This window comes from Roseovarius sp. M141 (genome assembly GCF_024355225.1).
Lineage (GTDB): Bacteria > Pseudomonadota > Alphaproteobacteria > Rhodobacterales > Rhodobacteraceae > Roseovarius.
In genome coordinates, this window is sequence record NZ_VCNH01000005.1 from 1 (window position 1) to 57,198 (window position 57,198).

General features: G+C 62.7%; 52 protein-coding genes and 3 pseudogenes (1 of these 55 only partly in view). 29 read left to right on the plus strand and 26 right to left on the minus strand.

The annotated features are described in order from the left end of the window. Positions 1-49: 49 nt before the first annotated feature. Positions 50-283, plus strand: a pseudogene (locus tag FGD77_RS22270) (TRAP transporter large permease subunit); the annotation flags it as partial. A 91-nt stretch (positions 284-374) separates the two neighbouring features. Further along, on the plus strand, positions 375-1,061 hold the full coding sequence (locus FGD77_RS03175; RefSeq protein ID WP_255006303.1) for a TRAP transporter large permease subunit: 687 nt from the start codon (positions 375-377) through the stop codon (positions 1,059-1,061). 84 nt (positions 1,062-1,145) lie between these two features. Here FGD77_RS03175 and FGD77_RS03180 read toward each other — a convergent pair whose 3' ends face one another. Next, positions 1,146-2,243 (minus strand): tyrosine-type recombinase/integrase, encoded by a 1,098-nt coding sequence (locus FGD77_RS03180; protein ID WP_255006306.1) that lies wholly within the window; start codon positions 2,241-2,243, stop codon positions 1,146-1,148. A 126-nt stretch (positions 2,244-2,369) separates the two neighbouring features. Here FGD77_RS03180 and FGD77_RS22275 point away from each other — a divergent pair, with 126 nt between their 5' ends. From FGD77_RS22275 to FGD77_RS03200, 5 genes are all read left to right on the plus strand, one after another. After that, entirely contained in the window at positions 2,370-2,744 is a 375-nt protein-coding gene (locus FGD77_RS22275; protein ID WP_369682682.1) for a DUF1403 family protein, read from the plus strand. After that, positions 2,686-2,919, plus strand: coding sequence for a DDE-type integrase/transposase/recombinase (locus FGD77_RS22280; RefSeq protein ID WP_369682683.1), 234 nt, complete (start codon positions 2,686-2,688; stop codon positions 2,917-2,919). Before FGD77_RS22275 ends, FGD77_RS22280 begins: the two co-directional genes overlap by 59 nt. Further along, positions 2,825-3,199: a transposase gene (locus tag FGD77_RS03190; protein WP_255006308.1), complete on the plus strand. Its 375-nt coding sequence runs from the start codon at positions 2,825-2,827 to the stop codon at positions 3,197-3,199. Before FGD77_RS22280 ends, FGD77_RS03190 begins: the two co-directional genes overlap by 95 nt. A 398-nt stretch (positions 3,200-3,597) precedes the next feature. Further along, complete coding sequence (locus FGD77_RS03195) at positions 3,598-4,164, plus strand: CBS domain-containing protein (RefSeq protein WP_255006311.1); 567 nt, start codon at positions 3,598-3,600, stop codon at positions 4,162-4,164. Beyond that, positions 4,148-4,552 carry a magnesium transporter gene (locus FGD77_RS03200; protein ID WP_255006312.1) on the plus strand — a complete coding sequence of 135 codons (405 nt, stop codon included), beginning with the start codon at positions 4,148-4,150 and terminating at the stop codon, positions 4,550-4,552. Before FGD77_RS03195 ends, FGD77_RS03200 begins: the two co-directional genes overlap by 17 nt. A gap of 7 nt (positions 4,553-4,559) precedes the next feature. On the opposite strand, the pseudogene FGD77_RS03205 reads toward FGD77_RS03200, so the two are convergent. After that, positions 4,560-5,811, minus strand: a pseudogene (locus FGD77_RS03205) (IS256 family transposase). Positions 5,812-5,860: 49 nt separating this feature from the next. Between FGD77_RS03205 and FGD77_RS03210 the strand changes: the two are divergent. Continuing rightward, positions 5,861-6,151, plus strand: coding sequence for a magnesium transporter (locus tag FGD77_RS03210; protein WP_255006459.1), 291 nt, complete (start codon positions 5,861-5,863; stop codon positions 6,149-6,151). A gap of 16 nt (positions 6,152-6,167) precedes the next feature. Here FGD77_RS03210 and FGD77_RS03215 read toward each other — a convergent pair whose 3' ends face one another. The 5 genes from FGD77_RS03215 to FGD77_RS03235 form a co-directional block, all read right to left on the minus strand. After that, the gene (locus FGD77_RS03215) at positions 6,168-7,037 is read right to left on the minus strand and encodes an MFS transporter (protein WP_255006313.1); all 870 of its coding nucleotides are present in this window, start codon (positions 7,035-7,037) and stop codon (positions 6,168-6,170) included. Positions 7,038-7,083: 46 nt separating this feature from the next. Then, positions 7,084-7,455 (minus strand): hypothetical protein, encoded by a 372-nt coding sequence (locus FGD77_RS03220; protein WP_255006314.1) that lies wholly within the window; start codon positions 7,453-7,455, stop codon positions 7,084-7,086. Positions 7,456-7,512: 57 nt separating this feature from the next. Continuing rightward, positions 7,513-8,856, minus strand: coding sequence for an MFS transporter (locus FGD77_RS03225; RefSeq protein WP_255006315.1), 1,344 nt, complete (start codon positions 8,854-8,856; stop codon positions 7,513-7,515). A gap of 416 nt (positions 8,857-9,272) precedes the next feature. Next, complete coding sequence (locus FGD77_RS03230; protein WP_255006316.1) at positions 9,273-10,403, minus strand: TauD/TfdA family dioxygenase; 1,131 nt, start codon at positions 10,401-10,403, stop codon at positions 9,273-9,275. A 322-nt stretch (positions 10,404-10,725) separates the two neighbouring features. Next, a complete protein-coding gene (locus FGD77_RS03235; protein WP_255006326.1) occupies positions 10,726-11,406 on the minus strand; it encodes an IS6 family transposase in 681 nt (226 codons plus the stop codon). 118 nt (positions 11,407-11,524) lie between these two features. On the opposite strand from FGD77_RS03235, the gene FGD77_RS03240 reads away from it, so the two are divergent. After that, the gene (locus FGD77_RS03240) at positions 11,525-12,568 is read left to right on the plus strand and encodes a PLP-dependent cysteine synthase family protein (protein ID WP_303626334.1); all 1,044 of its coding nucleotides are present in this window, start codon (positions 11,525-11,527) and stop codon (positions 12,566-12,568) included. A gap of 259 nt (positions 12,569-12,827) precedes the next feature. On the opposite strand, the gene FGD77_RS03245 is transcribed toward FGD77_RS03240, so the two are convergent. The 3 genes from FGD77_RS03245 to FGD77_RS03255 form a co-directional block, all read right to left on the minus strand. Continuing rightward, a complete protein-coding gene (locus tag FGD77_RS03245; protein ID WP_255006328.1) occupies positions 12,828-13,127 on the minus strand; it encodes a CcdB family protein in 300 nt (99 codons plus the stop codon). A 3-nt stretch (positions 13,128-13,130) separates the two neighbouring features. After that, positions 13,131-13,370: a type II toxin-antitoxin system CcdA family antitoxin gene (locus tag FGD77_RS03250; RefSeq protein WP_255006330.1), complete on the minus strand. Its 240-nt coding sequence runs from the start codon at positions 13,368-13,370 to the stop codon at positions 13,131-13,133. A 76-nt stretch (positions 13,371-13,446) separates the two neighbouring features. Further along, on the minus strand, positions 13,447-14,139 hold the full coding sequence (locus FGD77_RS03255) for a DnaA N-terminal domain-containing protein (protein WP_255006332.1): 693 nt from the start codon (positions 14,137-14,139) through the stop codon (positions 13,447-13,449). A 544-nt stretch (positions 14,140-14,683) separates the two neighbouring features. On the opposite strand from FGD77_RS03255, the pseudogene FGD77_RS03260 reads away from it, so the two are divergent. The 3 genes and pseudogenes from FGD77_RS03260 to FGD77_RS03270 all read left to right on the plus strand — a co-directional run bounded on the left by FGD77_RS03260 (position 14,684) and on the right by FGD77_RS03270 (position 18,251). Further along, positions 14,684-15,989: pseudogene (locus tag FGD77_RS03260) on the plus strand (AAA family ATPase). Then, positions 15,986-17,059: a ParB N-terminal domain-containing protein gene (locus FGD77_RS03265; protein ID WP_255006335.1), complete on the plus strand. Its 1,074-nt coding sequence runs from the start codon at positions 15,986-15,988 to the stop codon at positions 17,057-17,059. Before FGD77_RS03260 ends, FGD77_RS03265 begins: the two are co-directional and overlap by 4 nt. A gap of 106 nt (positions 17,060-17,165) precedes the next feature. Beyond that, on the plus strand, positions 17,166-18,251 hold the full coding sequence (locus FGD77_RS03270; RefSeq protein WP_255006337.1) for a TRAP transporter substrate-binding protein: 1,086 nt from the start codon (positions 17,166-17,168) through the stop codon (positions 18,249-18,251). 66 nt (positions 18,252-18,317) lie between these two features. On the opposite strand, the gene FGD77_RS03275 is transcribed toward FGD77_RS03270, so the two are convergent. The 3 genes from FGD77_RS03275 to FGD77_RS03285 are packed head-to-tail and all read right to left on the minus strand — an operon-like array spanning position 18,318 to position 20,691. Further along, positions 18,318-18,683 carry a hypothetical protein gene (locus tag FGD77_RS03275; protein ID WP_255006340.1) on the minus strand — a complete coding sequence of 122 codons (366 nt, stop codon included), beginning with the start codon at positions 18,681-18,683 and terminating at the stop codon, positions 18,318-18,320. A 35-nt stretch (positions 18,684-18,718) separates the two neighbouring features. Continuing rightward, complete coding sequence (locus FGD77_RS03280) at positions 18,719-20,110, minus strand: TRAP transporter large permease subunit (RefSeq protein WP_255006342.1); 1,392 nt, start codon at positions 20,108-20,110, stop codon at positions 18,719-18,721. Next, the gene (locus FGD77_RS03285) at positions 20,110-20,691 is read right to left on the minus strand and encodes a TRAP transporter small permease subunit (RefSeq protein WP_255006344.1); all 582 of its coding nucleotides are present in this window, start codon (positions 20,689-20,691) and stop codon (positions 20,110-20,112) included. The genes FGD77_RS03280 and FGD77_RS03285 overlap by 1 nt, the downstream gene beginning before the upstream one ends. A 236-nt stretch (positions 20,692-20,927) precedes the next feature. On the opposite strand from FGD77_RS03285, the gene cysD reads away from it, so the two are divergent. After that, entirely contained in the window at positions 20,928-21,851 is a 924-nt protein-coding gene (gene cysD / locus FGD77_RS03290) for a sulfate adenylyltransferase subunit CysD (RefSeq protein ID WP_255006346.1), read from the plus strand. Continuing rightward, complete coding sequence (gene cysN / locus FGD77_RS03295; protein ID WP_255006349.1) at positions 21,851-23,767, plus strand: sulfate adenylyltransferase subunit CysN; 1,917 nt, start codon at positions 21,851-21,853, stop codon at positions 23,765-23,767. The genes cysD and cysN overlap by 1 nt, the downstream gene beginning before the upstream one ends. Positions 23,768-23,876: 109 nt before the next feature. On the opposite strand, the gene FGD77_RS03300 is transcribed toward cysN, so the two are convergent. From FGD77_RS03300 to FGD77_RS03340, 9 genes are read right to left on the minus strand one after another with little or no spacing between them, the layout of a single operon-like run. Continuing rightward, positions 23,877-24,521, minus strand: a complete 645-nt coding sequence (locus FGD77_RS03300) for a CDP-alcohol phosphatidyltransferase family protein (RefSeq protein WP_255006351.1) — start codon at positions 24,519-24,521, stop codon at positions 23,877-23,879. Beyond that, positions 24,514-24,909: a hypothetical protein gene (locus tag FGD77_RS03305; RefSeq protein ID WP_255006354.1), complete on the minus strand. Its 396-nt coding sequence runs from the start codon at positions 24,907-24,909 to the stop codon at positions 24,514-24,516. Before FGD77_RS03305 ends, FGD77_RS03300 begins: the two co-directional genes overlap by 8 nt. Beyond that, positions 24,906-25,841 (minus strand): phosphatidate cytidylyltransferase, encoded by a 936-nt coding sequence (locus FGD77_RS03310; RefSeq protein ID WP_255006358.1) that lies wholly within the window; start codon positions 25,839-25,841, stop codon positions 24,906-24,908. The genes FGD77_RS03305 and FGD77_RS03310 overlap by 4 nt, the downstream gene beginning before the upstream one ends. A 1-nt stretch (position 25,842) precedes the next feature. Continuing rightward, complete coding sequence (locus tag FGD77_RS03315; RefSeq protein ID WP_255006359.1) at positions 25,843-26,469, minus strand: 1-acyl-sn-glycerol-3-phosphate acyltransferase; 627 nt, start codon at positions 26,467-26,469, stop codon at positions 25,843-25,845. After that, entirely contained in the window at positions 26,466-27,758 is a 1,293-nt protein-coding gene (locus FGD77_RS03320) for an aspartate aminotransferase family protein (protein WP_255006360.1), read from the minus strand. The genes FGD77_RS03315 and FGD77_RS03320 overlap by 4 nt, the downstream gene beginning before the upstream one ends. After that, entirely contained in the window at positions 27,745-28,869 is a 1,125-nt protein-coding gene (locus tag FGD77_RS03325; RefSeq protein WP_255006362.1) for a phosphotransferase, read from the minus strand. The genes FGD77_RS03320 and FGD77_RS03325 overlap by 14 nt, the downstream gene beginning before the upstream one ends. Beyond that, positions 28,866-30,155: an ArgE/DapE family deacylase gene (locus FGD77_RS03330; RefSeq protein WP_255006364.1), complete on the minus strand. Its 1,290-nt coding sequence runs from the start codon at positions 30,153-30,155 to the stop codon at positions 28,866-28,868. The genes FGD77_RS03325 and FGD77_RS03330 overlap by 4 nt, the downstream gene beginning before the upstream one ends. Before the next feature lie 21 nt (positions 30,156-30,176). Beyond that, complete coding sequence (locus tag FGD77_RS03335) at positions 30,177-31,739, minus strand: acetolactate synthase large subunit (protein WP_255006365.1); 1,563 nt, start codon at positions 31,737-31,739, stop codon at positions 30,177-30,179. Further along, positions 31,736-32,764 (minus strand): histone deacetylase family protein, encoded by a 1,029-nt coding sequence (locus FGD77_RS03340; protein WP_255006366.1) that lies wholly within the window; start codon positions 32,762-32,764, stop codon positions 31,736-31,738. The genes FGD77_RS03335 and FGD77_RS03340 overlap by 4 nt, the downstream gene beginning before the upstream one ends. A gap of 126 nt (positions 32,765-32,890) precedes the next feature. Here FGD77_RS03340 and FGD77_RS03345 point away from each other — a divergent pair, with 126 nt between their 5' ends. From FGD77_RS03345 to FGD77_RS03365, 5 genes are all read left to right on the plus strand, one after another. Further along, the gene (locus FGD77_RS03345; protein ID WP_255006367.1) at positions 32,891-33,547 is read left to right on the plus strand and encodes a GntR family transcriptional regulator; all 657 of its coding nucleotides are present in this window, start codon (positions 32,891-32,893) and stop codon (positions 33,545-33,547) included. A 123-nt stretch (positions 33,548-33,670) separates the two neighbouring features. Then, the gene (locus tag FGD77_RS03350) at positions 33,671-35,236 is read left to right on the plus strand and encodes an ABC transporter substrate-binding protein (protein WP_255006368.1); all 1,566 of its coding nucleotides are present in this window, start codon (positions 33,671-33,673) and stop codon (positions 35,234-35,236) included. A gap of 78 nt (positions 35,237-35,314) precedes the next feature. Further along, the gene (locus FGD77_RS03355; RefSeq protein WP_255006370.1) at positions 35,315-36,286 is read left to right on the plus strand and encodes an ABC transporter permease; all 972 of its coding nucleotides are present in this window, start codon (positions 35,315-35,317) and stop codon (positions 36,284-36,286) included. Further along, positions 36,283-37,122 (plus strand): ABC transporter permease, encoded by an 840-nt coding sequence (locus FGD77_RS03360; protein WP_255006372.1) that lies wholly within the window; start codon positions 36,283-36,285, stop codon positions 37,120-37,122. Before FGD77_RS03355 ends, FGD77_RS03360 begins: the two co-directional genes overlap by 4 nt. Then, positions 37,119-38,741: an ABC transporter ATP-binding protein gene (locus FGD77_RS03365; protein ID WP_255006374.1), complete on the plus strand. Its 1,623-nt coding sequence runs from the start codon at positions 37,119-37,121 to the stop codon at positions 38,739-38,741. Before FGD77_RS03360 ends, FGD77_RS03365 begins: the two co-directional genes overlap by 4 nt. Positions 38,742-38,792: 51 nt before the next feature. On the opposite strand, the gene FGD77_RS03370 is transcribed toward FGD77_RS03365, so the two are convergent. Both FGD77_RS03370 and FGD77_RS03375 read right to left on the minus strand, forming a co-directional pair. Next, positions 38,793-39,548, minus strand: coding sequence for a hypothetical protein (locus tag FGD77_RS03370; protein WP_255006377.1), 756 nt, complete (start codon positions 39,546-39,548; stop codon positions 38,793-38,795). Positions 39,549-39,697: 149 nt separating this feature from the next. Continuing rightward, complete coding sequence (locus FGD77_RS03375; RefSeq protein WP_255006379.1) at positions 39,698-40,633, minus strand: pirin family protein; 936 nt, start codon at positions 40,631-40,633, stop codon at positions 39,698-39,700. A gap of 269 nt (positions 40,634-40,902) precedes the next feature. On the opposite strand from FGD77_RS03375, the gene ycaC reads away from it, so the two are divergent. Together ycaC and FGD77_RS03385 are read left to right on the plus strand one after the other, a co-directional pair. After that, on the plus strand, positions 40,903-41,526 hold the full coding sequence (gene ycaC, locus FGD77_RS03380; protein WP_255006381.1) for an isochorismate family cysteine hydrolase YcaC: 624 nt from the start codon (positions 40,903-40,905) through the stop codon (positions 41,524-41,526). 90 nt (positions 41,527-41,616) lie between these two features. Beyond that, positions 41,617-42,231, plus strand: a complete 615-nt coding sequence (locus FGD77_RS03385; RefSeq protein ID WP_255006383.1) for a glutathione S-transferase family protein — start codon at positions 41,617-41,619, stop codon at positions 42,229-42,231. Positions 42,232-42,361: 130 nt separating this feature from the next. On the opposite strand, the gene FGD77_RS03390 is transcribed toward FGD77_RS03385, so the two are convergent. Continuing rightward, positions 42,362-43,279, minus strand: a complete 918-nt coding sequence (locus FGD77_RS03390) for a LysR family transcriptional regulator (protein WP_255006385.1) — start codon at positions 43,277-43,279, stop codon at positions 42,362-42,364. Positions 43,280-43,350: 71 nt separating this feature from the next. On the opposite strand from FGD77_RS03390, the gene FGD77_RS03395 reads away from it, so the two are divergent. Continuing rightward, positions 43,351-44,277, plus strand: coding sequence for a DMT family transporter (locus tag FGD77_RS03395; RefSeq protein WP_255006387.1), 927 nt, complete (start codon positions 43,351-43,353; stop codon positions 44,275-44,277). A gap of 256 nt (positions 44,278-44,533) precedes the next feature. After that, positions 44,534-44,824 carry a hypothetical protein gene (locus tag FGD77_RS03400; RefSeq protein ID WP_255006389.1) on the plus strand — a complete coding sequence of 97 codons (291 nt, stop codon included), beginning with the start codon at positions 44,534-44,536 and terminating at the stop codon, positions 44,822-44,824. Positions 44,825-44,875: 51 nt separating this feature from the next. On the opposite strand, the gene FGD77_RS03405 is transcribed toward FGD77_RS03400, so the two are convergent. Beyond that, a complete protein-coding gene (locus FGD77_RS03405) occupies positions 44,876-45,685 on the minus strand; it encodes an aspartyl/asparaginyl beta-hydroxylase domain-containing protein (RefSeq protein ID WP_255006391.1) in 810 nt (269 codons plus the stop codon). Positions 45,686-46,072: 387 nt separating this feature from the next. On the opposite strand from FGD77_RS03405, the gene FGD77_RS03410 reads away from it, so the two are divergent. The 6 genes from FGD77_RS03410 to FGD77_RS03435 form a co-directional block, all read left to right on the plus strand. Continuing rightward, positions 46,073-46,711, plus strand: a complete 639-nt coding sequence (locus FGD77_RS03410; protein WP_255006394.1) for a hypothetical protein — start codon at positions 46,073-46,075, stop codon at positions 46,709-46,711. Between the two features lie 9 nt (positions 46,712-46,720). Further along, positions 46,721-47,383, plus strand: coding sequence for a hypothetical protein (locus tag FGD77_RS03415; RefSeq protein ID WP_255006396.1), 663 nt, complete (start codon positions 46,721-46,723; stop codon positions 47,381-47,383). Between the two features lie 42 nt (positions 47,384-47,425). After that, positions 47,426-48,163, plus strand: a complete 738-nt coding sequence (locus FGD77_RS03420) for a hypothetical protein (RefSeq protein ID WP_255006398.1) — start codon at positions 47,426-47,428, stop codon at positions 48,161-48,163. Positions 48,164-48,298: 135 nt separating this feature from the next. Continuing rightward, entirely contained in the window at positions 48,299-50,869 is a 2,571-nt protein-coding gene (locus tag FGD77_RS03425) for a lipase family protein (RefSeq protein ID WP_255006399.1), read from the plus strand. Positions 50,870-50,871: 2 nt separating this feature from the next. Continuing rightward, a complete protein-coding gene (locus FGD77_RS03430; RefSeq protein WP_255006472.1) occupies positions 50,872-51,945 on the plus strand; it encodes a hypothetical protein in 1,074 nt (357 codons plus the stop codon). A 45-nt stretch (positions 51,946-51,990) separates the two neighbouring features. Continuing rightward, positions 51,991-57,198, plus strand: partial view of a YdbH domain-containing protein gene (locus tag FGD77_RS03435; protein WP_255006401.1) — the 5' portion only. It continues 4,293 nt past the right edge of the window; only the first 5,208 of its 9,501 coding nucleotides appear in the window; the start codon lies at positions 51,991-51,993; the stop codon falls past the right edge of the window.

The window sequence follows — 57,198 nt, forward strand, 5'->3', positions numbered from 1 at the left end:
TTCATTCATCGAGCGGATGGCGACGGGCAGGGGCGGCATGGGCACGGCGATGGTCCTGTCCTCCAGCGTGTTCGGCGCCATTGCGGGGACGGCGACAGCGGCCATTGCCTCGATCGGGTCAATCATGACCGAACCGCTGGTCGCGCGGGGGTACCCGCGGGGACGGGTGGCGGCGCTGCTGGGAATTTCGTCGCTGCTGGGCATCCTGATTCCGCCCTCGATCACGATGATCCTGTTCGCCGTGGTCACGCGCCAATCGGTTGCCGCCTGCTTCGCCGCCACCATCGGCCCGGCGATCCTGCTGATCATCGGCCTGATCCTCTATAATCGGTTCCTCGTGGGCCGCGCGTTCGAAGAACTGCCCGCACCCGAGGATGCCGGCCCGCGCGAGAGCTTTGGCAAGGTCACGTTGCACGCGCTGTTTAAGACTGTCGCTGCCGGTCATCATCCTCGGCGGGATCTATGGCGGGATCTTTACCCCGACCGAGGCCGCCGCCGTCGCCGCCGTCGCCGCGCTGATCGTGGGCGGGCTGATCTACCGCGAATTCACCTGGCGCACGCTGGGCCGCAGCGTGGTGCAGGCCGCCGAAACCACCGGCACGATCATCCTGATCCTGCTGTTTTCGTTCATGATCTCGCGCATCATGGCGTTCGAGCGGGTGCCGCAGGACCTGACCGAGGCGGTCCAGTCCGTCGTGACCAGCCCCATCGGCGCCCTGCTGATCGTCAACCTCGTGCTGATCGTCGCGGGGGCGCTGATGGACGATATTTCCGTCACCGTCGTGATCGCGCCGCTGTTCCTGCCGTTGATGGTGGCCAATGGCGTGGACCCGGTGCATTTCGCGGCCATCGTCGGCTGCTCGGTCGTGATCGGGGCCAACAGCCCGCCGGTGGCGCCGACGCTGTTCCTGTCGTGCAAGATCACCCGCGCGCCGATCATGCAGGCGGTGATGCTTGAGCTGCTGGGGCTGATGACCTTCGTCGCGTTCCCGGTGATGCTGGTCACCACCTGCTGGCCCGCGCTGTCGCTGGCCATCCCGAGGGCGCTGGACCTGATGTGAGAGGGGCGCGCGGTCGCCTGATGCCGTTTTGGTGACAAACAACCAGCGCCATTTCTCGCAGGTCAAAGAACTGCTGCGCGAACGTCATAACCCCGCCGCCTTGGTCAGGTTCACGCGAAACCGGTCACGTCTGCGCTGATATCTGCGAGTCATCTCAGCCGAGGCGTGACCCAGCTGCTTCTGGATGTAGCGCTCGTCGACCTCGGCAGAGCTTGCCAGTCCGGCGCGGAGGGAGTGACCGGAGAAGAGGGCCAGACGTTCCTTCTGAGGCAGGTCTGATCGGAGCCCGGCATCCAGAACGGTCTGCTTGATCAGCCGTGCGACATGTTTGTCCGACAGTCGCGCATCAAGGGCGCGTTTGTTGTCCCGCGTGGTACGACAAAAGAGCGGGCCAAAGTCGATTTTCGCAAAATGCAGCCATTGCTCAAGCGCGTGAACCGGGCAGGTTTGTTCAGAAGACCCACGGCCAATCTCGACCTCGCGCCAGCCGGTCTTGCCCTGCAAGAACAGGATCGCCCCGCTTTTTTCGATCTCGACCCAGCCACGGCTGTCAGGCGTGTCGTCCTTGCCCGCATCGAGGCTCACGATCTCGGACCTGCGCAAGCCCCCCGCATAGCCGATCAGCAGGATTGCCCTATCCCTGAGTCCACGCAAGTCAAAGGGCAGGGTGGCAACCATCGCCAGAATATCCCCGGCCAGTACGGCCTCTTTCTGCACGGGTGGCCGCGCGTGTTTGCGGCGAATTCCCGCGAGCACAGTCGCAATGTGACGGTCTTTGCGGTCCAACACAAAACCACGTTTTTGGTAGTGCCACGCAAGCCCGGACAATCTGCGCTCGATGGTAGAGACCGAAAGGGCAGGAGTCCTGGTGTCGGGCGCGGCACAATTGGCGATATAGAGGCCGATCAGCTCTGCAGACGGGGGCAGGGGGGGCGCCCCACGACGTCGGCACCAGCTGTTGAAATGCGCCCAGTCCGCGTTGTAGGCGGTGTTGGTGTTTTGCGCCGTGGCCTGGCGGGCGTAGTCGCGGGCGGTGTCGACCAACCGGTCAAGCGAGCCTGATCCAGCTACAACGTCAGGAACCCCGATGGCCTCTCCTGCGACAGCATCTCTCTCGCCATTCTCGTTGGACGAGGGCGCGATTGCTGGTGTTGAGGGCGATTTGCGGTCGGTTTCTGACATACCGCTGAGCGTATTTCTTCGCGTCCGATAATGCAAACTTATTGGACGTACAAAAATCTCGCGAGGCGAGGCGGTTATCTACCTGTCCAATAGCATAAAGCGCCGTTGTGAATTGGGCCGCTTTTTATGAACCAGTCGCTCAAGCACGCTCCGAATGCGCTCCCAACGCCGATCCTGCCATTCTGGATCTTCGATCATCAGACACCAGACTGCCTTGAAGACGCTGCGTTTTTCAGTGGAGCGGCGATTTCTTTGCTGCATGTGTTGCTCAATGACCCGACCCTTGGCGCCCCAGTCGAATTGTTGCGTTCGCGGCGGCAGCTGCGCGCCGCCGTGCAGTGTGGTAAGATTGAGGGCAGGGTATCGTTGGGTGCAGAAGTTCGGACCAGAGCTAACCAAGCGGACCGAAAAACATCTGCGCCGCGCGAGTCTCGACTGGCATGTGGACGAGAGCTACATCCGCGTCGGTGGCACGTGGAGGTATCTGTGGCGCGCTGTTGATGCGAACGGACAGATGGTCGATTTTCGCCTGACCGCGCGGCGGGATGCAAGAGCGGCCAAAGCCTTTCTGAACAAGGCCATTGAGCGCGTGCGCCTGCATCGACCAGTCACAATCTGCACGGACAAGGCGCAGGCATATCGACGCGTTATCCGGAGAGATCAATCATCGATATGATCCGCTTTTCGACAGCATCCGACACATCGACCGAAAGTGGCGAAACAATCTGATCGAGAGCAACCACGCGGCTCTGAAACGGCTGCTCGGGTATCGTCAGAGCTTTCGATCTCGGCGCACAGCCGAGGCGACCTTGAGCGGCATCGAAACAATACGAACCATCAAACGCGGCCACATCCATCACAAAAACCCGGCGTATGCGGCGAAATCGCGTTCATTGCCCAGCTGTTCGAAACCGCCGCGTGACATTCCACTTCGACCAACGTCAGCTTCATCGTGAAGAGATTAATGCAACTTCCACCGCACGGATCAAGGACGTCAGCGCGGTCGGGTCTATTGTGCTATCAAAATGCAGACAGCTGCCGCAAAGGCGGCGACCCAATCCGCGTGGCACAGTGTCGGACGCATGCCTGGCGCAAACTGAAGGAGGTGTTCGACCGTGTGATCAGCTCAACCAATACAAGAAACGTGGTCCATGAGCGGCTACTTATCACCGCCACAGAAAGTTCCCAACATGTCACCAGATCATCTCCTGCATCCTACTGACACCAGTGATGCTTAAGATTCAGGAATTCATAGGTTCAGCGCATCTCATCGACGTGGTCTCTTGGCTCCTACCGATTACCGCTTGAACAGGCGGCGCGCCAGCTTGCAAGTATCGACCTGCAAAGAAGGGCGATGGTCTTTGAAAACCTGCCACTCGATACTCAGGTCACATTTGCGCGGGCGCTTCCGCAGACCGATCTGACTGGCATTGTGACAGCGATGCATGCGGATGATCGTGCGGATCTTTTCAAACAGCTTTCGAACGATGAACAGAACCGCATGATCAGCGACCTCGAGCCTCACGTCGCCGCCGATATCCGCCGACTCTCGGCCCATGCCGAGGAATGCGCCGGTGCGCTTATGACATCGGATTACGCGACGCTCGATGCAGACACGACAGCCGCGACCGCAATTGCAGCGCTCCGGCGTCAGGCCCCCGGAAAGGAGACCATCTATCGTTCTTATGTCGTCGACGATGATCACCATCTGATCGGATCGGTGAGGCTGCATACGCTGATACTGGCGACCGACGAGACGCTGATCAAAGAGATCATGGAGCCTACTCCAATCTCGGTTACACTCGACACCGATCAGGAAGATGTCGGGAAACTAATCGCCCATTATGACCTTCTTGCTATTCCAGTGGTGGACGCAAGTGGACGATTGGTTGGTATTGTCACGCATGACGATGCGTACTGATGTGATGCAGGCAGAAGCGACTGAGGACTTTCAGAAAATGTCCACCGTCGTGCCGTTTTCGCAGAGTCTTCGCGAGGCCGGGATTGGGATGCTCTATTCCAAGCGCATCGTCTGGCTGGCTCTTCTGGTATTCGGAAACCTCTTTTCAGGTGCGGGCATCGCCTATTTCGAAGATATGATCCTGGCCTATGTCTCATTGGTGTTTTTCTTGCCGTTGCTGATCGACAGCAGCGGCAATGCCGGGTCGCAATCGGCCACGCTCATGGTGCGCGCGCTGGCGACCGGCGATGTCGAGATGAAGGACTGGCGCGATCTGATCTTGCGCGAACTGGCTGTCGCGGCAGCACTGGGTGCGACGATGGCGGGAGATATGGGCAAAAGTTGGTGACGCTTGATCAGGCGGCAGCTTGAAGTTGGCGGATCCCATCGCGGAACTCAATCCCCTGGATGATCTCGGGCATGCGGTTTTGACCGTCGAGCTTGCGCCACTTCTTCTGCGCCGACATCATCAGCTTGAAGGCCATGGCCAGACCGGTCTTGCGGCTGAGGCACCCCTTGGTTCGTTTGGTGCGATGCCGGACGGTGGCAAAGGTGCTTTCGATCGGGTTTGACGTCCGGATGTGTTTCCAGTGTTCCGCCGGATAATCGTAGAAGGTCAGTAACGCGTCCCTGTCTTTAACCAGCTTGGCCACCGCCTTATCCCATTTCACTCCGTAGTTTTCGACGAAGAAATCAAAGGCGAGGTTGGCCTTGGCTTTTGTCTCGGCCTGCCAGATATCGTGCAGATGGCCCTTGGCTTTTGCCTGCACGGATTTCGGCATCGCGTTCAGCACGTTCATGGTCTTGTGAACCCAGCACCGCTGTTCCCTCGTCGTGGCGAATGCCTCGCGCAGCGCCGTCCAGAACCCCAGGGCGCCGTCGCCGATGGCAAGCTTGGGATCCTGTTTCAGGCCGCGACGTCTGAGATCGAGCAGTAGCTCGCGCCAGCTTTGCGTGCTTTCGCGAAAGCCGTCGGTCATGGCCAGAAGTTCCTTGCGGCCATATTCGTCGGCCCCGACAACCACCAGAACGCATTGTTTTTCCTCGGCCATTCTCGGTTTGAAATAGACGCCATCCGCCCAGATGTAGAGAAAGCGGCGGTTGCCGAGATCGCGTTTCTGCCAAGCCTCGTAGTCTTTCCACCAGTCAGCCTTCAGCCGCGTGACAGTCTTGGCAGACAGGCCCTTGGCGTTCGGACCCAGCAACGCCTCCAGCGCCTCGGTGAAATCACCCGTGGACACGCCCTTGAGGTATAGCCACGGCAGCAGCTCTTCGACCGATTTCGCTTTGCGAAGATACCGCGGCAGGATGCTGGGCGTGAAGGTGATCTTGTCTTCGCCAGCGCCCCGATCCCGCACGCGCGGCACTTTCACGGGCACTGGCCCAATGCCGGTCATCACCTCGCGTTCGGGTAGGTGACCATGGCGCACCAGGCGTGCCCGCCCGTCCTCCAGCCTTTCTCCGGAAAAAGGCGGCCATGAGCGTCGCCAGTTCGGCGTGGATCGCCTGTTCGATCAACTTGCGTGCGCCATCGCGGAGGACATCCGTGAACGCGTCGGTGCTAAATCCCGATGGATCGGGCAGTTGGGTAATGGTAGTCTCTGACATGTGGCATATCCTTTTCTCAGCAGAGAATCGACGGCGTCTGAACACCGCCATGATATGCCGCCCCTCAGGGCATCACCAACTTTCGCGCGTAACTCCGATGGCGGCAGTCGTCTTTCCTGTTGGTGCATGGCGTGGCGGAGTGGACGTCGCCCTGACTGTTGGCCTGACAATGTTCGTGGTTGTGCTTATCGGCAGCCTCGTCGGTATGTCACTGCCGTTCCTGCTCAACCGGTTGAGGCTTGATCCCGCAACGGCAAGTGGACCTCTGGTCACGACAATCTCGGACGGAGTCGGCGTGCTGATCTATTTTTCCATCGCGAGTGCGGTGCTCAGCCTCTGATCGCCAGCGATGGTGATCAATCTTGCACTACGTTTGCCGAGCGGCGCGGTTTCGACACATTTGGTTCGGTGCGCGGGTCAAGACCCATGGCAACTGGCGAAATATCAGGAAGTGGTATGAATTTTTCCCGCCCTTCCTTTGGTAATTTCGGCCCGATCCTGACACTGACGAGAACAAAGATTGCATAGCCCACAGCGATGGCGGATTCGAACAAAAAGAAAGAACGTGGGCCGTAGACGGACATCAGCGATGACGCGAGCAATGGGCCGATTGTGGCACCTATCGAATACACCATCAGCAGACGCCCCGATGCCGCGACATAGTATTTTCGGTCCAGCCGGTCGAATGTCTGCGCGACACAAAGCGGATAGACGCTGCTGATTGCCCCGCCGAACGCCACGGCCATGACCATGAGGGCCACCAAAGGCACATCGCTTGAAATCGAGCTCGACAGCACCCCCCATGACGTTCCGACCGCGATCAGGATGCAGGACATCACAATCCGTCGGTCAAATTTATCTGCCAGCATTCCGACCGGCACCTGCGCTGCAAGGCCGCCAAGCACGACCGTGCTCATGAACAGCGCGGCTTCCGTAACGCTGAGCCCAATCTGACGGGCAAACACGACACCAAGAGCGTAGAATGAGCCAACCAGTATGCCAGCAACACCCGCCCCGACCACCCCGACACGCGACGCCTTATACAGTTTCTTCACACCCAGAACGCGAAGCTCACTCAGGTTGGGTTCGCCAAGACCGGTAAGCGCGATAGGAATAAGTGAAAGACCGATCAACGCAGCGGCAATCATCAAAAGATCACTGCCCTCCATAGGGGCGATATTCACCATCGTCTGGCCGACGGCGATAGCTAGGTAAAAGGCCAGCATGTAATATCCAAGGACGCGTCCGCGTGTTTCATTGCTGCTGCGATCATTAAGCCAGCTTTCGATGGAGGTGGTCATCCCCGCTATGCAAAAATCCATTGATAATTCGCAGGATCACCCAAGCGGCCGGGTTGAAAAAGAACGCATAGGCAAGACACACGGCAGCGGTCAGCGCCGCGAATGTTGAAAAAGCGCGGATGTGTCCGATCCTGAGAATGACGTGTTTGGCCTTGAACCCGCCAAACGCCAACCCCAGGTAATATGCCGCCATGATCACGCCGGTCAGCGCAATTGGATACTCAGCGGCCTCCATCCGAAGGGGCAGCACCACACCAAGCAAGCTGTTGCCAGCCATGAAAGCCGCCGTGCCGCCAAGGAGAGATTTTACGGGGGCAAGAAGCATCCGCAGCGATTGAGCCATAGTTCAGTCCGGTGACTTACCCCCTTGCGGGGACGGTGACATTCATCTCGCGCCTGTCTAGCAGACGTTGACACTTACATGAACAAGACAAAATAAAATACCGGGCCAACGGACCCTCAACTTTTGATATCGTCGAGGCCCTTGGTGACAAAGATCGACGCCAGTGCCATGCAAGCAAAGATCAGCAGCGTGGCTTTGGCACCCGCCAGTGACGCCAGCGCCCCAAACACCCCCGAGCCCAAAAGTACGATCCCGATCACCGTATTTGACACAGCCGTATAGGTCGCGCGGTTGTCTTTTGGGGCCATGTCCACCAGATAGATCACCCGACCCTGCCGCACCCCGTGATAGGCGATCATGAGGACGAACAGCACCGCGGGCAGCGCCCAAATGGTATCGGAAGCCCCCCGCAAGATCCACCGCAACTGCTGCCAGCAGTGCCAGTGCCCCGACCATTCCGGAGAACATGAGCACGCGACGGCTGGACCTGTCCGCCAAGCGGCCCCAGACCCATGAGCTGATGAATGACGCAATCGAAGAGGCCAGCACCAGCGCGCCGAGGCGGTCAAACGTCCCCTGCCCGGCCTGTGCGCCCAACAGAACGATGTAGGGCGGCGCAAGCGCTGTAGAGGTCAATAGTCCGCGCGCCCAGATAAACCGCGTCAGTTGTGGGTCGCAGCGCAGGATATTCAACTGCCCAAGCGCCGCGGCGCGCCTCTCGCCCGGCGCGGGTTCTTCCCACAGGGTAGAGAAAACAAAACCCGCCCCCAACCACAACAGGGCCGCAAGTGCTATTGCAGCGATCACCAGTGTCGCACGGTCAGGCACGCCTGATATCAAAAGCAGCGCGAATATGACGACGGCCCCCGCCCCCAGCGACGTGGCCGTTCCCGTCGCCGCACCGCGCCGCGATTGCCCGACCGTTTTGCCCAGCACATCGCTGTAGCTGACCGAACAAACAGAGCGCGCCACAGCCAGCACTGCAAGCGACGCGCAAATCACCACCCCGGCAGCGGCACCCGACAGCGACACAGCGGCCAGCACGATCCCCGCCGCCGCTGCCCCCTGCCCGATGCTGCCCGCGACCCACGCCCATTTTCGACGCGCCATCGCCTGCACGCGGGGGGCGGTGAACAATTGTGGCAGCAACGCGCCCGCCTCGCGAATTGGGACCAGCAGCCCGACAAAAAACGAAGACGCACCCAGATGCGACAGCAGCCACGACAAAACCAGTTTGGGATCAATCAGCCCGTCGGCAACCTTGCTCATTGAGAGAGAGACAGCGTGGCGCAGGAAATTAGCTGGCTCACGGCGCGCCTGTGCGCCAGTCAGGCCTCCCTTACCGCTGGTGTCATCCACCAGGGCCTCAAACAATCTCTTTTCCAGCTTTGTTACGGGCATTGTCGTTTCTCTGAGTTTGCTAAAGCGTTTCGCGAAAAACCTGAATCACTGCTTTTCTCGAAACGCCCGCGACATACTAGCATTACACGCGTTTCACCTTAAATGAGTGCCTCAAGTTTAAGGCGAAACGCTTTAGCAACCGATTGTGCAGCGTAGTTTTCCTACGGTCGCAATACACAGGCACAACGATACCACAACCTCCCGAGATGAACATGACGCGAGATGACGTCATCAGGTGCAGGGCGCGAAACAAAGCGGTCCGATCCTCAACGTATCTGGGCCGTGCATTGTGGCGGCAACTGACTGGATGCCACCGCCGTCGCCGCGTCGAGAGGGCACAGGCAGCGAATGTCTTGCTGTGGATGCCTTCTCTGGTGGGCTCTCGCGCAATTCGCACGTTTGGTCCTGGCGGTCGATCAGGCCGCCTTGGCGGCGCTGACAGTGCGCGCCAACATCCGCAGACGAGAGCTGAATTCGCCGCGGTCGACATAGCAGCCGTGCAGATGTCGAAAACCTGTCGCCGGATCGAACGAGTCGCGACCATGCAACACCCGCCGATTGTCAAAGACCACCATTTCACCGCCCTTCAACTTCAAGGTCAGGCGGTATTTCGGATCCCGTGTTTTGGCCATATAGGCGCGATAGGCGCGGTAATAGTCGGGCATGATCTCGGACGGCATGTCGAAAATTCCCGCCAGATGGGCGTTGTAGCGGATCTCGATCACCTCACCTGAGCGGTCCAACGTGATCACTGGTTCATAGACGCGGATATCCGCATCGCGGTCGTTGAAACGGAAGGGAATAGGCACCTCGCAGAGCAGGCGGAACGCCTCTGGGTCTTCGGTCCGAAGATCCTCGGCCATCGCAAACCCATCGGCGAACAGCGAACCGCCCCCTGTCGCCTCATTCGCCAGGCAGTGCAAAAACTGATAGCCTGGCGGAACTTCCTGGTTCGGCAAATCCGTATGAAGCGGCAGGGCGACAGAGGTGTAGGCCAGGTTGTTGGGATCGGGTTTGTTGATCACTTCGAAGGTTGTGCCAAAATTCGTTTCCCGCAGGAATCCGATCCGTTGGGCCACATCGACGCCTGCGCTGGTTCGATCCTCAAGGTGGTCAACAATCGCGATGCCGTATTTTGCCGTCGCCTGCATCCATGCGTTCAAGGCATGATCCTCTGCCAGAATCGGGGCCGCCGCATAACGGGGGACGGTCGCCGCAGTCATATCCGCGCGCCAAAGCTGGGGCGCAATAGCGTCCGCATCACTTGCACGCTGGCCGCGGCGATCCGCGCTGAGCAAGGCCACCGGCATGTGGCTGGCATGGCCGTCCTCATAGCTCAGCACAACGTCGCCATGGGCAATCTGCGCCGAGGTCAGCACAGGCGAGGCGTCCAGCGCCAACAGATCCAGCAGCCGCTCGTGGGTTTGCGGATGCAACCCCGAAGGGCAATTGTCACGCAGCCAGATGGTCGGGAATGAAGTCGACGTGTTGTCCGCCCAAGTCACGACCAGCGTGTCGGGGTGGACCAAAAGATCGTCTATGGTCATCGGGTATCCTGTTCATTTTGAGATGTTGATCGCAGATACGCGGGTCAACCGCAGGGGGGCGGCCACCATTCCTGCGTCTTGCCGTAGGGGGCGCCAGAGGCACGCCAACCCAGCTCAAAATGTGTGAATTCCGATCTCATGATTGGATGCTAAATCCGTTCAGACTTACCGACAAGTAGCAACATCGTGCTTGAGGGGATGTAGGTCGTGCACCACCACTCAATGGCCCGGCGCGAGAATCCCCGCTGCCGTCTGTGCAATCATGATGGGACTATTGCATTAATCTCTTCACGATGAAGCTGACGTTGGTCGAAGTGGAATGTCACGCGGCGATTTCGCCGCATACGCCGGGTTTCTTGTGATGGATGTGGCCGCGTTTGATGGTTCGTATTGTTTCGATGCCGCTCAAGGTCGCCTCGGCTGTGCGCCGAGATCGAAAGCTCTGACGATACCCGAGCAGCCGTTTCAGAGCCGCGTGGTCGCTCTCGGTCAGATTGTTTCGCCACTTTCGGTCGATGTGTCGGATGCTGTCGAAAAGCGGATCATATCGATGATTGATCTCTCGGATAACGCGTCGATATGCCTGCGCCTTGTCCGTGCAGATTGTGACTGGCCGATGCAGGTGCACGCGCTCAATGGCCTTGTTCAGAAAGGCTTTGGCCGCTCTTGCATCCCGCCGCGCGGTCAGGCGAAAATCGATCATCTGTCCGTTTGCATCAGCAGCGCGCCACAGATACCTCCACGTGCCACCGACGCGGATGTAGGTCTCGTCCACATGCCAGTCGACACTCGCGCGGCGCAGATGTTTTTCGGTCCGCTTGGTTAGCTCTGGTCCGAATTTCTGCACCCAACGATAAACGGTTGACCGATCAACGACGATGCTGCGCTCAGCCAGAAGATCCACGTCTTGGTAGGACAGCGGATAGCGTAGATACCAACGGACAGCACAGAGTATGATTTCGCGAGGAAACCGATAGTGCTTGAACCGAGATTTGCGCGCCACGCTTGACCTCAAAACCCTCGAACTGGTCAAACAACCCGATTAATGCAAAAGTCCCGATCAAATCTGTCTAAATGGAAATCCCGGCAAGGTATGCATTGCTTACAATCGGAGCATCTCGATGAACAACTGGGTCACGGACGCATTAGGCAAGATAAATGCGGATGCGCATCGGTCGGCAGATACCCACCTGTTCAAACTGCCGCTACCTCGACTTGAAGGGGTGGACATCTACCTCAAGGACGAAAGCACCCATCCGACAGGTAGCCTCAAACATCGGTTGGCGCGGTCGTTATTTCTATATGCACTGTGCAATGGCCGGATCAAGCAAGATACCACAGTCGTCGAGGCATCGTCGGGCAGCACTGCGGTGTCCGAGGCCTATTTCGCGCGGATGATCGGCGTGCCTTTCACTGCGGTTCTGCCCAAGAGCACCGCGCGCAGCAAAATCAAACTCATTGAGTTTTATGGTGGGCAGATACACTTTGTGGACAGCGCCCCGCAGATGCACGACGCATCGGTCACCCTTGCAAAGGAGATCGGCGGTTATTTCATGGACCAGTTCACCTATGCAGAGCGCGCGACGGACTGGCGGGGCAACAACAACATTGCAGAGAGCTTGTTTACCCAAATGGAGCATGAGCCGCATCCCATTCCCGCGCGTCTTGTGATGAGCGCGGGAACCGGAGGTACGTCTGCGACGCTGGGTCGCTACATTCGATATAAGGGCTATGATACGGCCCTTACAGTCGTCGATCCGGAAAACTCTGTCTTTTACGACAGTTACATGTCTGGCGATCGCAGTCTGACCTCTGACATGTCCAGCCGCATCGAAGGCATCGGGCGCCCCAAGGTCGAGCATTCGTTCCAACCCGGCGTGATCGACGATATGATCAGAGTGCCGGACGCGGCCAGTATTGCGACCATGCTGTGGCTGGAAAAACTGATTGGCCGAAAGGCAGGGCCATCCACAGGAACAAACCTTTGGGGTGCCTTGCAGATGGCAAAAGACATGAAAGAGGCAAAGCGCGATGGCTCGATCGTGACCCTGCTGTGCGACAGTGGTGAACGGTATCTGGACTCATACTACAACCCTGACTGGGTCAAAGAGTGCATCGGTGACTATCAGGACTATTCCGCAAGGTTGGACACCGGGTTTTCCTGACGGGCCAGTCGCTACATTACGCTCTCGGCGGTGCGTCACCCCCCCTTCTGATGGATGCCAGATCTGCGAGTCCGTTCCCAAGTGTCGATTTGGAACGGAGACGGCGTTGGTCGGATTACCGAGATGTCGCGCCATCAAAACCTCGCTCGATAGTCATCCGCAGCATCCAGCCCAAGCGCGAAATAACCCGGTCAGGAGGTCAAGAGCTGCATCTCGGGCGGGCCTGTTTCAGGCTCTAATCCGCATCACAGAGCCTATTTCAGATCCCCGACAGCAGCGCATCCAGCGCGCGCACCAACGCGTCGCGCTGCGCGGCCAGCGACCCGACTCGCGTGCCCAGTTCCGACAGGGTCAGGGTCGCGGCCAGTTGCGGCATAAACAGATACACGTCCTCGCCCAGCGTCACGGCAGGGTTCAGCGCGGGCAGTGCCTGCGTCAGCGCGCCCGCCGGGATCAGCGGCGCGACGACGCGGGTGTGCATCCCGTCCAGAAGATCGCTTTGCAGTACGGTGACCAGCGCGCCGTCCGCCATGCGATACAGATCAAACTGCGCGGCCATGTGTCAGAATTTCCGATGCGTCGCCAGCGGCACACCGCCCGCGTCGATATAGGCGTTGTATTCGGCGATGGCGCCCGCGTTCTGCTGCTTCCACAGCTTGGCCCGCTCGGCCCGGATCGCAGAAATCACGCCACTTTCCGCCGCCCGCGAGACGTTGATGCCCAAGGCCCGTGCCTCCTCCAGAATCGCGCCGTCCAGCGTCATGCTGGTTGATTTTCTGGGTGTCTGATTGGCCTGTGCCACGATGCGGCCTCCGCGTATAGCTGCTGATATATATACGATCATACCGCATAAAAGCGGTATTGAACAGGGCGGCGCCTCACGCCGTCACCACAACCTCGCTCAGATCGGCATCGACGGACCGGCAGGCCGCCAGCAGCCGCCCGGCCAGGTGGGTCTGCACATAGTTGCCATGAAACCGGCTGGGCGCGGCCAGCACCAGACGCGCCCCATCGCGCCGCAACCGCACCAGCCCGGCAAACCATGTCTGGTAAATCGCCGGATCCTCGGCATGCAGAATCCCCTGCGCCAGCGCCCAGTCGGTCCCGGCGCTCAGATCGGGGGCCGGCACAGGCGCGCCCTTGCGCAGCGGCATCGCCACGACATTGCCGGGCGCCGCGGCGTCCTGCGGTGACAGGCGCTGCACGAAATCGGGGCCTATCGCCGCCCATTGGTCCTGCGTATCGTCAAGGATTCGCGCGATATCCAGACTGTATTCCGTGACTCGCCCGCGCGCGCCCTGCCGTTTCACCCGCAGCCAGCCACAGGCCCGCAGGCGGGCCATCTCGCGCTTGACCGTGCGTTCCTCGACCGACCAAAGCCGCGCGATCTCGCGCTGGCCAACCGCCAGTTCATCGCGCGCCCAGTTGTAACGCGCCGTGACCAGCGTCATCAATCGCAGGGTCATCCGCTGCTCGGCCTTGCCCCGCGCCAGGGCAAATGCGCCCATCGCCGTCAGCAAATCGTATTTGCGTGCCGAGGCCATCTGGCCAACTGGTTTCTTGATCTGCATCTCGTGCCCTCACCGTCCGCTCGCCCCTATTGCCAAGGGCGGCGGTATCATTGCCTCGTCATGCCGGGCATTCTGTGGCCCATGTCATGTGCGGATGGTTGATAAAAGGTAAACCCAACGTTCTTCAACCATCTTTGGTGATTAGCGTCCGAATTACCGATTCTGTCAAGAGAGGATGACCAATGGCCGTTTCTCTTCCAAGTCGAAAAGATAAAAAATAGGTATTATTGGTAGAGGGGGACACCCTGGCTGTCCCCTATTAGGGTGAAAATGTCCCCCAATCCGTTGCGGGCGTATCCCACCTGTCCCCCTATATGCAGCGTCTGTCCGGACGCGTTGTCCCATCTCAGCGCGGATGGGCGCGAATCGCTCGGGGTGCCCGGTTTCCCGGCAAAAGCCGCTTTTTGCCTTTTCCCAGAATGACGATAATGCCTTTTGCCTTTTTTGCAAATCCGGCGTAATTGAAAAGTAACGCAGGATTAGCGTCCGGTCAGATGGCGCCCTGCCCTTCGTCCCCGCGGGGACGCATCCCGAAGGAGAGACGATGTTCACCCACGAAGACCTTGCCCAGCTTCAGGCGCAATCGCTCAAGATGCAGGGCTGGATCCGCCAACAGACCTTTTCACCGGATGCAGACAAGGCGCTGCGCCGCTTTTCCAGCTGGGAGGTGGCCGAGCTGATCTTTCGCGTCAATCAATCCACCCTGCGCGGCCGCCTTGCCGCCGACCCGTCGCTGCCGCAGGGCCTGGTCGAGGAGGACGGGCGCCAGCGCTGGTACAGCCTGGACGAGATCAACGAGATGCGCCGCCGGATCAAGGTCAACCGCCGCTCGCTGATGCCCGCCCGCCCGGCAGGCAAACGCGCCCTGCGCGCCGCCATCGCCAATTTCAAGGGCGGCGCCGGCAAATCCACCGTCGCGCTGCATTTCGCCCATGCCGCTGCGCTGGATGGTTACCGCGTCCTGTGCGTCGATTTCGACCCTCAGGCGACGCTGAGCCATTCGATGGGGCTGACCGACGTGGCCGAGGATTACACGGTCTGGGGCATCATGGCGCGCGATCTGATCCACGAGACGACCCGCATGAACGCCAGCGCGCGGGGCGCTGAATCGGGCGCCGCCCTGCCGCGTCGCACCCTGCCCAGCTCGATCACCGAACTGGGGCTGGACGGGCTGCGCGTGTCGGACTTCATCAAGCCGACCTGCTGGCCCACGATCGACCTGATCCCCCAGCTGCGCCAACGCGGCCTTTGTCGAATTTGCCAGCGCGCAGTACCGTCACCTCAATCCTGAATGGTCGTTCTTTGCCGCCGTCAGCCGCTATCTGGATGCGCTGCCCGATGACGCCTATGACCTGATCCTGTTCGACTGCCCGCCCGCCATCGGCTACCAGTCGATGAACGCGGTCTTCGCCGCCGACATGCTCTATATCCCGTCCGGGCCGGGCTATTGGGAATATGATTCCACCACGTCATTCGTCGGTCAGCTGGCCGAGGCGCTGGAGGATCTGTCGGCCTTCAGCGGCGCTGTCCCCACGGGGACAATGCAACTGCCCAAGGTGTTTCAGGACGTCCGTTTCCTGCTGACGCGCTACGAGCCGGGAAATGAGTTACACCGCGCGATGCGTTCAGCCTTTGGCAAGGTGTTCGGCGACAGATTGGCCGAGCATCCGATCGAAATGACCCGCGCGGTCGAGCAGTCCGGCAGGTTCCTGTCGTCGATCTACGAGACGGACTATCGCGACATGACGCGCGAAACATGGCGCCGCGCGCGGGCGTCGTTCGATCAGGCGTATGATGAATTCAAGACTCACGCGCTGGCCGCCTGGGACAATCTGGAGGACACGCAATGAGCAAGCGCAAGGGATTTGACATCGACTTTCCCGGCGAGGATGTCCCCGCGGGGACACCGCCCGAGGATGCCCCCGCCGCGCGGCGCGGGCCGATGGCGTCGGCCATCGCCGAAAACGCCGAGGCGCTGCGTACCCGTCAGCAGGCCGAGGCTGCCATTCGCGACGAAAACGACCGCCTCGCGCATGAACTGGTGCGCCTGAAGGAACAAGGGCTGATCGTCGATCTGATCGACATAAACGCCGTGTCCACGACCAAACTGGCCCGCGACCGCAGCACCACCCGCGACCCCGAACTGGGCGAGCTGAAGGAGTCGATCACCGCCATTGGCCTGTCCAACCCGATCCGGGTCGAGGCGGACGGAACTGGCGCATGGCAGTTGGTGCAGGGCTACCGCCGTCTGACGGCGTACCGCGAATTGCACGCCGAAACCGGCGACGCGCGCTATGCCAGCATCCCCGCCGGCATCCTTGCGCAGGGCGAAACGATCGAGGGGCTGTATCGCCGGATGGTCGATGAAAACCTCGTGAGGCGCGATATTTCCTTTGCGGAAATGGCCGCGCTGGCGCTGCGCTATGCCGCGGACGAGGCGACCGAGGCGATGGATGTCGAACAGGCGGTTGCCGTGCTCTATGCCTCGGCCGCGCGGCAAAAGCGGGTCTATATCCGCCACTTCGCCACCCTGCTGGAGGCCATCGGCAGCCGCCTGAAATTCCCCGAGGCGATCCCCCGCGCGCTGGGGCTGCAACTGGAAAAGCGGATCTCCGGCGAAACCGGCGCGGCGGCCCGTATCCGCGCCGCATTGGGCGCCGGTTTCGCCACCACGCCCGACGCCGAGCTGGAGATCCTGCGCGCGCAGGCCACCGCCAAACCGCCGAAACCCGCCGCCAGGACCGGCGCGCCGGACGCCGCGAAAACCACGTTTCGCTGCACCGTCCCCGCGGGGACAGTCCGCTGCGCGGCCCGCAAGGGCAAGGTCGAGCTAAGCTGTGACCGTGATTTTTCGGCGGTCGAACAGCAGCGGCTTCAGGCGGCGGTGGCCGCGTTCTTTGCCGCGCTGGACGGCGCCTGATCTTGCAATGGACATGATGGCGCGTGGCGGGTTAGGGTCACGCGCAATGGCGCGCCGTGCAACAGGGCGCGCCATCGCATTTCAGTTGTAAAGGGAGGTTTCCACTTTGGATCGTCGTTCATTCATCCGCGCGGGTGCGCTGGGTACAGCCGCGACCGCGCTGGCCGCACCGGCCATCGCGCAGGGCAATATCACATGGCGCATGGTCACCACCTGGCCCAAGAATTTCCCGGGTCTGGGCGTCGGCGCGCAGCGTCTGGCCGACCGCGTCACCGCCGCATCCGGCGGGCGCCTGACAATTCAGGTCTATTCCGCGGGCGAACTGGTCCCCCCATTACAGAGCCTTGACGCCGTGATCGACGGCACCGCCGAGATGAGCCACGGCGCCGCCTATTACTGGCAGAACAAATCCCCGGCCCTGTCGTTTTTCACCGGTGTGCCCTACGGCATGACCACGTCCGAACTGACGGCGTGGGTGCGCTATATGGGCGGTCAGGAAATCTGGGACGAGATTTACGACCAGTTCGGCGTGCAGGGGTTCCTGTCGGGCAACACCGGCAACCAGACCGGCGGCTGGTTCCGCGAAGAGCTGACCGGCCTTGATTCGATCAAGGGCCTGCGGTTCCGTACCCCCGGTCTGGGTGGTCAGGTCTGGGAAAAACTGGGGGCGACCGTCTCGAACATGGCGGCGGGCGAGATTTTTCAGGCGCTGCAATCGGGCACGCTGGACGCCGCCGAATTCGTCGGCCCCTATAATGATCTGGCACTGGGGTTCTATCAGGTCGCCAAGAATTACTACATGCCCAGCTTTGTGGAGCCGGGGCTTGCCACGGAACTGGTCGTTGACAAGGCCAAGTATCAGGCGCTGCCGGACGATCTTCAGGCGATCATCCGCGATGTCTGTCAGGCCGAATACGATCAGGTGTCGGCCGATTTCGTCGCCAACGATCCCCGCGCGCTGAAAACGCTGGTCGAAGAGCATGGCGTGCAGGTCCGCGACTTCCCCGATGACATCATGGAAGCGGGCGCCGTCGCCTCCAAGGAGGTGCTGGACGGGCTGCTGGGCAGCGATGATCCGCTGGTGAAAAAAACCGCAGAAAGCTTTGTCGATTCGCTGAGGATCACCCGCGTGCGCAGCGAAAAGATCGACAGCAAATTCCAGGCCGCACGCGAGCTGTATCTGGATCTGTAAGCGATATCAAATGGTTCAGCAAAGGCCCGGTGGAAATGCCGGGCCTTTTTCGCAGGTGAAACGCGGCTAAAGCCTGCCGTCGTCCTGAAACCGTGCGATCCCCGCTGCCACCACGCGGCTCAGCTCGTCAAAAAGCTGCGCGTCGGGTTTTTTGAAGTTGAAGCAGGATTTGCCTTGCATGCGCTTTCTCAGCTCCGGGCTGAGATCCGCCAGCATGTCGGGATGGATGTAGACCGCCATCAGATGGGCGGACACATAGGCCTTGCCGATCTGAACGCCGCCGAAATCCGTGCGATATCCGTCCCTGGCGCGCACTTCATGCGTGCCCAGCCAATAGCGGTCCGGCGTGTCGGCCAGCACGACGCATTTACCGGCGTGGCGGCTGTAGAGCGGCCGCAGGGTGGCAAAAATCGACGTCAGATCCGGGGTCATGCCGTCAGAGTATGCGCCCCTCAGGACGAGTCAAGCTATCCCGCGATCAGCCTTGGCAACCATGTGACGATGCCGGGGAACGCGAACAGGATCGCGATGGCCAATACCTGAAGCCCCACGAACGGGATGATGCCGCGATAGATGGCCGATGTGGGCAATTCGGGCGGCGCAACGCCGCGCAGGTAGAACAGCGCAAATCCAAAGGGCGGCGTCAGGAAGGATGTCTGCAAATTCACCCCGACCAGCACGCCCAGCCAGATCGGATCGACATCCATCATCAGAAGCACCGGCGCGGTGATCGGGATCACGATAAAGATGATCTCGAACGTATCGAGGATGAACCCCAGCAGGAACATGATCGCCATGACCATCGCCACCGCGGTCAGCGTGCCGCCGGGCAGGGTGCTGAGGAATTCATGCACCAGATTGTCGCCGCCCATCAGGCGGAACACGACCGAAAACACCGACGCGCCCAGCAGCACGATGAACACCATCGAGGTGATCGTCGCGGTGGCCACGACAGTCTCGCGCAGGATGGTAAACGACAACCGCCAGCGCAGCGCCGCCAGCACCATGGCGCCGACAGCGCCGACCGACGCCGCCTCGGTCGGGGTGGCGATACCGCCGAGGATCGACCCGAGAACAGCGAGGATCAGCAAAAGCGGCGGGATGAGGGCCGAGAAGACCTCGCGCAGCAGATCGCCCTTCTCGGCCTCGGGGACCGGCGTGGCGGGGCAGGAATCGGGGTCGGTGATCGCCTTGAAAATCGTGTAGGCCAGATACAACCCGACCAGCAGGAACCCCGGCAGCAGCGCTCCGGCAAACAGATCCCCGACGGATACCGGCACCGGCGCGAAATTGCCCTTGGCCATCTGCACCTGCGAATTGATGCCCGACAGCATGTCGCCCATGAAGATGAGGACAGTGGAGGGCGGCACGATCTGCCCCAGCGTGCCGGACGCGCAGATCACGCCCGTCGACAGTTTCGGATCATACCCGGCGCGCAGCATCGCCGGCAGCGAAATCAGGCCCATCGTGACGACAGTGGCGCCGACAACGCCAGTGGACGCCGCGAGCATGGCGCCGACGAGGATGACCGAAATCCCCAACCCCCCGCGCAGATTACCGAACAGCTTGCCCATGGTCAGCAGCAATTGCTCGGCGATGCGGGATCGTTCCAGCATCACGCCCATGAAGATGAACAGCGGCACCGCCACCAGCACTTCGTTGGTCATGAAGCCGATATAGCGGTTCGGCAGCGCGCCGAAATTGGAAGGGTCGAACACGCCGAAGAACCAGCCAACCGCGCCGAACATCAGCGACACACCCGCCAGCGTGAACGCGACAGGGAACCCCAGCAACAGGAAGCCGATGATGCCAAAGAACATGAGCCCGGCCAGAAGCTCGCCGATCAGGACGGGATCCATCAGAAATTTCCTTCCAGCGCGGCCGCTTCGGCCCCGGCCACCGGGTAGCGCATCACCGGCGGCACCAGATCGCGCCGCCCGGCCAGCACCAGCACCGACCGGCAGATCGCGGCGATACCTTGCAGTGCCAACAGCCCGGCAAAGACCAGAATGAACGTTTTCAGAATATAGAGCCCCGGCATGCCGCCGACATTCGCCGACCCTTCGCCATAGGACCACGACCGCTGCACGAAGGGGATCGAATAGATCGCGACGACGGCGGTGAACGGCAGCAAAAACAGCAGCGTGCCGAACAGATCGACCAGCGCGCGGGTGCGCACCCGCGCCGGGCGGTAAAAGATATCGACGCGCACATGATCGTCGCGCATGAACGCAAACCCGGCGACGGCGGTGAACATCGCGCCACTCAGCCAGATATACAGATCCTGCATCCACAGGAAACTGACGCCGAACACATAGCGCTGCACCACCACGGTGAAACAGACCAGCACGATCCCCAGCGACAGCCAGGAAAACACCTGTCCGATGATCCGGTTGATCCAGCAGATCGCGGCGGCAAGTCCTGCGGCCAGTCGCAACATGTCTTCGCCCCTTTGGGATTGCGCCGCGTGCGGCCTTAGGCTGCGTTTAAACGGCCCGCCCCATTCCAGTCAACTGCACAAGGCGCGGAACATCGTCGCGCGGCGCTGCCAAATCGCGGCACGAAAGACGCGGCAACCGCCCGATTGTGGATAGTTTGGCTGATTTCACCACCGGCCCTTCCCGAACCTGCGCAAATTTGGCAAATACGCATAAATTATCGAAAGAGGCCGGTAAAATGACTGTGCAGGACACCACCGCCCCGGAAAAGACGCTGACGCATTTGCAGCGCCTCGAGGCTGAGAGCATCCACATCATGCGCGAGGTGGTGGCGAATGCCGAAAACCCCGTCATGCTGTATTCCGTGGGCAAGGATTCCGCCTGCATGCTGCATCTGGCGAAAAAGGCGTTCTACCCCTCGCCGCCGCCCTTTCCGCTGCTGCATGTCGATACGACGTGGAAATTCCGCGACATGTACGACCTGCGCGAACGCGCCGCGACCGATGCCGGGATGAAGCTGCTCGTGCATAAAAACCCCGAGGCGGTGGAAAAGGGCATCAACCCCTTTGACCATGGCGGCCTGCACACCGACATGTGGAAAACCGACGGGCTGAAACAGGCACTGACGCAGTATGAATTCGACGTCGCCTTTGGCGGCGCCCGCCGGGACGAGGAAAAATCCCGCGCCAAGGAGCGGGTGTTTTCCTTTCGCTCGGCCAATCACCGCTGGGATCCGAAAAACCAGCGCCCCGAGCTGTGGAAGCTGTATAATACCCGCAAATCCAAGGGTGAAAGCATCCGGGTTTTCCCGCTGTCCAACTGGACGGAACTGGACATCTGGCAATATATCCACCTTGAGGGGATCGAGATCGTGCCGCTCTATTACTCCGCGCCCCGCCCGACGGTCGTGCGTGACGGCATGATCCTGATGGTGGACGATGACCGTTTCCCGCTGAACGGCGAAGTGCCGGTCAACCGCTCCGTCCGGTTCCGCACGCTGGGCTGCTACCCGTTGACCGGCGCGGTCGAAAGCACGGCCAGCACCCTGCCCGAAATCATTCAGGAAATGCTGCTGACCACCACATCCGAGCGGCAGGGCCGCGCCATTGACCACGATCAGGCCGCGTCGATGGAGAAGAAAAAGCAAGAGGGGTATTTCTGATGTGCGCCGCCGCCAAAGACGCCGTTTACGTCACCGAGGATCTGATTGCCTCGGATATCGATGCCTATCTGGAAAAACACCAGCACAAGACGATGCTGCGCTTCATCACTTGCGGATCGGTCGATGACGGCAAATCCACGCTGATCGGCCGGCTGCTCTATGACAGCAAGATGATCTTTGAAGATCAACTTGCCTCGCTGGAAAATGACAGCAAGGTCAGCGGCACGCAGGGGCAGAATATCGACTTTGCGCTGCTGGTCGACGGGCTGGCGGCGGAGCGGGAGCAGGGCATTACCATTGATGTCGCCTATCGTTTCTTCTCCACCGACAAGCGGAAATTCATCGTCGCCGACACGCCGGGGCATGAACAATACACCCGTAACATGGTCACCGGCGCCTCGACCGCCGATCTGGCCGTGATCCTGATTGATGCGCGCCAAGGCGTGCTGACCCAGACGCGGCGGCACTCCTACCTGGTCAACCTGCTGGGCATCAAGAACGTCGTTCTGGCGGTCAACAAGATGGATCTGGTCGATTACAGTCAGGAACGGTTCTACGAAATCGTCAAGGAATACTCGCATTTCGCCGAGCAGATCGGCATGACCACCTTCCTGCCGATCCCGATTTCCGGGTTGGCGGGCGACAACATCGTCACGCAATCGGAAAACATGCCGTGGTATCAGGGCCCGCCCCTGCTGACCCATCTGGAGGAGGCGCCGCTGAACGTGGCGCAGATGCAGGACGCAGCCTTTCGCATGGCGGTGCAGTGGGTCAACCGGCCAAACCTCGATTTTCGCGGATTTTCCGGGCAGATCGGATCGGGCAGCATCGCGCCGGGGGATGCGATCCGCGTGTTGCCCTCGGGCAAGACATCGACGGTGAAATCCATCGTCACTTATGGCGGCGATCTGGATCGCGCGGTGGCCGGGCAGTCCGTCACGCTGACCTTTGCGGATGAAATCGACTGCTCGCGCGGGGATGTGATCGTGCAATCGGATTCCCCCTGCGAGGTGGCCGACCAGTTCGAGGCGACTTTGGTCTGGATGGGCGAGGCCGAAATGCTGCCGGGCCGTCCCTATCTGCTGAAAATCGGCACCCAGACCATGACCGCCACCGTGACCGAGCCGAAATACGAGGTGAACATCAACACGCTGGAGCATCTGCCCTCGCGGACCTTGGGCCTGAACGCGATCGGCGTCGTCAACATCTCGACCGACCGCGCCATCCCGTTCGAGGCGTATGAGGACAACCCCGACCTGGGCGGTTTCATCCTGATCGACCGGATCAGCAATGCGACAGTGGCCGCCGGCATGGTGCATTTCGCCCTGCGCCGCAGCCAGAACATCCATTGGCAGGCGCTGGACGTGGACCGCGAGGCGCATGCCAGCGCCAAGAACCAGACCGCCAAGGTGGTGTGGTTCACCGGCCTGTCGGGATCGGGCAAATCCACGATTGCCAATATCGTGGAAAAGAAACTGCACGCGATGGGCAAGCATACCTTCCTGCTGGACGGCGACAACGTGCGCCACGGGCTGAACCGCGATCTGGGCTTTACCGATGCCGACCGGGTGGAAAACATCCGCCGGGTGGGAGAGGTCGCGCGCCTGATGACCGATGCGGGGTTGATCGTGCTGACCGCCTTCATCTCGCCCTTCCGGTCCGAGCGGCGGATGGTGCGCGACATGATGGAGGACGGCGAATTCATCGAGGTGTTCGTGAACACCCCGCTGGAGGTGGCCGAGGCGCGCGACGTCAAGGGCCTGTACAAGAAGGCCCGCGCCGGCAATCTGAAGAACTTCACCGGCATCGACAGCCCTTACGAGCAGCCCGAGACAGCCGAACTGACGGTCAACACTGTCGATCTGACCGCCGAGGAGGCCGCCGAGCGGGTCGTCGCCGCCCTGATCGGGGCCTAAAGCGTTTCGCGAAAAACCTGAATCACAGATTTTTGCGAAACGCGCGCAGCATATCAGCGTTGCGCGCGTTTCGCCTTAATTGAGTGCCTCAAGTTTAAGGCGAAACGCTTTAACCCCGTGCCAGCAGCGCCGCGCGGATGCGCGCGGCGCGCCGCAGGCTGGTCAGCGCAGCGCCGATGGCGATGATCCACAATGCAACGGTCAGTACGGTGCCGGGCGCGGCAAAAAGCGGCTCGAACACGGCCAACAGAGCCGCCCCGGTGATCAGCGCCATCCGCTGCGGCTTGGCCATCGGGCCGCTGAAATCGGGCGACAGGCCGGTATTCGCACCCAGCTCGCGGGTGTAGGCGGTCAGCACCGCCAGCGCGCCCGCCGCCAGCCCCAGCGCCGGATGCCCCGCGCCCACCCCCGCCCCGGCAAGGATCAGCAGATCCGACACCCGGTCAGGCAATTCGTTCCACAGCGGCCCGTCCGGCGCGCTGCGTCCCCCCTCGATCGCGACCATCCCGTCGAAAAGGTTGCACAGCAGCCGCAGCTGGCAGCACAGCGCGCCAAGGATCAACAGCGCAACAGTCGCCGCGCCTTGCGTCCAACTGGTCGCGGCAAGGGCCAGCGCGGCCACGAGCGCCGCAATCATGCTGGCCTGCGAAATCGCATTGGGCGTCACGCCCCGCCCTGCCAGCGCCGCGGCGCAGCGTACGGCCCATTTCGTGTCCCGGCTGCCCAACGGGCGGCGGTTTTTCAGATCAGCCACGTGTGTCCCTCGCTGCCGCCCTTTGGCGCAGTATGTTATAGGCAAAGATATAGCTGACCGATACCGCCAGCGGCACCGCGATCGTCGCCGCGATCTCGGGCGTGCCGGCCAGCCCATGCGCCGTGACCAGCAGCAGGGCCGACCCGCAGATCGCAATCAGCGGCGGCGCCCAATAGCCCGGCGCGCGCTGAAAACGGGGCCGCATCCAGTCAACCGAGCGTTTCAACCCCAGTGTCAGCGCGCCAGAAATCGCCCCCTGCACCAGCCCCGCCAGCAGCATCGCGCGCGGCCCATGGGCCGCGTTGGCCCACATCGCCCAGCCGCCCATCGCCGCAAACCCGAGCGCGACATGCAGTGGCGTGCTGGCCATCAGCTGCCGCAGAGTCAATGCACGTCCCAGTAAAACCGCACGATATGGAAAAAGATCGGCGCCGAGAAGATCACCGAATCCAGCCGGTCGATGAACCCGCCATGTCCGGCAATCAGATGACCCCAATCCTTGACCCCCCGGTCGCGCTTGATCGCCGACATGACCAGCCCGCCGAAAAAGCCCATGAGCGTGATCACCAGCGACAGCCCGAACGCCTGCATAATTGTGAACGGCGTGATCCAGAACAGCGCCGCGCCCAGAACGCTGGCGCTGAGGACACCGCCGACCAGCCCTTCCAGCGTTTTGGAGGGCGACAGGTTCGGCGCGATCTTGCGCCGGCCTATCAGCTTGCCCCAGACATATTGCAGCACGTCCGACGATTGCACCACGACAATCAGGAAAAAGATCAGGAACAGGTTCTTGCCCTCATATCCGGGGATATTGAGGCTGAGCAGCGCGGGCACGTGCGACACGCAGAAGACGGCGATCATCAGCGCCCATTGCGCCTCGGACACGCGGATCAGGAAGTTTTCGGACTGCCCGCGCAGCGCCGACAGGATCGGCATGAACAGGAACGCATAGACCGGGATCAGGATGGAATAGAACCCGTACCAGCCCATCCCGACCGCCACATATTGCAGCGGCAGCACGATGAAAACAGCCGCCACCAAGGCCCAGTGATCAGCGGCGCGCGTGTTGGTCAGCGTCAGGAATTCGCGCAAGGCGGCGAAGGAGCAGAGCGCGAACAGGATCACCACCCCCGCCGTGCCAAACGCAAAGGCCAGCGCGATCACCGCCACCATGACCCACCACGCATTGATCCGCGCGGTCAGGTTCTGGATGGTCAGATCGCCCGGCGGCGCGCGGCGTTTCAGGAGTTGCGCGGCAAGCGTGGCGATCAGCAGGACCGCCAGAACGCAGCCCAGAAGGATGATGAAATGTGTGTCCATGTCAGGCCTTTTCAATCGGTGCGAGCGCGGTCAGCGCGGCTTCGGCGCGGCGCAGGAACGTGGCCTTGTCGTCGCCCTCCAGCCGTATCGGCGCGCCGAAGGTGACGGTGCAGATCAGCGGGATCGGCACATGCGCGCCCTTGGGCATGACGCGGTTCAGATTCTCGATCCAGACCGGGACCATGTCAATATCGGGGTTCTGCGCCGCCAGATGAAACAGCCCCGATTTGAACGGCAGCAGCCGCTGGTCGCCGGTGTTGCGTGTCCCCTCGGGGAACAGGATCAGGCTGTCGCCGGCTGTCAGCGCATTGCTCATCTGCGTCACCGGATCGGCGGCGCGGGTGTCGGGGTTGCGGTCGATCAGCACGGCGTTGAAGACATCGCGCCCGATAAAGGATTTCAGCCGCGAGGTCAGCCAGTAATCCGCCCCCGCCACGGGTCGGGTGCGGCGGCGCAGGGCGCGCGGCAGGACGGTCCAGACCAGCACGAAATCGCCGTGGCTGTTGTGGTTGGCAAAGTAGATGCGCTGCCCCGGCACCGGCGCGACCCCCTGCCAGATGCCCCGAACGGCGGTGATGGCGCGGGCAAAGCCGACGATCAGCGCGGCGGCGGCGCGGGCCGCAATCATCCGGCGTCCATCGCGGCGGCGATAGCGTCTATCAATAACTGCGCCTCGCCCCGTGCCATTACCAGCGGCGGGCGGATTTTCAGGATATTGGCCCCCGGTCCGGTTGCGCTGATCAGCACGCCATTGCGGCGCATGTGGTTGACGACATGGCGTGCCAGTGCCGCATCGGGGGCGCCGTCGCGGGTGCAATCGACGGCGACGAACAGCCCGGCCCCGCGCACATCGCCGATGCCGGCGTGCCGGGTGCCCAGATCTTGCAAGCCCTCCTTGAGATAGGCGCCGACGGTGCGGGAATTTTCCTGCAAGCCCTCAGCCTCGATCACGTCCAGCACCGCCATGCCGGCGGCGCAGGCCACCGGATTGCCGCCGAACGTGTTGAAATACCGGGCATTCGTGCCGAAATCCGCCACCAGTTCGGGCCGCATCGCGACGCCCGAAACGGGAAAGCCATTGCCCATCGGTTTGCCCATCGTCACCATGTCGGGCACCACGCCATGACGCTGAAAGCCCCAGAACGCATCGCCGGTGCGCGCGAAACCGGGCTGCACCTCGTCGGCGATGAAAATGCCGCCCTCGGCGCGGATCAGATCGACGGCGGGTTGCAGGAAGCCCGCAGGATCGGGGTACAGCCCGTCGCTGGAAAACACCGTGTCGCAGATAAACGCCGCAGGCTCGATCCCATCGCGGCGCATCTCGGCAATCGCTGTCGTCAGATCAGCGGCCAGCCGCGCGCCCTGATCCGGGCCGCCATCCGGCGCATCGATCGTGTGCACGCGCGCGCCGCGCGGGACGTAATCGCCCAGCGACGGCGACAGTTCGGACACCGCCTCGGTCACGCCGTGATAGGCGAGGCGGGTGACGATGATGCCCTGGCGTCCGGTGCCGGTGCGCACGATCCGCAGCGCCAGATCGTTCGCCTCGGACCCGGTGCAGGTGAACATCACATGCCCCAGCGCATCCGGCATGGTGGCCAGCAGCCGCTCGGCATACTCCACCGGCCCCTCGTGCAGATAGCGGGTATGGGTGTTCAGCAGCCCCGCCTGCGCGGCGATGGCCTGCGTGACATGCGGGTGGCAATGGCCGACCGACACGACGTTGTTATAGGCATCGAGGTATCGCCGCCCGCCCTTGTCCCACAGCCACACGCCCTCGCCCCGCACAGGATGCAGCGGCTGGTCATAGAACAGCCGGTAGGCCGGTCCCAACGCCTGCTGACGCCGCGCGATCAGGGCCTGATCAGCAGGGTCGAGACTGTCGGCGCTGCCGTCATAGGCGTTAACCATGGTCATGGCGTGGTCCCTTCATGCAGGCGCGCAGGGTGTCGACGGCAGCGCCCGGCGCCATGGCATCCAGCGCGTCCAGCCCGTGGCGGGACGCGTCGGTGTTGCGCAGGATATAGGCGGCATTTTCCGGATAGCGCCGCGCGCGCCATGCCCCCAGCGTCAGCGTCGTCACATGGCGCAGGCGGATCAGATCGGGCAGCAGCGCGATCTCTTCCTCCTCCAGCGGCATGACGCTGCCATAGCCGCCCACCATCCGCGCGATATGCGCCAGCGGGTCCGGTCCTTTGGCGATCTGGTAAGAGCAGGCCACCGCCAGATCGCAGGCGATGGGGGTATGCACCATGTCGCCGAAATCGATGATGCCAACCGGGCGCGTGGCCTGCGGGCCGTCGACCAGCAGGTTGTGCGGGTTGAAATCATTATGCACGACCTGGGCGCGCAGATGCGGCAGACGCGGCGCGATTTCGGCGTCGAACCGGTCCAGCACACCGGTCAGCCGCGCGCGCAAGGCAGAGTCCGCGACCGCGTCCAGCATCGGGCGCAGGCGGTGCGCCTGTTTGATGTCCCATTGCAGGACATGCCCCGCCGCCGGGTGGAAAAACCCGCGCATCGCAAGGGTCAGCCGCCCCAGCAGCGCGCCCAATTCGCCGTGCAGGGCGGGCGCGGCACTGGCCCCCGCCAAGATCGTGCCCGGCAGGTAGCTGAGCAGGCGCACCACATGGGCCTTCCCCGAGCGTTCGGTCACCACGGTGCTGGCACCGCTGGACAGCGTGGCATGGACGCGCGGCACCGGCAGGGACGGATCGGCCGTCGCCAGATGGATCAGCACCTGCGTCTGCATGTCGGTAACGGCGCGGTCCTCGGCGGCGTTGGTAATTTTCAGCAGCGCCTCTTCTCCGCCGGTCAGGCGGATATGGAAATTCGCGTCCTTTTCGGCAGAAAGCGGGCGGATGCCACCGGCGATCCCATAAAGATCACGCGCCAGTTCCGCCGCCCGCCGCAGCGTGATGGCGGGTGCGTCCTGCGCCAGCAGATCGGCCTCCCCCGGCTGTACCGCAAGAACAGGCCGGTCGATAATCGGGGGCAGCCCGGCGCCCATGTCATACCTGCGCATCATGACTCGCATGCCTCAAGACCGCACCATTCGGCGATGAACAGCGCCATCGCGGCGGTGATCCGCTGGACCGAGGGCAGGCTGACACATTCGTCAATGCCGTGGATGTTGCGCGATATGGGGCCGTAGCACAGCGCCGGGATCTTGTTATACAGCGCATAGACCCGCGTATCCAGGTAGCTGGGTGTCATGAACGATTTCAGCGGCGCGCCGATGGCGGCTTCGTGCGCGCGGCCCAACACGGCCTCGGCCTCGGTGCCCTCTTCCAGAACGTAGCCTTCGGCGTAGAACCCGTTGAACACCACCTTGGGCGGGTTGTTCGACAAAAACCCGTCCGCCGCGGCAAAGGCGGCGATGCGGTCGGTGATCTCGGCGGCCGCGTCATCGGCGCTGTGGCCGGGATAGAGCGACACGCGGCAGTCGATGTTGCACCATGACGGCACGGAGGAGGCCCAGTCGCCGCCCTCGATCTTGCCGATATTGAGGTTGATCGGGTGGGTCTCATTCTCGAAATGGCGGTGGTTGGCCTTGTCGGCGTTCCACTCGGCCTCGATCTGGCGCAGGGCGGCGGTGACGCGGGTGGCGGCATCGATGGCGTTGGCGCCCTCGCCCATTTCGCGCACATGTTTCGGCACGCCGCGCAGCTGTACCTGAAACCACAGCACGCCGACATTGGCGCGCACCAGCATTTCCTCTTCGGGCTCGGGAATGAACACGGCGTCGGCGGTGTACCCTTGGAGGTATGTTTGCAGCGCGCCGTTGCCGGTGGATTCCTCCTCGACCACGGATTGCACATACACCGTCGCGGCGGGCTGAAGCCCGATCCGGCGCAGCGCATCGAGGGCAAAGATATTGGCCGCCGCGCCTGCCTTCATGTCGCCCGCGCCGCGGCCATACATCCAGTCGCCGTCGATCTTGGCGGAAAAGGGCGGGTCAGACCACATGTCATGCAGCCCTTCGGGAACCACATCCAGATGCGATTGCAGGATCAGCGAGCGGCCGGCTTCCTCGCGCGGGTGGTGGATACCGACGACGATGGGCGCGTCCGAATGGTCGTCCGAGATTTTCGAGCCGCCGGGATGCGCCGCGATGGCCGCGTGGTCCATCTGGAACCGGTCCATCGCATAGCCGCGCGATTGCAAGCTGCGGTGCAGCAGGTCCTGAACCGGGTGTTCATGGCCGCGCAGCGACGGCATGCGCACCAATTCCTGAGTAAAGGCGATCTGATCATCGAACCCATCCGCGACGGATTGAATGATACGTTGGCGCAGGTCCGCATCCAGTGTCATGTCGTGTCCTTTCGGGAGGGGTTATAGCATCGCTTCGATCAGGAATGGGCCGGGTTCGCGGGCTGCATCCTCGATCGCCTGCATCAGGTCGGTGACATCCTCGACCCGGCGACCGGGCACGCCCATGCCCTTGGCCATGGCGACGAAGTCCAGATGCGGGCGGTCAAGGTTCAGCATCGACAGCGCGTCGGGGCCGGGCTGCGCGCCGACATTGTGCAATTCGCCCTTGAGGATCTCATAGGCGCGGTTGGCCAGGATGATCGTGGTCACGTTCGACCCCTCGCGCGCCTGCGTCCACAGCCCTTGAATGGTGTACATCGCCGAGCCGTCGGCCTGTAGCGTGATCACCGGGCGATCCGGGCAGGCGATGGCCGCGCCCGCCGACAGCGGGATGCCGATGCCGATGGACCCGCCGGTCAGCGCCAGCCACGAATTGGGACGCGCGGCGTCGCCCGCCGGAAAGATGTCACCGCCGGCCGAGACGGATTCGTCGATGATGATCGCATCCTCTGGCAGGGCGTTGGACAGCGCGGCGGCGATGTTCTTCAACGTGATCGCGCCGGACTGGGGCCGGGCGGGCATCGCGGTATCGCTGGGTTTGGCAGCGGCAGCGCCAATGCGGTCGGCCAGCGCGGCCAGCGCGGCGGGGCCGTCGCCATCGTGACCGCACAGCGAGACGGTATCGCAATCCTCGGGCAGCAGCAGGCTGGGCCGGTCCGGGTAGGCAAAGAACGCGACGGGCGGCACGGCCTCGACGAGGATCGCACGGCTGTAGGGCGCCAGCACCTCCAGCGCCATGTTGATCGGATAGGGGATCTTGGCCAGGGGCACGCGGCCCTGCCCCCGTTCCATCCGCCGGTTCGATGTGGGGGCGATGATATCGGCGCCGGTTTTATCCGCGATACCTTGGAGCAGGGCCAGCGCGCCCGCATCCTCCAGCACCGAATTCCCGGCGATGATGATGGTCCTGTCGCCGGACTCCAGCGCGCGCACGGCATCCGTCAGCGCGCCCTCGTCCAGCGCGGCGGGGGCCGTCGACGGGGCCTCCTTGGCAAGTTTTCCGCCCTCGTCCCAGCCGATATCGGCGGGCGCGATCAGGGTGGCGATGCGGTTCGGCGCGCCCTTGGCCACGGCCAGCGCCTCCATCGCGTCGCGGGCAAAACTGCCCGCATCAGTGCCTGATTTCACCCAGTCGGAGAACGGTTCGCAGGCGCCGGTGACATCGGCGGACAGCGGCGCGTCATATTTCTGGTGGCGCAGGGCGTGATCGCCGACGAGGTTGACCATCGGCACGCGCGCCTTGCGGGCGTTGTGCAGGTTGGCGGCGGCATTGGCGAAACCGGGCGCAAGGTGCAGCAGCGTCACCGCAGGTTTCCCGGCCATGCGCGCATAGCCGTCGGCGGCGCCGGTCACGACCCCTTCGAACAGGCCCAGAACGCAGTGCATCAGCTTGGTGCGGTCCAGCGCATCGACGAACTGCATTTCGGATGTGCCGGGGTTGGCGAAACACACATCGACGCCTGCGCTGTGCAGGCTGCGCACGACGCTTTCGGCGCCGTTCATGTCCTTGGGGGTATTGCTCATGCGGTGGCCTCGCGGAAGGTGGTGAGAAAGGATTTGGCGTTATCGGCCAGCGACGGGCCCAGATATCCGCCCTCCTGCACGAGCGCCGTGGGCAGGTTCAGCGCGGCCAGACGGCGCGCCATTTCGGCAAAGCCATCTGGGTAGACCGCCACCGCCGCCAGTGGATCGTTGGCGGCCATGTCAAAGCCCAGCGAGACGACCAGCGCATCGGCGCCGAACGCCTTGATCGCGTCGGTCGCCTTGTCCAGTGCGGCCAGCACATCGTCCTGACTGGCGCCCTGCTCCAGCAGGATGTTCAGTGACTGACCCGCGCCGTCGCCGTCGCCCGTCTCATCGGCGTGGCCAAGGTAGAAGGTGGGGTAGGTCGCCGGATCGGGATGCAGCGAAACGAAAAAGATATCGCCGCGTTCGTACAGGATATCCAGCGATCCGTTGCCGGTATGCACATCCACGTCGATCAGCGCGACACGCTTGAATTTCTGCGTCAGATGCTGCGCCACGATGCAGGCATTGTTGAAAAAACAGAACCCGTTGGAACAGTCGCGCATCGCGTGGTGGCCGGGCGGGCGGCACAGCGCATAGGCGGCGCGCGCGCCTGACAGCACGTGCTCGGCAGTCTCGATCGCGGACTGGGCGGACCAATACGCGGCCTCCCATGTGCCGGCGGTCAGCGGGGTCGAGGTGTCGGTCATCCACCAGCCAAGCTGGCCGTGAATATCCTTGGGTTCCTTGCCGCGGCGCAGGCCGGGATGCATGGTGGGGATCGCCAGCGCATCCGGCCCGGCGCTGGCGACGAAACGGGCATGGGCATCGGGCAGGAAATCGACGTAGTCGGGGTTATGCACGGCCTTGATCGGGGCCAGCCCGTGATCGCGGGGCTTGGCAATTTCAAACCCCTCGCCTGCCAGCATGTCGCGCAGGATTTCGGCGCGCTGGGGCTGTTCCTGATGCGGCATCGCGGCGCCACGGCGGAAGTAGGTTTTCGGCGCATGGCGCAGCTGGCGTTCGTCAAAGAAGGCTTTCATCCCTGGTCCCTTGATGTCTGGCGGATTGGCCGAACCATTGCAGTTTTGATTTGCCGGATCAATCACAATGATGCATGATGCATCAAAACAGGTGCGGGAAACCACCCGCCGGACAGACGGGGAACGATGAACCAGATCAGCCGCGAATCGCTGGGGGATGCCATTTACGACCGGGTCAGTCAGGATCTGGTGCGCGGTAAACTGCGCCCGAATCAACGGATCACCATCCGCGGTCTGGCCGAGGCGCTGGGGACCAGCTCGACCCCGGTGCGGGACGCGGTGCAGCGGCTGCTGCAGGACGATGCACTGGTGCAGCGGTCGGTGCGTGATGTGCGCGTGCCGGTGCCATCGGCGGCGCAATATCTGGAAATCGCCAGCATCCGCCGCGAGCTGGAGGGGCTGGCCGCCGCCCGCGCCGCCGAGGTGGCAACGTCCCGCGGCATCACCCGCCTGACCCGCCTGACCGAGCGCAACCAGGAGGCGATCACCGCCGCGCGCTGGACACAGGCGGCGGAGCTGAATCAGCAGTTCCACTTTGCGCTGGCGGAAATCGCGCGCATGCCTGTGCTGCTGGGGGTGCTGACCCGGCTGTGGCTGCGCATGGGTCCGCTGATCGCGGGATATTACAGCGGCGCGCAGGTGGATATGATCCACCAGCATCACGTCCTGATCGCCGCCCTTGAGGCGCGCGATCCGGATGCGGCCCGCGCCGCGCTGTATCAGGATATCGATGAGTCAGGCGAAGGAATTGTCGCCTATATCAACACGTTCGAGGTGGGCTGACAAAATACGGGACAGGATCAATCGCAAGGAATACCATCCGCCCGAACACGGCGGTATACTATAAATTCGTTGCAGCCATGCTGCCAAGACATACAAAAAAGACAACCAATGGGGAGACTAATAATGATCAGACCAATCAAATTCGCAGCCGCCGCGCTGGCGCTTGCGCTGGCCGGCCCGCTGGCCGCGCAGGACGGCGAGCCGCAATATGGCGGCACGCTGAACGTCGTCATCCAGCCCGAACCGCCCGGACTGATGCTGGGCCTGATCCAGAACGGTCCGACCCAGATGGTCGGGGGCGACATCTATGAAAGCCTGATGCGCTATAATTTCGACCTCACGCCCGAGCCGCAGCTGGCCGAATCCTGGGAAATCTCCGAGGATGGCAAAACCTATACGTTCAAACTGCGCCCCGGCGTCACCTTTCACGACGGCACGCCGTTTACCTCGGCGGACGTGGAATTCTCGATGGACGTGTTCCTGCGCGAGACGCATTCGCGGATGCGGACCTATATGGAGCATGTCGAAAGCATCGAAACACCCGACGATCTGACTGTCGTCATCACCCTGAAACAGCCCTTCGGCCCGTTCATCGGCATCTTTGAGGCCGGCACCGTGCCGATGATCCCCAAGCACATCTACGAAGGCACCGATTTCGCCAACAATCCGGCGAACAACACGCCGATCGGCACCGGCCCCTTCAAGTTCGATGAGTGGGTCAAGGGCAGCTATATCCACTTCGTCAAGAACGAAGACTACTACATGGATGGCCTGCCCTATGTCGACGAGATCTACTATCATGTGATCCCCGACGCCGCATCGCGCGCCGTGGCCTATGAGACCGGCCAGGTCGACGTGCTGCCCGGCGGCTCGATCGAGAATTTCGATGTGCCGCGCATCCGCGAGATGGACAATACCTGCATCACCGAAAAGGGGTTCGAGTATTTTGGCCCCCATTCGTGGATCTGGGTCAACACGGACAACAAGCCGCTGAACGACGTGAAACTGCGCCAGGCGATGATGCATGCGCTGGACCGCGATTTCGCGCGCGACGCGCTGTGGAACGGTCTGGGCAAGGTCGCGACCGGCCCGGTTTCGTCCTCGACCAAGTTCCATGCGGGTGACACGCCGGACATCGGGTATGACCCGGAAAAGGCCAAGGCACTGCTGGCCGAGTCCGCCTATAACGGCGAGACGATCCGCCTGCTGGGCCTGCCCTATGGCGAAACGTGGCAGCGTTGGGCCGAAGCGGTCAAGCAGAACCTGACCGAAATCGGCATGACCGTCGATATCGTGCCCTCGGACGTGGCTGGCTGGAACCAGAAGGTATCGGATCGCGACTTCGATCTGGCGTTTACCTATCTCTATCAGTACGGCGATCCGGCGCTGGGTGTGTCGCGTAGCTATATGGGCGACAATGCCGACCCCGGCTCGCCCTGGAACAACGTCGCCAACTACCAGAACGCCGAATTGGACGCGCTGTGGGACGAGGCCGCGCTGATGGCCAATCCCGAGGACCGCAAGGCCGCATACAAGACGATTCAGGATCAGATCGTGTCGGATGTGCCCAACCTGTGGCTGCTGGAGCTGGGCTTTCCCACCATCTACCGCTGCAACATCAAGAACCCGGTCAACACCGCGTTTGGCGTCAATGACGGCTTCCGCTATGTGTGGATCGACAAGGAATAAGGGGTAAAACCCTTTTTCGGTCCGGGCCGCCCTGCGTGGCCCGGACCCTTCTGGCAAAACTAACGGGGTAGCGCGCGCGTGGTACGTTTCATTCTGGGCAGACTGGTCAAGGCGGTGTTTATCCTGCTGGCCATTCTTGTCTTCAACTTCCTGCTGATCCATGCCGCGCCGGGCGATCCCGCCGCCGTCATGGCAGGCGAGGCCGGCGCCGCGGATGAAAAATTCCTCGCCGATCTGCGCACCCGCTTTGGTCTGGACCAGCCGCTTTATGTGCAGCTGTGGATCTACATCAAGGGCGCGGTGCAGCTGGACCTTGGCTATTCCTTTCGCCAGCAGATGCCGGTGGCCGAACTGATCGGCGACCGCCTGCCCGCCACGCTGCTGCTGACCGGCGTCGCGTTCGTGCTGTCGCTGGTGCTGGGCGTGATTGCCGGTGTTGCCGCCTCGGCCCGTCAGGGCAGCTGGGGCGATACGGTCATTTCCACCCTTGCGCTGCTGTTTTACGCCACGCCCCTGTTCTGGGTCGCGCTGATGGCCGCGCTGGTGTTTTCCGTCTGGCTGGGCTGGTTGCCCGGTTTTGGCTACTCGACCATCGGCGCGGGCTATACCGGCATGGCGCATGTGCTGGACGTGGCAAAGCATCTGGTGCTGCCCGCCTCGACCCTCGGCCTGTTTTTCATGGCGATCTACATGCGCATGACGCGCGCCTCGATGCTTGAGGTCTCGCGTCTCGATTTCGTGAAAACCGCCCGCGCCAAGGGGCTGAAGCGCGGCGTGATCCAGCGCCGGCATATCCTGCGCAATGCCTTGCTGCCGGTCATCACGCTGGCCGGTCTGCAAGCGGGCCAGATCTTTGGCGGCGCGATCCTGACCGAAACTGTGTTCGCATGGCCCGGCATCGGCCGCCTGATGTTCGAGGCGATCAACCAGCGTGACTATAACGTGATCCTCGGCGTCTTTTACATCTCGGCGGCGATGGTGCTGCTGTTCAACCTGATCACCGATGTCGTCTACGTCATCGTCGACCCGCGCATAAGGCTGACGACATGAAGGATTTCTGGAAACGTTTCCGCTATAACCGCGGCGCTGTCATCGGGCTGGTCATTCTGGCGCTGGTTGTCATCACCGCCATCCTGGCCCCGTTCATTTTCCCGCAAAGCCCGTGGAAAATGGTGCAGCGCCCGTTCCTGCCGCCTTTCACTCAGGACGGCCTGCTGCTGGGCACCGATGCGCTGGGGCGCAACGTCATGTCGGGACTGGCCCATGGCGCCTATGTCAGCCTGCTGGTCGGGCTGGTGTCCACCATCGTTGCGCTGGCCATCGGCGTGCCGGTGGGTGCCTGCGCCGGGTATTTCGCCGGGCGGACCGATGATGCGCTGATGCGCTTTACCGAGTTCTTCCAGACGATCCCCAGCTTTGCGCTGGCCATCGTGCTGCTGGCGATCTTCCAGCCCAGCCTGATGTTCGTCATCATCGCCATCGCCATCGTATCATGGCCGCCGGTCGCGCGTCTGGTCCGGGGCGAAGTCCTGAGCCTGCGCACCCGCGAATTCGTCGAGGCGGCGACACTGTCGGGGCTGGGCAATACGCAGATCATCCTGCGCCACATCCTGCCCAACGCGCTGCCGCCGATCATCGTGCTGGCCTCCTTGATGGTGGCGCAAGCGATCCTGCTGGAAAGCTCGCTGTCCTTCCTGGGCCTGGGCGATCCCAACGTGATGTCATGGGGGTATATGATCGGCGCGGCGCGCACCGTCATCCGCACCGCATGGTGGCTGTCCTTCCTGCCCGGCATGGCGATCCTGCTGACCGTGCTGGCGCTGAACCTGATCGGTGAGGGCCTGAACGACGCGCTCAACCCCCGTTTGACGAGGAAATCCGAATGAGCCTGCTGCAAATCCGCGACCTTGCCATCGCCCTGCCCGAAGGCGCCGACCGCGCCCATGCGGCCAAGGACATCAATTTCGATTTGGACCGGGGCGAGATCCTGTGCATCGTCGGTGAATCCGGCTCGGGCAAATCCATGTCGGCCAACGCCGTGATGGGCCTGCTGCCGCAGGGGGTGAAACCGGTCAACGGCACCATCACCTTTGACGGCCAGCCCATCCTGGGCCTGTCCGAAAAGGAGATGCTGAAACTGCGCGGCAGCCGCATTTCGATGATCTTTCAGGAACCGCTCAGCGCGCTGAACCCGCTGATGCGCGTCGGCGCCCAGATCGCCGAAGTGTTCGAGGCGCATGGCGCCCTGTCCGGCTCTGAGCGCCGCGCGCGTGCCCTGCAACTGCTGGACGAGGTCGGCATCCCCGACCCCTCTGCTGCGATCCGCGCCTATCCCTTCCAGCTGTCCGGTGGCCAGCGCCAGCGCGTGATGATCGCGATGGCATTGGCGCTGGAGCCTGACATCCTGATTGCGGACGAACCGACAACGGCGCTGGACGTGACCACGCAGGCGCAGATCCTGAAACTGATCGAAGACCTGCGCCAATCGCGCGGCATGGCCGTGATCTTCATCACCCATGATTTCGGCGTCGTCGCCGATATCGCCGACCGCGTGATCGTCATGCAGACCGGCGAGATCGTGGAATCCGGCACCGCGGATGAGGTGCTGCTGAAGCCCCGGCACCCCTACACCCGCGCCCTGATCGCCGCGATCCCGCGCCTGACCCAGCGCAAGGAGGCCGAGGAACAGACGCGCGAGCCGATCCTGACCGTCGAGGGGCTGACCAAGACGTTTTCCACCGGATCGGGCAGCTTTTTCGGCAAACGCCGTGTGGTCAAGGCGGTGCAGGACGTTAATTTCCAGCTTTATGCGGGCGAAACCATCGGCATCGTGGGCGAATCCGGGTCGGGCAAATCCACCGTCGGGCGCTGCATCGTGCGCCTGCTTGATCCCGATGGCGGGCGCGTGATGGTCGATGGCGCCGACATCGCCCATATGTCCGGGTCCGAACTGCGCGCCAAGCGCCGCAAGCTGCAAATGATTTTTCAGGATCCCTACTCCTCCCTCAACCCGCGCGCGCGGGTGTCGCGCATCCTGACCGAGGGGCTGATTGCCTACGGCACCTCCCGCCGCGAGGCGCAGGAGAAGGCGCGCGATCTGCTGGTCATGGTGGGGCTGGATGCATCGGCGATGAACCGGTTCCCGCATGAGTTTTCCGGCGGCCAGCGCCAGCGCATCGGCATCGCCCGCGCGCTGGCGCTGGACCCGAAAATCATCATCGCGGACGAGGCGGTATCGGCGCTGGACGTATCCATCCAGGCGCAGGTGCTGGACCTTCTGGCCGATCTGAAAACCCGGCTGGACCTGTCGATGCTGTTCATCACCCACGACCTGCGCGTCGCCGCGCGGATCTGCGACCGCATCATCGTCATGCAAAAGGGCCGAATCGTCGAGGCCGGACCGGCGGGCAAGGTGCTGCACAGCCCCGACACCGAATACACCCAATCCCTGCTGGACGCGATTCCCGGTCAGGAGTACGAGCGCGCGCTGGAAAACGCCGGGTAATCCCTGCCCGGCCCTGCGCGGGGCGGAACCCCGCCCCGCGCATCGGCATCCTCACATCATCAGCGCCTTTTTCACGAGCTGGTCCTTGTCGGCATAGTTTGCGACATCGACGCCCCGCGCGCTCAGCGCGTCGCTGAGTTCGCCCTCGGTAAGGGCTTCTATGGCGGCGTCCGACATCTTCAGGAAATTCAGCTTTTGCCTGAAGGGCGGGTTTGTGTCCCCAAAGAAACTGCGGTTTTCGAACCCGAAATCCTCCGCGTACTTTGTCATGAAGTGCGCCAGAAACGTATTGATGCTGGTCCTGATCCGCGGATCATGGCCTGTTTCATCGGCTGAATCCTCCAGTGTGTCCAGCATCAGTTGCGCCCATCGATCAGCCCCCTTGTCATTCATCAACTGCATTGCATTATGCGTATGGTGAAAGTTCAGCCGGTACTCCGCGCCATGATAATAAGGGCCGCCGCCCATCACATCGATCCACATCGCGGCCTGCGTGTTCACGTGATGGCCAATGCCGCCAACCCGCGCAAAGACGGAGGTGAACCAGTCTTCATCCTTGAAAACGCGCTCGTAGAAATTCTCGACGATCCGCACGATCGGCCCCTGCCCGAGAACCGAATAGAGCTGCCAGAACTGAATTGGCCTGGAGGGGCTGTCCGGCGCGCGCAGCGACACAATATCCGGCACGCGATATGCATTCGCCGGAAGCAGGTTTTTGGCGATTGCCGAGGCAATATAAGCGCGCTGCGTTTTCTCGGTCATGTACCCCGGCTTGGTGGGGTGAATCGGGTGAATGGAATCCTTCATTGGTCGCTCCTTTCTCGCAATTTTCATTGCAGGTTTGTAGCCGCGCCAGCACGGCCCCCGGCCAGCCGCGCGGCATCAGGGCGCCACTGCCGTGGGGCCATGGATGCGCGCAGCATGTCGGGATGGCTACTGCCGCCGAGGGGTCGTGATTAGTCCGGCAGCGGAATGAATTCGTCGCGGTCATCCGGCGGCAGGTCAAACAGACCTTCACCCCAGCGGCTGGCGCGCCATTCTTCCTTTGCGGCCTCTATCTTCTCCTTGCTGGAGGCGACGAAATTCCACCACACATGGCGCGGCCCGTTCAGGGTGGCCCCGCCAAGCGCCATCAGCCGGGCGCCCTGCGCGCCGGCGGAAACGGTGATCTTGTCGCCGGGCCGGAACACCATCATCTGCCCCGCCGCGAAGTCCTGCCCGGCGATGCTGACCGATCCCTGTGTGATGTACAGTCCGCGATCCTCGTGATCATCCGGCAGCGGGAATCGGGCGCCCGCCTGTAGCGTGACATCCAGATAGAAGGTTTCGGAAAACATCGTCGCAGGTGCGCTTTGACCATAGGCCGTGCCAAGGATCAGCTTGGCGTTGATACCCTCGTCCTCGATCTCGGGAATCGCGTCCTTGCCGTGGTGTTCAAAGATGGGGTCCATGTCCTCCTTGTCTTCGGGCAGGGCCATCCATGTCTGAATGCCATACAGCGAATGCGGCCCGCTGCGCCCCTCGGCCGAGGTGCGCTCGGAATGGGTGACGCCCTTGCCAGCCACCATCCAGTTCAGCGCGCCGGGGCGGATGATCTGGTCCGTGCCGATGCTGTCGCGGTGATGAAAATCACCCTGATAGAGATAGGTGACCGTGCCCAGACCGATGTGGGGGTGGGGCCGCACGTCAATGCCCTGTCCGGTCAGAAATTCTGCCGGGCCGGCCTGATCGAAAAAGATGAACGGCCCCACCATCTGGCGTTTGGGGGCGGGCAGCGCGCGCTTTACCTCGAATCCGCCAAGGTCGCGGGCCCGAGGAATGATCAGGGTTTCGATGGCATCCACGCCGATTTCATCGGGGCAGCCAGGGGCGAGTGCGGGGTTCCAGCTCATGTCGTTTCTCCTTTGGTTGCCGCCAATATAGCGACGCCGGGCCGTTTCACCAAAGTCTGGCGCGTTCGAAATTACCGAACGCGGGGTTCACGAGCCCCGCCGCGTAATCTGTGGCGGGCGGTGCTAATGTCACATCATCGGTGGGGCGCACCGGTCCCAACCAGACCGGGCTGATCCGGCCCCGCCCCGGACTGCGCCCCTACCTGCGGGTGCGGCGGCCCGGTCACTGTCACGACGTTCGGTTCACCATAAAAGCAAGGAAACAGACGATGACACAGAAATATACCCGCCTCGACAAAGACAATGCCGCAGTTCTGATGGTGGACCATCAGGCAGGCCTGCTGTCTCTGGTGCGCGACATCGACCCGGACAAGTTCAAGAACAATGTGCTGGCGCTGGCCAACATGGCGAAGTATTTCGAGCTGCCGACGATCCTGACCACCAGTTTCGAGGACGGCCCGAACGGCCCCCTGGTCCCGGAACTGAAGGAAATCTTCCCGGATGCGCCCTATATCGCGCGGCCCGGCCAGATCAACGCGTGGGACAACGAGGATTTCGTCCAGGCGGTCAAGGCGACAGGCAAGAAGCAGTTGATCGTCGCAGGCGTCGTCACCGAGGTCTGCGTGTCCTTTCCGGTGCTGTCGGCCATCGAAGAAGGGTTCGACGTGTTCGTGATCAGCGATGCCTCGGGCACCTTCAATCCGATCACCCGCGATGCGGCCTGGGACCGGATGTCGTCAGCGGGGGCGCAGCTGACCTCGTGGTTCGGCGCGGCGTGCGAGCTTCACCGTGATTGGCGCAACGATGTCGACGGTCTGGGCGCGTTGTTCTCGAACCACATTCCCGATTACCGCAATCTGATCACCAGCTATTCCGCCACCAAACAAGGCTGAGCGACAGGCCCTGCCCCGCAAAGGCGGGGCAAGGCCGCCATACCCGTCGCGCAATCTATTGTTCGCAAATCTCACGTAAAGGGAGACGTCATGACCACTCTTTTCTACGCGCCGGGGGCCTGTTCACTGGCCCCGCATATCGTTCTGGAATGGATCGGTGCGCCTTACGAGTCGGTGAAGGTCGGCTTTGGTTCCAAAGAACTGCTGGCCGTCAATCCGGCTGGATCGGTTCCGACGCTGCGCGAGGAGGACGGCTGGCTGCTGAACCAATGCGGGGCCATCCTCGACTATCTGGCGGGCAAACACCCCGAGGCCGGGCTGTCGGGCGGCGACAGTCTGCGCGAGAAGGCCGAAGCGCATCGCTGGTCCGCGTTTTTCACCAGTGACATGCATGCCGCATTCTGGCCGATATTCCTGCCGCAGCGGTACACGACCGATGCCGGCGATGAGGCAAAGCAAGCGGTGATCGAGGCCGGACATGCGCTGGTAAGAAAGCAGCTCGGCCTGCTTGACGCCCATCTGAACGGGCAGAAGTGGATTCTGGGGCAGCGTTCGGTGATCGACGCCTATGCCTTTCCGATGATCCGCTGGGCCATCAGGATGGTGCCGAACGGACTGGCGGGCCACGCCAACGTGCAGGCATTGCACGACAGGCTCGCGGCCGACAAAGATGTGCAAAAGATACTGGACCGCGAGGCGTCGTGATACCCGAATGCACCCATGGCCTGCCGCCCGCCACCGGGTCACTGGCGGCAGGTTTCGGCAAACCCCGTGATGAATGCGGCCCGCCGTGACGGCGGGGGGGTGTGGCGAAGGTATGCGCGGTGCGGGCTGATCATTCGGCGGCGAAATGCGCGCGGGTTTGCACTTCTGCCGCAATCAGCGCGACGAAACTTCGCGCCAGATCGCTCCCGTCGTCAGCCACGCGGATATGGGTCACGGGCAATCGTGGCAGATCATGGTGAGCCGGGACTTCGACCAGATCACGGCTCAGCAGCGACCGCGGAAGCGCCGCTACGGCCAGATCGGCCCGCAGGGCAGCCACCTGTCCCATCGACGTATCGCTTGAATAGGCGATCCGGTACTGTCGGGCCGCCGTCTGCAACGCACCCAGCGCCGCATCACGCCACGCGCATCCGACCTCGGCCACGGCAAGAGGAAGCGGTTCTGTCCGAACCGCGCGCCCGCCGTCCAGCATCATCCATTTGAGCGGCTCCGAAAAAAGATCGCGGGCTTGGATTGCTGATGGCCCCACATCGTTGAACAGGATCAGACTGGCAGATCCATCCGTGATGCTTTTCAAAACGGCCTCGCTTGTGCCCAGCCGGACATCTACACGAACGCCCGGATGAATCCGGGCCAGACGCCGCAACACGTCCGGCACAAGAGACACCCCAAGATCGTGCGGCGCGAACAAACGCAGCCGCCCCGCCAGCGCGGAGCGCTGAAACAGGGCCAGCGTTTCGTCGTTGATCCCCAAAAGCTTGCGGGCCTGCCCCAGCAGGGTTTCGCCGCATTCTGTCAGATCCACATGCCGCGCATCCCGGTGCAGCAACCGCGCCCCCAGCAGGTCCTCCAGCCTGGCAATCTGAAGACTGACCGCCGAAGGGGATTTGTGAACCCGCGCGGCTGCGCGGCGAAACGAACCGGTTTCGCAGATGGCAACGAAACTTCGCAATCCATCCAGATTCAATGTCCGGTTTGCCGTTTCGGCGTCATCCATGGCATTCAACGATGAGATATCCTGAACCATACCGTCAGTTCATATCGTTTTTCTAAACCATTCGCAAAGCCTATTCTGATCCAGAATGGAAAGGACGGCGCATGTCGATCATACCGCGCAACACGCTATTGGGGATCTGCTGGGCTGTCATCGCGATTGCTGTCTGGTCGGGGTCGCTGGTGATGCTGCGGCTGGGTGTGACGACAGGCCTGAATGCCTATGACCTGACGGCATTGCGGTTCGGCGTGGCCGCTGTGATCCTTGCACCGGTTGCCCTGCGCCGGGGCAGCGGGACAAATCGCCTGAAACCTGGTGGTCTTATCGCGATGGTTGTCGCGTTCGGCGCCCCCTACATACTGCTTGTTTCGCTCGCGATGACAACCGCGCCCGCGTCGGTGGCCGGGGCGCTCAATCCGGGGACCATGGCCGTATTTTCGGTGCTGCTGGGGCGGGCGGTACTGGGTGACAGGATCGGGGCCGCGCGCGGTTTCGGGCTGCTGCTGACCGTGGCCGGGATCGTCCTTTTTACGCGGGCAGGTGGCCCCGTCGTGGCCGGTCATCTGATCTTGATCGGGACGGGCATCATGTGGGCGGTATATGGTCTGATCGTCAGGCATGCCGCAGTTCCGGCCTTGAATGCGACTGCGATCGTTGCCGTGGGATCGGCGGTTTTCTACCTTCCGGTTTATCTGGTGGTCCTGCCCAAGCAGGTTCTTGCGGCACCGCTGTGGGATGTGTTGATGCAAGCCGGGTTTCAGGGCGTCCTTGTCAGTGTCCTTGCGATCTATGCCTTCAACCGATCGGCGGAACTGCTGGGGCCGGTCGCAGGGGCGACAATGCCTGCGCTCATTCCGGTGGTCACGCTTGGCCTTGGGTTTGGTGTGCTCGGGGAGATCGCCGAACCCGGCCAGATCGGCTCGGCTGTGCTGGTCACACTGGGGCTGGTGTTGATCCTTGTTGGGAAACCCGTGATGCGCTGGCTTCAAATCCGGTTTCAACGGGGGGTCATCAGAACTCCGCGCGCTTGAACAACATCAGAACCAGTTTTTCTTATGGTTTTCCCACCCTGCCGGGACGTGGGTGATTTAACTATTCGAAGGGTATTGGGGAAATCCTGCCCTTGCCTGATTCTGCTCAGGGGTGATTTGTAATCCAGTTAGAAAACTTTCAGAATTCCAAGTAAAGCACTCCACAGGTTGAAAACTCGATCCTTTTGCGCAACACGTAATGCGTGTATCATAGCTGGACTGATTTGACCTTTATGTTATTAAAAAGGAGTTCAACATGCCTCCCCCAGAATTAGAGACGGACGTGACCCAAAAGCAGGTCGACGCTGCCGTGAACATAGACGATTTTGAAGGCGCCGTTCCCGGCAAGAAGAAATGGCACAATGGTCTTTTTGAACCTTGGGCGATGGAATTTGGATATAAGGACGGGATGCCGGTCTATGGGGAGTGTGTCGTGGGAGAAGAATCCCACCACATCTATTGGTTGAATGATAAACATCAGGCGCCGATCATCCTCAAGAAGGGCCAGACGCCCGCGGATTACGGTATCACGCCCGACCCCGAATAAACGCCGACATGGTCCGCCGACGGGCCAAAGCGTTTTGCGAAAAGTTGCGCGTCAGGTTTTTCGCGGAACGCTTTGGGGTTTTGGCATCTGGTCCGGCGGTGGCAGCAAGGCGTCCATGGTTTTGACGACGCGCGCCGCGTAATGCCTTTTGGCCATCATTTCCATCAATCGGGCGATGGCGGTCAAGGCAAAGGGCATCGGGCGCCGGATGTCGACCATCAGGATCACGCGTATTTGCGGGCTGTCATTGATGACCTCGTGATCCCAGGAATCATCAAACAGGACGCTCTCTCCCTCAACCCACGTATAATGCTGGTCTTTCAGGCGGATGTAGGGTGGCATTTCGGTCGGAACCATCAGGGCCAGATGGTAGCGCAGATAGGACCGCGACGGGCCGACATGGGCGGTGACATTCTTGCCCGGCTCCAGGATCGAGAACATCGCCTGATACAATCCGGGGATTTCGCGCACCAGTTTCAGGGTTTCCGGTGCCAGCGCCGGGGCCGCCCTGGGGGCTAGGCCAAAGCTGGTCAGCATGAAAATACTCCAGCGTTTGTCCCGTTGCAGCCGCCCTGACGAGTGGATCACATCGGTGTCGATGGCGTGATATGACGGCAGCCGCCCATAGGCCGCCAGGACATTGCGCGCCTCCGTTTTGATTACCTCGAAGTTCTGCTCAAGGGTGCGCAGCTCGGGGCGGGTTTCGTCGATATCGTGAAAAATCAACCGCCTGTCACCACCGGCATGCAGATCAAATATCGGGTTGAGCCACCCCGATAGGTTGTAGAGCGATAGCGACCTCCTCCACTTTCGCAGCGTCGGGGCGACCCCCCCGAGATTGCGTTTTTTATTGGCCAACATACTATTTTCTTTCATATAATTATTGCGTTTTTGGCGCCGTATGTCCCGGTATCGCCCGGCAAAACCGAAAGCCACGTATCCATCGTGCTGGTTTTACTTACAAAAAGATAGCGGATGTCAAAAATATCTACCTGTGATTGCTAAAAGGGTTCACAGATGGGGTGCTTGTCGCTACGCTGATTCTCAGACTCACCCTACAGGGGATTACAGGGTGAGGTTTTTATAAGATTCTTGTTTCAATATTACCAAAGCCCCGTAGTAACGAATATTCTGCGCAACAACAGTTACCGCTGTTGTAACCTTACCGAGTAAAAATAGAATAATTCATATCTAAACTGTGCCTTTCGGCGCGCGGTTAAGTGCGCCCAAATTAAAAGGGAGATCGCCGTGACTCTTGAGTCATATTCAGATGAGCATAAGAATATTCTTGCCAGAGCTGTCAAATCCGTCGGCATGGCTATCAGCGATCTTGAGGGACGGTCTTATGGACCCAAATCCCACAAAGGGGCGATGGTGGTTTCTGCCGATCCGGGGCAGGACAATCTGGACTCCAAGCTGGTAGAGGTGAATTCCATTGCCGAACTCAAGGCGATCGGCGGCATTGCGGACAGCCATTTCAAGACGGCCGGCGACAAACACATCAATTACCCCGAGGCCCAGCTGAAAACGGATGTCCCCGAGGCGATAGGCCGGGCGCGCGCCGATAGTTGCGCCCTGGAAAGCCTGATCCACCCCGACGACGAGGCGACGATCAATCAGGCCATGATGGCCTATGTGCATGGCGACAGTTCCAAGGTCAAAGGCTTTGAGGATGTGATCAATGCGCTCAAGTTTCCGACCCAGATCCTTGTGACCGTGGGCGAGGACATCACGGTGACCAAGGACAATCCGCTGATCATCGGTCAGGACAGCCCCCATGTCGACGGCGGCAAGGCGGTATTCGGCACCGTGACCGTCGAAGAAGGTGGCCAGATCCAGATTTTGATCCCGGTGACGTTCGAAGCCGCTCAAATGATCATGAAGTGAGGGTTTGAGATGGCAACCGTACCCAACGTATCCGTCGTGGCCACCAACGGCACCGCTGGCACTCCTGGCACCGATGCAGGCGGCGGCAAAGACGGCAACAATGCGACCGCCGGCGTTTGCAGCGGCAAGAATAACGCCACCTGCTCCACGGCGCCGACGCCCGCTGTCAAGGGCGGAACCGGTCCGAACGGGGGCGACGGATCAGCGGGCGGCGATGGCACCTGCCCGGCGTCCCTGGTGTTCAAGGTCGGGGACATATCCGGTGAATTTCTGGTCGAGGTCGTCAACGGCAATGGCGGCAAGGGCGGCAATGGCGGCGCGGGTGGCGCGGGCGGCGACGGCGGTAAGGGCTGTGATGTCGTCGGGTGTTGTACCAGCAAATACGGATCAAAGATGTCCGCAGGCGCAACCGGCGACGGCGGCAATGGCGGAGACGCCAAAAATGGCGGTGCCGGGGCGCCCTTTGGCACCGCGATCACCATTCTTTACAAGACCATCGCCGCGGGCACGACCTACAAACTTGATGCCTCCAGCTTCGGGGCGGGCGGCGCTGCCGGCGCTGGCGGGGCGTCGGGCGGCACCGGCGGCAATCCCGGTAAAAATGGCAATACCGGCCCATCCACACCGCCAAATCAGGGTCCGACCCTGGTGATGCAACAAGATGCCAGCTGACGGCCCGGTCATGGCGCCACGACGATTTCGGAAGGATGTAACGTGAAACAAAGTGATGCACAGATTCTGATCTCTGCCCCGGACGGCAACATCGGCAAGCCCGGCAAGACTGGCGCCAACGGGGCGCTTGGGCATGATGGCGACGACGGTAGCTGCCACTACACAAGTGGCTGGCGCAAAAAGCTGGTCTGCGACTGCGGAACGGATGGAATCGATGGCACTCCGGCCAGTCGGGGCGGAAATGGCGGGAACGGGGCGAATGGGTCCGCGGCCCCCGTCTTTAACCTGTTCTATCACAACCTGACGGGATCATTGCTGATCTGGTCCCAAGGCGGGGCCGGCGGTGACGGCGGCGTGGGCGGCACAGGGGGCGCGGGCGGCGGCGGCGGCAACGGCGGCACCAACGAGGCGGCCTGTACCGACAACGTAGACCAGGTGCCACAATGTGACCTGACGCGCGGCGGCAACGGCGGCGATGGCGGCGATGGTGGTCCGGGCGGCAATGCCGGCTCGGGCGGCAGCGGCGGCACCGTGACCGTCTATTATTACGCCGACGCCCCCGGCAATGTGAGCGGCCAGACACCCGGCGGCGCTGCCGGACACGGCGGCGGCTCGGGCGAAGGCGGCATCGGCGGTCCGGGCGGCGCCAATGAGAGCGCCGCCGAAGGCGACGATCCGACATACGCCCCTGCCGGCACGAACGGCGGCAGCGGCAGCATTGGCCAGAATGGCAACACAGGGCCAAACGGCAGCATGATCTACAAGCACGTCACAGCTTAGACCGCGCGCCGAAACACACGGGACTATTGTCCGCACAGGTCCAAACCTGCCGCCGCTTCGCCGTGACATCACGGCGAAGGGCATGGCCGGGTTCGGCGTATTCTTTGAGCGTATTCATAGGGGAAGATATCCGACATGGGCAGCGTGATCACCTATTCCCCGCAAACGGCCTCGGCGCTGCTGGACCTGATCGATGTGGCCGGCGGGGATCTGACCAACGTCCGGCTGCCCAATATCGCCCCGACCAATCTGAACGCGGTTACGGTGTTTGACTCGCCGGGGTTGCAGACGGGCGGCGGTCAGGGGGTTCTGGCCGCGGGAACGCTGGCCGGTATTGACGACCCGGTCGCGGTTCTGGCCATTTCGGTGAATTGGGCGGGGTTCAACACGTTCTTTTTGCAAAACTACCTGACAACCGGAGATTCCCCGCCCGCCTCGTTGCAGTTGCAAACGCAATTGATCAGCGGCAAGAAACTGGCGCAGGTCGCGCTGGGATATGCGCTGATGTTCTCCAATCTGCGCCGCAAGGTCTGGACGGCGCTGGATGATCTGGACCGGGTGCCGGGGTTTGACCAATCCTATCCGCTGATCGTCGTCGGGATGGGGCCATCGGCGCCGGTGGCCCAGATGATCGCCGCCGAGTTGCGGCCCGGCCAGGAAAACCCGAACGGCCCCCAAGGCGCCAAAAGCAAGGCCACCGCCGTCAGCAGCTATGCGTTTTCCAGCGCGCATTATGGCAACGACAATTACGCCGCCGGTCTGGCCAAGGCGGTGCCCGCGACCTTTGTGGCCAATCTGAATGATCTGGATTTCTACCCCTCTGCCCTGGGGGCGCCCGCAGATTGGGTGGCCAGCGGCGTGGCGCAGGCGATTTCGGCCAAGGTTCCCGCGACGGATGCGCCGTGGCTGGAACGTACCCCGGCGTTTTACCAGACGGCCTATGGCCGCGCCGCCCCTGCGTTGCCCGATGGCGGGTCGCTGGCGCCGCCCCTGCCCGCTGGGTTTGAATCCGATCTGGCCTATACGCTGTCGACGCTGGGCCTGATCGCCTATGCCCGCTTTCAGCATCCCAACCTCGGGGTCAGTCCACCGCTGCCGGGGGGCTATGCCCTGATCGCGGATGTCAAAGTGAACAACGTCCTTTGGGGCACGGTCTTTGGGACGCTGGGCAAGGTGGTCGTCGCCCTGCGCGGCCCCTGCACATGGGTTGAATCGCTGGCGTTCAATCAACAGGGCGCGCTGATGCCGTTTCCCGGCGATGGCATGGGGCGGGTGCTGACCGGATTGGCGGGGTTCTATCAGGATCTGCACGCCGCGCTGGCCACGACCTTGGCGGGTATTGCGAACATCGCCCAGAGCGAGCTGTATTTCACCGGCCATGATTTCGGCGGTTCGCTTGCGACGATGATCGGCTATGCGCAAACGAAAACGCCAACCGGCGGCGTGCCCGTGACCAGTGCGATCTACGGCTTTGGAACGAACCGCTTTTGCGATCAGGTGTTCGCCTCGACCCTCGCGACCGAGCTGTCGGGCAAAAGTTTTCAGATCATCCGCCCGACGGATGTGATCGCCCGGAATGCGGGGCTGAACCTGCTGGCGGCGCCGCCGGTTCAGGTGTCGCTGTCGGGCGGCAGCGCGGCGGCGGCGGGCAGCACGACGGGGCATACGCTGGCGCTGTATAACGCGCTGCTGAACCCGCGTGCGATGATGGCCCCAGGGCCAGCCGCTGGCGCTGGCGATGCCCCCAACGCGCTGGAATTGGCGCTGTTACCCGCCCGGGCGGACCCGCCACAGGACGTCGCGGGCGCCGCCCCGCTGAGCGCGATGATGGCAAGGATGACGGCCTTTTACGGGATTGCCCCGGCCCATCTGGGCGGCGCCGCGCTGGACACGGCCGATCACAACGGCTGGCTCACATTGACGGGCAGTCCGACCGCGTCTCATCACGCCCCCGCGCAGGTCTGCGTAAAAGGGCCAGCCACCTATGCAGCGGGGTCGATCCGTATCCGGTCAGGTCAGAACATGGTGATCACCAGCCCGGACGATCGCCCGGTGCGGGTTCTGGCGTCGTCCATACATATCGAAAAGGGCGGCAAGCTGACCGTCTCGACCAATGCCGAGATTATCGCCGACACGCTGTCATCCGACGCGGGCGCGGTTCCGACAATCTCGGTGGTGGGCACCGACGGCGTGAATGGCACGCCGGGCCTCAACGGTCCTGCCGGAAGCCCGGGAATGCCGCCGTCGGGGGGACATGCAGGATCGCCCGGTGCGTCCGGCGGGTATGGCAGCGATGGGGGGGCGGGTACAAAAGGCAGTTGCCCCAGCCATCTGACGTTCAAGATCGGGGAAATCACGTCTGACTTTATTGTCGAATATATCAACGGAAACGGTGGAACGGGCGGCAATGGCGGCAATGGCGGCGCCGGAGGCACCGGCGCGCCGGACGGCGATGGCGGGCGCGGTGGCAATGGTGGAAATGGCGGAAACGGGGCGATGCCGGGACCGCAGGTTATGATCTTCTATAAGACCAAGGCCCCCGACGCGACCTTCACCCTGAAGCTGCTGGGCGGGCGCGGCGGCGATCCGGGCCAGGGCGGCGTCGGTGGCCCCGGCGGCGCGACCGGCGCAGGCGGCGCCCCCGGCAGCTTTGGCGCCCACGGATCACCGGCCACCGTGACCATGCAACAAGATCCGGACCTATAGAAATGGCCAGCACCGGGACACAGCGCAAGCGACCCTCGGCCTGGCCCCGCCCGGACCGGGATCAGGGCTGCGATCCCTTCGATCTGCCTTTGCCGCGCTATTCGGGGCCGCAATGCAGCGGCCATCAGGAAATGCCCACCGATGCGCGCGCGCACATGGACCGCGTGCTGACCTTCCTCGACATTGCGCCCGATAGGGTGCGCTGGCGGTGGCTGGATTCCAAGCGGCACGGCCAGGATCTGCGCCTGTCATGGATCGCCGCGCGGTCGTATCACGACCCGGTGCAGACGTGGAAACACCTGCGCGTGCGCCATGTCTACGATCACATCATTCTGCGCGAAGGCGCCCGGCTGGAGCTGGAAACGCCTTTTGGCGACCCGCTGGAGGTGTACCTGCACAAGCTGACGATGATGGAAGGGTCGCAGATCACCATCACGGGCGGCGCGTGCAGCCTGACAATCGGGCAATGGGTCGGCACCCGCGACGCGGGGGGGGATCTGCCGACCATCCTGCTGACCAGTCAGGACGGGCGCGACGGCAGCATCGGCAACGCGGGCGAGGATGGCCAGCACGGCAGCCGCGACCATCCGACGGGCGGGAATGCGAGCTACGGCGCCCATGGCGGGCAGGGGCTGTCGGCGGCGCCGCTGCATGATTGCGCGGTGGCCGTGCATACGATGACCGGGCATGGCTGCCTGAGGGTGCAGCCCGGGCGCGGCGGGGCCGGCGGGGGCGGGCAACCGGGTGGTTGCGGCGGGCACGGTGGCACGATCGCCTTTTTCCAGATGGGCGTCGGCGGCGATGGCGGGCATGGCGGCGACGGTGGACCGGGTGGCGGCGGCGCCACGACTGGCCAGCTGAGGCTGGATTTCCGCAACCGCCAACCCGGCAGCGACGTGGTGTTTGACATACAGCCCGGCCTCGGTGGCCCCGGCGGCGCCGCAGGACCGGGCGGCGCTGGCGGCATCGGCACACCGGACGGACAGCCCGGGCAGAACGGGCGCCCGGGCGATCCCGGCGCGACCTCCCCCCCTCCCACGATTCACTGGGTCAACAAATGGGGAGAGATCACATGACTCCCCGTCTTACGCCCTTGACGCAGCGTTGAAGGTGACATCGCCATGACAAGCCCCATCACGATTTCCGCAAACGAAACTGACGGCCAGGTCATTCAGCTTGGCCTTGCCTGCGGGCTGCTGCGCCCGGTCGCGGGCGAACAGGGCGTCTACGAGATCGATCCCGACTGGTTTTCCGATCCGGTCGGCAAGACCGGCGCCGGGCTGGGCAACAATCCAGAAACGCTTGCGGTTTTGATCGCCGGGCTGATCGGCGACATGTCGGGCAGTTCGCTGGGCATCCCGGTCAAGGAGCCGGGCGATCTGGGCACGTGGTATCCCATCAACAAACCCGGCACGGACGAGCCAAGCGGGCTGTATCTGGCCACCCAACCCACCAAGGCAGAACCAACCGGCGAAGGCGAGCCGCCGACCGTTTTCGGCATCGGGGTGATGTACACCCAAAAGGTCGCGCTGTCCGACGCCGAAAAGGTCGATCTGGATCTGACGTCGGGCGGGCCGGATGGCATCGACATAAAGGTCTGGGGGCTGATCCCGATTGTACTGCTGGGCGATGGGTCGGTTTCGGTCGTGGCGGGCAGCGAGAAGCATCCGTTCACCATCGGCTTCGAAGTCGTGGGCAGCGACAGCAGCCCGCTGATTTCGGTCGCGGGGTTCCAGTTTGACGGGGTGCGGTTCTCGGTCAACATATCGCCTCTGGCGGACCCGCCGGTGTCCGTCTCACTGGTGGTTCTGGGGCTGAAACTGCCCACCGACGCGGCGCCCAGCGACCGCACGCTTGCCGATCTCGAGGCGATCAGCGGGGCCGAAATTCTGGCCACCGCCGCGGCGCTGGCGCTGGCCGCGTTGGGCAAGCTGGTGGGCGATCAGCCGTCGCTGCCCTATCTACTGCCCGCGCTTGGTCTGGGTCCGAAAGTGCCGGGGGTGGCGAATGTGTCCCTGCCGATCCTGCGCTGGGATCAATTCGTCGAAAACGCGATCAGCGGCGGCGATGTGGCGCAGCCGTTCCTGAACTGGTTCACCGCCCTGTCCAGCGATCTGAAAAACCTGTCGGCGTGGCTACAGGCCGTTGGCGGCGCGATTGGCGGTATTTCGGGCACCGCCCCGGATGTGACAGGAACCGGCAGCCGCGAAGACCCCTACAAGGTGCCGGTGTTCGAGGTGAAGGGCGTGGGCAAACTGGAGCTGAGCGCCGCAACCACCACCGATGCCAAGGGCGTGCGGCATTTCTATCCGGGCCTTGCCTTTGACAGCGACCCTGCCGTGCTGGGCAGCACTGATGTCGCGCTGGTGGGCAGCGCGGCGATGGAATTCCTTGATTTTGCCCTGTCCAGCGGCGCCGCGCCGATCCAGCCGGGGCAGTTCCACGCCGGTCTGACACTGGGCAACAAGACCGAAGGCCAGCCGCTGTTCTCGGGGTCCATCGGGGGCAGCGCCTATACATTCGGCGCGCTGAATCTGGGGCTGGTTGTCGCCATCACCAGCACCGGCGTTTCCGTTCTGCCCGCCTGCGCGCTGATGAGCGTCAGCACGCCAACGGGCAAATACCCCTCAATCGACCTGACGCAGCCCGACCAGCTGGTCGATGCCGCCGAGGCAGAACTGACCGCCGCCCTGAACACGGTCTTTAACGAGCTGTTCGGTCTGGGCAGCGACAGCAAGATCGGCGTTTCTCTGGCGGCCCTGATCGGCGTGTCCGCCCCCGACGGGCGCAGCGACGACTGGCCGCTGACCCCGCCCTTCGGGGTGAAGGGGATCGTGGATTCGATCCAGCACCCGGTCGACGCGTTGGGCGCCTATTGGGGCGATCTGATCCGCACCACCACGCCAGTGACCGGGCAGCCGCCCTTTTATTATATGGTTCAGGCCCTTGGCCATGTGCTGCAAGAGGCCGGCGTCGGTGCCGTGACCGGATCGGGGACCAAGGCCGCGCCGTGGTCGGTGCCCCTGACCAAGACAGCAGGCAGCGCCGCCTTGCAGGCCTATATTGCACCTATTGCACCGGCTGGCAACAGTACGGCACAGCGGCTGGTGCTGGGGATCGGCGCGCAGACCTCGATGCCCATCGCCGGGAATACGTTGGATCTGGGATTCGCGCTGGATGTTCTGGGGCTGGATGCGGGTGCCGCCGCGGGCGATGGCCTGACCGGCGCGCAGATCCTGCCCGGTGTCAGTTTTGTCGGGCGGCTGCCCGATGGGGTGTCGACCCCCGCCGTGGCGGGCGCGGTGCTGAAGGTCGACAGCGGATCGTTCAGCGTCGGGTGGAGCCCCTATTCCACTTGGAGCTGGTCGATGGACGTGGCGGCGCCCGTGCTGGTGGTCGATGGCGTATCGCAGCCCATCGGCAGCGCGATGAACTATTCCGACAGTGACAGCCTAGAGAGTCTGGTGACCCAGCAGGCGCAGACCTTTGCGTCGATCCTGATGGCGGTGCTTGGGGTTGCGCTCTATCGCACGCAGGACAGGGGCGGGCTGGCCCTGACCGGATGGCTGGGCCTGCTGCCCAAGCTGGCGTCGTTCATGCCCGACGGCGTGGTCTGGCCCGCCGCCATGCCCACTCTGACACCCACCAGTTTCGACAACCCGATTGGCCAGCTGCGCGACCAGATCAAGGCGGTCCTGTCGACCGACGATCAGGCCAAGGCCGCCCTTGGCCTGCTGGGCTGGGCCATCGACGGGCAATCCGCCAAGGCCGCGCCAATCACCGGCGCGGGGTCGCAGAACGCGCCCTATATCCTGCCCCTCGGCCTGCCCGGCGGGGTTGAGGGCAGCCTGTGGCAGGACGCGGGCAAAACCTTTGTCGCGCCGGGCCTGACAACCCGTCAAACCGCAACTATCGGCAAGGTAAGGGCTGACACCTCGGTGCGGCTGGACCCTGTGGCGCTGGCATGGGCCAATGGTCTGCCGCTGAATTCAGCCGGGCTGCCGGCGCTGGGTATCAGGACCCTGCTGCGCGGCGTGTCCGGCCCGTTGGTCACGGTCGGCGGCGTCGATGTGCAGGACGTGACGCTGGGTCTGGAGCTGGGCCTTGATCTGTCCAAGGGCACGCCCGCGTTCACCGTCACCCCGGTGATCGAAGCGACACGGTCCGGCGGGGACACGCTGTCACTGCTGGCTGCGTCGGATGTGGCGGCGCAGAATGATTTGCAGGCGTGGGTGAATGCCGGAATCGACGCCGCCGGCAAAGCCTGCGCCGGCAATGACAGCTTTGATCAGATCTACCGGGTTCTGGCGGGGCTGGGCCTGGCTGTGCCTGCGGCCAAGACGAACCCCAGCTACGGTATCGACGCCGCCGGGTGGCGCGCGCTGACGTCCGATCCGGTGGGGTTCATGTCGGGGGCGCTGATGACGGCGCTGGCCAATCCCGCCACGCAGTCCGATCTGTTCGCCGCGATCTGCACCACACTGGATTTCGAAGTCTCGGCGGCGGTGCCGCAGCCCTTGCTGGCGCTGCTGTCCGGGCTGGGGATCTTGCAGGATCAGGCCCACGGCTTTGCCCCCAATCCGATGGCGATCATCGCGGTATTGCGCGATCCGGCGGGGCAGCTTGCCGCCCGCGTCAGCGCGCTGGTCACGACCCCAGCGGCACGCTCGGCGGTGATTGCCACGATGGGCAACGGGTCCGGCACATTCACGCTTGGCCCGCTTGAGATATCTACCGCGAACGGGCGCAGTATCGCGATCACCCTGCCGCGCGGCAGCCTGAGCTTGGGCGATTTTGCCGATCCGTCGCTGAGCTACAGCATCGATCTGGAGTCCGGGGTCATGACCCTTGCGCTGGATCTGTTCATCCCGGATGCCGGGTTCAGCCTTGTCACCGGGCTGAGCTACACGGTCGGCGGCGCCGCGCCCACCGTCACCACGTCGCTGGTCTGGGGCGATGGCAAAGTGCCGCAACCGGCGGCGCTGACGTTGTATCCGTTTGATGCGACCAAGTTTGTCGATCAACTGGCCGCCGTCGCGCCTGCCTATGTCCTGTCGATCTTTGTCGCCGAGGTGGTGCAGGACCGGCTGCTGGATCAATATCAACTGGCCCAAAGCCTGTTCGCCCTGTTCGGCCTTGCCGAAGAGGCCCCGGCAGGCAGCAACAAATGGGTGATGAAATCCACGCTGGGCCTGTTCGAAGACCCGCTGGGCTGGCTGCTGTCGGATGCCGTCGTCGGGGCCAATGGCAAGCTGAACATAGCGGCGCTGAACAAGGTGCTGACCACCCTGCCCGCAGGCACCGCCGCCGGGCTGACGCTGGCGCAGACCACGGATGGCGCGCTGCTGACCGGCCTGCCCTATGGGCTGCAATTGCAGGCGACGGCCAGCACCGCGACGGGTCTGTTTGCGCTGACACCGGGGCTGAGCGCGCCGATTTCCGTGGCGGGCGGCGACGTGTCGCTGGATACGCTGGGCTTTGGCCTGACGCTGACCTCGGATTTCCAGCCGGGGCTGACCGGCGCGGGGCGGCTGGTTGCGCAGATACCGGGGCTGAGTGGCGGGCTGTTCCTGCAAGGCGGGTTCGACAAGGGCTTTGATCTGACGCTGGGGCAGGTCGGCGATGGCAAGCCGACGCTTGATCTGATCCCCTTCGGCAGCTGGGAAACCTTTGCGCTGTCGGTCGCGTCGGAAGTGGCGCAGAAACTGCTGAGCACCCTCACGGATGCGTTGCTGACCGGGCTGAAGGACAAGGGCGATGTCAAACTGGCCGCGTTCGTTGACAAGATGCGCAGCACCGCCACGTCGCTGCAGATCGATGCGCTGGTGTCGGCCCTGATCGCGGCGCAGCCCGACCCGGCCAAGCTGGAGACCGCCGCCTTTGGCTGGCTGACCGACCGGCTGACGCCAACGAACGCGGCCGCGACGGCCTCGGCCGTGGCGGACCTGATCAGCCTTGCGCTGGACGGGGTCACGTCCGATGGCGGGCTGCTGAGCTATGCGCCGTCAGACAAGGTTCCGGTCACGATCATCGCCGGCCTGAAGGGCGAGACGGGCAACCAGCAGATCGGCATCTGGGCCACCCTGGCCACCAAAGTGGCCGATGACCATGTGGTGATTGCCCTTGCCCCGACCGGTGTGGGCATCCCCGTTCAGGGCGATGCGACCCCGATCGTGACCTTCGGCCTGACCACGCAGGCCATCGTCGCGCTGGACGAGGGCCCCGGCCTGTCCATCAGCTTTGACAGTGCGGGCGGCGGCCATGTGTCGGCGCTGATCGACCCGATGATGACCAGGGGCAAACCCGGCAAGATGAAGGTGGAACTGCTG

Bases quoted from the DNA above. Each gene is read 5' to 3' on its own strand.
- FGD77_RS03265 (WP_255006335.1), top strand. From the start codon at position 15,986: ATGAGCAAGCGCAAGGGATTTGACATCGACTTTCCCGGCGAGGATGTC.
- FGD77_RS03180 (WP_255006306.1), bottom strand. From the start codon at position 2,243: ATGTCAGAAACCGACCGCAAATCGCCCTCAACACCAGCAATCGCGCCC.
- FGD77_RS03365 (WP_255006374.1), top strand. From the start codon at position 37,119: ATGAGCCTGCTGCAAATCCGCGACCTTGCCATCGCCCTGCCCGAAGGC.
- FGD77_RS03320 (WP_255006360.1), bottom strand. From the start codon at position 27,758: ATGACCATGGTTAACGCCTATGACGGCAGCGCCGACAGTCTCGACCCT.
- FGD77_RS22275 (WP_369682682.1), top strand. From the start codon at position 2,370: ATGAACCAGTCGCTCAAGCACGCTCCGAATGCGCTCCCAACGCCGATC.
- FGD77_RS03375 (WP_255006379.1), bottom strand. From the start codon at position 40,633: ATGAGCTGGAACCCCGCACTCGCCCCTGGCTGCCCCGATGAAATCGGC.
- FGD77_RS03385 (WP_255006383.1), top strand. From the start codon at position 41,617: ATGACCACTCTTTTCTACGCGCCGGGGGCCTGTTCACTGGCCCCGCAT.
- FGD77_RS03325 (WP_255006362.1), bottom strand. From the start codon at position 28,869: ATGATGCGCAGGTATGACATGGGCGCCGGGCTGCCCCCGATTATCGAC.
- FGD77_RS03350 (WP_255006368.1), top strand. From the start codon at position 33,671: ATGATCAGACCAATCAAATTCGCAGCCGCCGCGCTGGCGCTTGCGCTG.
- FGD77_RS03345 (WP_255006367.1), top strand. From the start codon at position 32,891: ATGAACCAGATCAGCCGCGAATCGCTGGGGGATGCCATTTACGACCGG.
- FGD77_RS03425 (WP_255006399.1), top strand. From the start codon at position 48,299: ATGGGCAGCGTGATCACCTATTCCCCGCAAACGGCCTCGGCGCTGCTG.
- ycaC (WP_255006381.1), top strand. From the start codon at position 40,903: ATGACACAGAAATATACCCGCCTCGACAAAGACAATGCCGCAGTTCTG.
- FGD77_RS03335 (WP_255006365.1), bottom strand. From the start codon at position 31,739: ATGAGCAATACCCCCAAGGACATGAACGGCGCCGAAAGCGTCGTGCGC.
- FGD77_RS03220 (WP_255006314.1), bottom strand. From the start codon at position 7,455: ATGGCTCAATCGCTGCGGATGCTTCTTGCCCCCGTAAAATCTCTCCTT.
- FGD77_RS03340 (WP_255006366.1), bottom strand. From the start codon at position 32,764: ATGAAAGCCTTCTTTGACGAACGCCAGCTGCGCCATGCGCCGAAAACC.
- FGD77_RS03195 (WP_255006311.1), top strand. From the start codon at position 3,598: ATGGTCTTTGAAAACCTGCCACTCGATACTCAGGTCACATTTGCGCGG.
- FGD77_RS03210 (WP_255006459.1), top strand. From the start codon at position 5,861: ATGATATGCCGCCCCTCAGGGCATCACCAACTTTCGCGCGTAACTCCG.
- FGD77_RS03415 (WP_255006396.1), top strand. From the start codon at position 46,721: ATGGCAACCGTACCCAACGTATCCGTCGTGGCCACCAACGGCACCGCT.
- FGD77_RS03200 (WP_255006312.1), top strand. From the start codon at position 4,148: ATGACGATGCGTACTGATGTGATGCAGGCAGAAGCGACTGAGGACTTT.
- FGD77_RS03395 (WP_255006387.1), top strand. From the start codon at position 43,351: ATGTCGATCATACCGCGCAACACGCTATTGGGGATCTGCTGGGCTGTC.
- FGD77_RS03405 (WP_255006391.1), bottom strand. From the start codon at position 45,685: ATGTTGGCCAATAAAAAACGCAATCTCGGGGGGGTCGCCCCGACGCTG.
- FGD77_RS03175 (WP_255006303.1), top strand. From the start codon at position 375: ATGCCGGCCCGCGCGAGAGCTTTGGCAAGGTCACGTTGCACGCGCTGT.
- FGD77_RS03225 (WP_255006315.1), bottom strand. From the start codon at position 8,856: ATGCCCGTAACAAAGCTGGAAAAGAGATTGTTTGAGGCCCTGGTGGAT.
- FGD77_RS03240 (WP_303626334.1), top strand. From the start codon at position 11,525: ATGAACAACTGGGTCACGGACGCATTAGGCAAGATAAATGCGGATGCG.
- FGD77_RS03230 (WP_255006316.1), bottom strand. From the start codon at position 10,403: ATGACCATAGACGATCTTTTGGTCCACCCCGACACGCTGGTCGTGACT.
- FGD77_RS03360 (WP_255006372.1), top strand. From the start codon at position 36,283: ATGAAGGATTTCTGGAAACGTTTCCGCTATAACCGCGGCGCTGTCATC.
- FGD77_RS03245 (WP_255006328.1), bottom strand. From the start codon at position 13,127: ATGGCCGCGCAGTTTGATCTGTATCGCATGGCGGACGGCGCGCTGGTC.
- FGD77_RS03370 (WP_255006377.1), bottom strand. From the start codon at position 39,548: ATGAAGGATTCCATTCACCCGATTCACCCCACCAAGCCGGGGTACATG.
- cysN (WP_255006349.1), top strand. From the start codon at position 21,851: ATGTGCGCCGCCGCCAAAGACGCCGTTTACGTCACCGAGGATCTGATT.
- FGD77_RS03310 (WP_255006358.1), bottom strand. From the start codon at position 25,841: ATGGACACACATTTCATCATCCTTCTGGGCTGCGTTCTGGCGGTCCTG.
- FGD77_RS03275 (WP_255006340.1), bottom strand. From the start codon at position 18,683: ATGACCCCGGATCTGACGTCGATTTTTGCCACCCTGCGGCCGCTCTAC.
- FGD77_RS03255 (WP_255006332.1), bottom strand. From the start codon at position 14,139: ATGCAGATCAAGAAACCAGTTGGCCAGATGGCCTCGGCACGCAAATAC.
- FGD77_RS03430 (WP_255006472.1), top strand. From the start codon at position 50,872: ATGGCCAGCACCGGGACACAGCGCAAGCGACCCTCGGCCTGGCCCCGC.
- FGD77_RS03215 (WP_255006313.1), bottom strand. From the start codon at position 7,037: ATGCTGGCCTTTTACCTAGCTATCGCCGTCGGCCAGACGATGGTGAAT.
- FGD77_RS03285 (WP_255006344.1), bottom strand. From the start codon at position 20,691: ATGTTGCGACTGGCCGCAGGACTTGCCGCCGCGATCTGCTGGATCAAC.
- FGD77_RS03330 (WP_255006364.1), bottom strand. From the start codon at position 30,155: ATGACACTGGATGCGGACCTGCGCCAACGTATCATTCAATCCGTCGCG.
- FGD77_RS03400 (WP_255006389.1), top strand. From the start codon at position 44,534: ATGCCTCCCCCAGAATTAGAGACGGACGTGACCCAAAAGCAGGTCGAC.
- FGD77_RS03280 (WP_255006342.1), bottom strand. From the start codon at position 20,110: ATGGATCCCGTCCTGATCGGCGAGCTTCTGGCCGGGCTCATGTTCTTT.
- FGD77_RS03390 (WP_255006385.1), bottom strand. From the start codon at position 43,279: ATGGTTCAGGATATCTCATCGTTGAATGCCATGGATGACGCCGAAACG.
- FGD77_RS03315 (WP_255006359.1), bottom strand. From the start codon at position 26,469: ATGATTGCGGCCCGCGCCGCCGCCGCGCTGATCGTCGGCTTTGCCCGC.
- cysD (WP_255006346.1), top strand. From the start codon at position 20,928: ATGACTGTGCAGGACACCACCGCCCCGGAAAAGACGCTGACGCATTTG.